37 protein-coding genes are annotated in these 41,402 nt (G+C 59.9%); 21 read left to right on the top strand and 16 right to left on the bottom strand.

The window, feature by feature from the left end; genetic code table 11:
- Positions 1–134 precede the first annotated feature (134 nt).
- The gene (locus AB7S84_RS07055; protein WP_020875808.1) at positions 135–593 is read right to left on the bottom strand and encodes an SH3 domain-containing protein; all 459 of its coding nucleotides are present in this window, start codon (positions 591–593) and stop codon (positions 135–137) included.
- A 381-nt stretch (positions 594–974) separates the two neighbouring features.
- Here AB7S84_RS07055 and AB7S84_RS07060 point away from each other — a divergent pair, with 381 nt between their 5' ends.
- The 5 genes from AB7S84_RS07060 to dnaK all read left to right on the top strand — a co-directional run bounded on the left by AB7S84_RS07060 (position 975) and on the right by dnaK (position 8,486).
- On the top strand, positions 975–1,661 hold the full coding sequence (locus tag AB7S84_RS07060; RefSeq protein WP_020875809.1) for an ABC transporter ATP-binding protein: 687 nt from the start codon (positions 975–977) through the stop codon (positions 1,659–1,661).
- On the top strand, positions 1,658–4,279 hold the full coding sequence (locus tag AB7S84_RS07065) for an ABC transporter permease (protein WP_020875810.1): 2,622 nt from the start codon (positions 1,658–1,660) through the stop codon (positions 4,277–4,279). The genes AB7S84_RS07060 and AB7S84_RS07065 overlap by 4 nt, the downstream gene beginning before the upstream one ends.
- An 88-nt stretch (positions 4,280–4,367) precedes the next feature.
- Positions 4,368–5,555, top strand: a complete 1,188-nt coding sequence (locus tag AB7S84_RS07070; protein WP_020875811.1) for a lipocalin-like domain-containing protein — start codon at positions 4,368–4,370, stop codon at positions 5,553–5,555.
- Between the two features lie 297 nt (positions 5,556–5,852).
- Entirely contained in the window at positions 5,853–6,518 is a 666-nt protein-coding gene (gene grpE / locus AB7S84_RS07075) for a nucleotide exchange factor GrpE (protein WP_052018533.1), read from the top strand.
- Between the two features lie 48 nt (positions 6,519–6,566).
- Positions 6,567–8,486, top strand: coding sequence for a molecular chaperone DnaK (gene dnaK / locus AB7S84_RS07080; protein WP_020875813.1), 1,920 nt, complete (start codon positions 6,567–6,569; stop codon positions 8,484–8,486).
- Between the two features lie 114 nt (positions 8,487–8,600).
- Here the strand turns inward: dnaK and AB7S84_RS07085 are convergent, their stop codons facing one another.
- The 6 genes from AB7S84_RS07085 to AB7S84_RS07110 form a co-directional block, all read right to left on the bottom strand.
- Positions 8,601–8,969, bottom strand: coding sequence for a YdbL family protein (locus AB7S84_RS07085; protein WP_020875814.1), 369 nt, complete (start codon positions 8,967–8,969; stop codon positions 8,601–8,603).
- A gap of 23 nt (positions 8,970–8,992) precedes the next feature.
- The gene (locus AB7S84_RS07090) at positions 8,993–9,229 is read right to left on the bottom strand and encodes a YnbE-like lipoprotein (RefSeq protein ID WP_020875815.1); all 237 of its coding nucleotides are present in this window, start codon (positions 9,227–9,229) and stop codon (positions 8,993–8,995) included.
- Positions 9,230–9,286: 57 nt separating this feature from the next.
- On the bottom strand, positions 9,287–12,040 hold the full coding sequence (locus tag AB7S84_RS07095; protein WP_020875816.1) for an intermembrane phospholipid transport protein YdbH family protein: 2,754 nt from the start codon (positions 12,038–12,040) through the stop codon (positions 9,287–9,289).
- Positions 12,041–12,085: 45 nt separating this feature from the next.
- Positions 12,086–12,394: a hypothetical protein gene (locus AB7S84_RS07100; RefSeq protein ID WP_040414727.1), complete on the bottom strand. Its 309-nt coding sequence runs from the start codon at positions 12,392–12,394 to the stop codon at positions 12,086–12,088.
- 59 nt (positions 12,395–12,453) lie between these two features.
- Complete coding sequence (serA, locus tag AB7S84_RS07105; RefSeq protein ID WP_020875818.1) at positions 12,454–14,046, bottom strand: phosphoglycerate dehydrogenase; 1,593 nt, start codon at positions 14,044–14,046, stop codon at positions 12,454–12,456.
- Positions 14,047–14,145: 99 nt separating this feature from the next.
- Positions 14,146–14,379 carry a hypothetical protein gene (locus AB7S84_RS07110; RefSeq protein WP_159449723.1) on the bottom strand — a complete coding sequence of 78 codons (234 nt, stop codon included), beginning with the start codon at positions 14,377–14,379 and terminating at the stop codon, positions 14,146–14,148.
- Between the two features lie 120 nt (positions 14,380–14,499).
- Between AB7S84_RS07110 and glnD the strand changes: the two genes are divergently transcribed.
- From glnD to AB7S84_RS07160, 10 genes are all read left to right on the top strand, one after another.
- Positions 14,500–17,214 carry a [protein-PII] uridylyltransferase gene (gene glnD, locus AB7S84_RS07115; RefSeq protein ID WP_020875819.1) on the top strand — a complete coding sequence of 905 codons (2,715 nt, stop codon included), beginning with the start codon at positions 14,500–14,502 and terminating at the stop codon, positions 17,212–17,214.
- 119 nt (positions 17,215–17,333) lie between these two features.
- Positions 17,334–18,629 (top strand): ammonium transporter, encoded by a 1,296-nt coding sequence (locus AB7S84_RS07120; protein WP_040414737.1) that lies wholly within the window; start codon positions 17,334–17,336, stop codon positions 18,627–18,629.
- A 23-nt stretch (positions 18,630–18,652) separates the two neighbouring features.
- Complete coding sequence (locus tag AB7S84_RS07125) at positions 18,653–18,991, top strand: P-II family nitrogen regulator (protein WP_020875821.1); 339 nt, start codon at positions 18,653–18,655, stop codon at positions 18,989–18,991.
- 305 nt (positions 18,992–19,296) lie between these two features.
- A complete protein-coding gene (gene argS, locus AB7S84_RS07130) occupies positions 19,297–20,961 on the top strand; it encodes an arginine--tRNA ligase (protein ID WP_040414740.1) in 1,665 nt (554 codons plus the stop codon).
- A 13-nt stretch (positions 20,962–20,974) separates the two neighbouring features.
- Positions 20,975–21,742, top strand: a complete 768-nt coding sequence (locus AB7S84_RS07135; protein ID WP_020875823.1) for an SPOR domain-containing protein — start codon at positions 20,975–20,977, stop codon at positions 21,740–21,742.
- Between the two features lie 75 nt (positions 21,743–21,817).
- Entirely contained in the window at positions 21,818–22,105 is a 288-nt protein-coding gene (gatC, locus tag AB7S84_RS07140; protein ID WP_020875824.1) for an Asp-tRNA(Asn)/Glu-tRNA(Gln) amidotransferase subunit GatC, read from the top strand.
- 11 nt (positions 22,106–22,116) lie between these two features.
- On the top strand, positions 22,117–23,580 hold the full coding sequence (gene gatA / locus AB7S84_RS07145; protein ID WP_020875825.1) for an Asp-tRNA(Asn)/Glu-tRNA(Gln) amidotransferase subunit GatA: 1,464 nt from the start codon (positions 22,117–22,119) through the stop codon (positions 23,578–23,580).
- 32 nt (positions 23,581–23,612) lie between these two features.
- Positions 23,613–23,801 (top strand): hypothetical protein, encoded by a 189-nt coding sequence (locus AB7S84_RS07150; protein WP_020875826.1) that lies wholly within the window; start codon positions 23,613–23,615, stop codon positions 23,799–23,801.
- 3 nt (positions 23,802–23,804) lie between these two features.
- Entirely contained in the window at positions 23,805–25,637 is a 1,833-nt protein-coding gene (gene mutL / locus AB7S84_RS07155) for a DNA mismatch repair endonuclease MutL (protein ID WP_020875827.1), read from the top strand.
- A 264-nt stretch (positions 25,638–25,901) separates the two neighbouring features.
- A complete protein-coding gene (locus AB7S84_RS07160) occupies positions 25,902–27,128 on the top strand; it encodes an OmpP1/FadL family transporter (RefSeq protein ID WP_428153632.1) in 1,227 nt (408 codons plus the stop codon).
- Positions 27,129–27,294: 166 nt separating this feature from the next.
- Here AB7S84_RS07160 and AB7S84_RS07165 read toward each other — a convergent pair whose 3' ends face one another.
- Complete coding sequence (locus AB7S84_RS07165) at positions 27,295–28,131, bottom strand: MaoC/PaaZ C-terminal domain-containing protein (RefSeq protein ID WP_020875829.1); 837 nt, start codon at positions 28,129–28,131, stop codon at positions 27,295–27,297.
- Between the two features lie 284 nt (positions 28,132–28,415).
- On the opposite strand from AB7S84_RS07165, the gene AB7S84_RS07170 reads away from it, so the two are divergent.
- Both AB7S84_RS07170 and AB7S84_RS07175 read left to right on the top strand, forming a co-directional pair.
- Positions 28,416–29,084 (top strand): amino acid ABC transporter permease, encoded by a 669-nt coding sequence (locus AB7S84_RS07170; protein ID WP_020875830.1) that lies wholly within the window; start codon positions 28,416–28,418, stop codon positions 29,082–29,084.
- A 12-nt stretch (positions 29,085–29,096) separates the two neighbouring features.
- Positions 29,097–29,765 (top strand): amino acid ABC transporter permease, encoded by a 669-nt coding sequence (locus tag AB7S84_RS07175; protein WP_020875831.1) that lies wholly within the window; start codon positions 29,097–29,099, stop codon positions 29,763–29,765.
- A gap of 76 nt (positions 29,766–29,841) precedes the next feature.
- Here the strand turns inward: AB7S84_RS07175 and AB7S84_RS07180 are convergent, their stop codons facing one another.
- Together AB7S84_RS07180 and AB7S84_RS07185 are read right to left on the bottom strand one after the other, a co-directional pair.
- A complete protein-coding gene (locus AB7S84_RS07180) occupies positions 29,842–30,510 on the bottom strand; it encodes a TIGR00153 family protein (protein ID WP_020875832.1) in 669 nt (222 codons plus the stop codon).
- 26 nt (positions 30,511–30,536) lie between these two features.
- Complete coding sequence (locus tag AB7S84_RS07185) at positions 30,537–31,763, bottom strand: inorganic phosphate transporter (RefSeq protein WP_020875833.1); 1,227 nt, start codon at positions 31,761–31,763, stop codon at positions 30,537–30,539.
- Between the two features lie 223 nt (positions 31,764–31,986).
- Between AB7S84_RS07185 and AB7S84_RS07190 the strand changes: the two genes are divergently transcribed.
- The gene (locus AB7S84_RS07190) at positions 31,987–33,171 is read left to right on the top strand and encodes an MFS transporter (protein ID WP_020875834.1); all 1,185 of its coding nucleotides are present in this window, start codon (positions 31,987–31,989) and stop codon (positions 33,169–33,171) included.
- Positions 33,172–33,265: 94 nt separating this feature from the next.
- Positions 33,266–33,841 carry an HDIG domain-containing metalloprotein gene (locus AB7S84_RS07195; RefSeq protein WP_020875835.1) on the top strand — a complete coding sequence of 192 codons (576 nt, stop codon included), beginning with the start codon at positions 33,266–33,268 and terminating at the stop codon, positions 33,839–33,841.
- A 4-nt stretch (positions 33,842–33,845) separates the two neighbouring features.
- On the opposite strand, the gene AB7S84_RS07200 is transcribed toward AB7S84_RS07195, so the two are convergent.
- Both AB7S84_RS07200 and pgeF read right to left on the bottom strand, forming a co-directional pair.
- Complete coding sequence (locus tag AB7S84_RS07200) at positions 33,846–34,421, bottom strand: DUF2062 domain-containing protein (protein ID WP_428153638.1); 576 nt, start codon at positions 34,419–34,421, stop codon at positions 33,846–33,848.
- Positions 34,422–34,454: 33 nt separating this feature from the next.
- Entirely contained in the window at positions 34,455–35,222 is a 768-nt protein-coding gene (gene pgeF / locus AB7S84_RS07205; RefSeq protein ID WP_020875837.1) for a peptidoglycan editing factor PgeF, read from the bottom strand.
- A 298-nt stretch (positions 35,223–35,520) separates the two neighbouring features.
- Between pgeF and AB7S84_RS07210 the strand changes: the two genes are divergently transcribed.
- Both AB7S84_RS07210 and AB7S84_RS07215 read left to right on the top strand, forming a co-directional pair.
- On the top strand, positions 35,521–35,733 hold the full coding sequence (locus AB7S84_RS07210; protein ID WP_428153640.1) for an FmdB family zinc ribbon protein: 213 nt from the start codon (positions 35,521–35,523) through the stop codon (positions 35,731–35,733).
- A 140-nt stretch (positions 35,734–35,873) separates the two neighbouring features.
- Entirely contained in the window at positions 35,874–37,757 is a 1,884-nt protein-coding gene (locus AB7S84_RS07215; RefSeq protein ID WP_020875839.1) for an ATP-dependent helicase, read from the top strand.
- Between the two features lie 140 nt (positions 37,758–37,897).
- On the opposite strand, the gene AB7S84_RS07220 is transcribed toward AB7S84_RS07215, so the two are convergent.
- The 4 genes from AB7S84_RS07220 to AB7S84_RS07235 form a co-directional block, all read right to left on the bottom strand.
- Positions 37,898–39,289 (bottom strand): multiheme c-type cytochrome, encoded by a 1,392-nt coding sequence (locus AB7S84_RS07220; protein ID WP_428153643.1) that lies wholly within the window; start codon positions 39,287–39,289, stop codon positions 37,898–37,900.
- A 104-nt stretch (positions 39,290–39,393) separates the two neighbouring features.
- Complete coding sequence (locus AB7S84_RS07225; protein ID WP_020875841.1) at positions 39,394–39,957, bottom strand: cytochrome c3 family protein; 564 nt, start codon at positions 39,955–39,957, stop codon at positions 39,394–39,396.
- A 27-nt stretch (positions 39,958–39,984) separates the two neighbouring features.
- A complete protein-coding gene (locus AB7S84_RS07230) occupies positions 39,985–40,620 on the bottom strand; it encodes a TetR/AcrR family transcriptional regulator (RefSeq protein WP_078081169.1) in 636 nt (211 codons plus the stop codon).
- 110 nt (positions 40,621–40,730) lie between these two features.
- On the bottom strand, positions 40,731–41,402 hold a 672-nt coding region (locus AB7S84_RS07235; protein WP_428153646.1), incomplete at its 5' end, for a methionine adenosyltransferase.

Genomic DNA, 41,402 nt, shown 5'->3' on the forward strand with positions numbered 1-41,402 from the left:
CCCTTTCAGCCTTCGATTTTCGGTCTTCGGTCTCCAAAGGTTAAAGGCTGAAGGGGTGCGCGTGTGATGAACGGCGCACTTTTTTCCCCTTCAGCCTTCAGTCTTCAGTCTTCAGCCTTTATCCTTCAGTCTCGTCAGCCGACGGGCGCGGCGGTGTATCGGGACATGACCCATCCCACAGCGCCGTATGGGGTTCTGACGTTCAGCCAGCCGGGGGAACCACCAAGGACCGTGAGGACTTCGCCTTGTCGGACGCGTCCGATGACACCCAGATGAAGCCCCGGCCCGCTCCGGACATTCAGTGCCTTTACGGTGACGGATACGGTGCCTGAAACAGGGTAGGGCGCAGGGTAACCATACGCCGGCGCCGTATTCGAGTAGACGACGGTTCGGGGCGGGGGCGGGGTGAAAATGGCCGAAAGGACGACTCCGGTCAGAAGACCGATGCCCAGAGCCACCCAGACGTCGTCGCTATCTCCGTGATAATACCCGCCGTGTCCGTGATAACGGTGATACCCCCGGCCGGCGCCGGCAATCGTCGGCGTCGCGGCCATGAAGAAAACCGTGGTCAGAACGATGATGGTCTTTTTCATGGCTATCCCCTCTCTCTACGGGCCGGCAAGCCGATCATCGAAATGACCATTCCAATGATCACTTGACGTCTGCCCATATCCAAATCTAATACAGTTTTCAAAATGTTTCAACGCCCAATCGGGCGTCGCGTTTTTCGTCCCGATGCAACTTCCGGCTTTCATTGCGGAGACCGGATAGGGAGGCTGAAGAATAAAAAACCTTGGCCTTCTCTGCGTGCTTTTCGTGAGATATTTTTTCGCTCCGGGGGACGTTTGTCAAAAAGGATTCTCACGCAAAGCACGCAAAGGCGCAAAGGCGGATTGAAGTCTTGGGCTTTGATTTTTCCGTTGGATGATTTAGATTTACCGTCATATGCAACCTGATGCTGAAAGCGGAAAATTATGAAATCATCTGCCGCGGCCGCCGTGATTCATGCCGAGAAGCTGACCCGAACCTACACCTTGGGCGGAGCCCGGATTATCGGTATCGACGCCGTCGATCTGGATATCCCGGAAGGGGAACTGGTGCTGCTCAAAGGGGTGAGCGGTTCCGGAAAGAGCACGCTTCTGTCGCTTCTGGCGGGTCTTGACCGTCCCACCGGGGGACAACTCACCGTAGCGGGCCGCGACCTGATCCGGGCCTCGGGGCCTACCCTGGACGATTATCGTCGCCGTGTGGTGGGCATGGTGTTCCAGTCCTTCAATCTGATGCCGACCCTGAACGTCCTGGAAAACGTTTGTCTCCCGGCGCTTTTGGCCGGCCGTCCGGACACAGCCGTGCAAAGCCGGGCCGTCGAGCTCCTGGAATGGCTTGGCCTGGGCGCTCGCCTCACCCACCTTCCCGGTCAGCTTTCGGGCGGGGAGATGCAGCGGACGGCCATCGCCAGGGCGCTCATCAACGACCCTGCCGTGATCCTGGCCGACGAACCCACCGGCAATCTCGACACCCGGAACGGTGCCGTCGTCATCGAACTCCTGGCGGAGCTGAGCCGATCATCGAAAAAAACCGTTGTCATTGCCACCCACGGCAGCCAGGCCGACAAGGTCGCCACCCGGCGCATCCGCCTCAGGGACGGAAGAATCCAATGACACGACTGATTTTTTTGCTGCGCCTTTTCAGGTGGTTCAGCCTCCGCAACTTCAGGCTTCACCGGCGGCGCACCCTGGCTGTGGTGTTGGGAATCGCCCTTGGCGCCGCAGTGTTCACCAGCGTCCGGCTCTCCATCAACGCCGCCGTCGATGCCTTCGGCCTGAGCGTGGACCGGATCGCCGGAAAAGCCGATTGGACGGTTGTCCGGCCCGGCGGGCGTGTGCCCGAGGAGGCGGTGGGGATGCTGTTGCGCCATCCGTTGGTCGATAGCGCTTCGCCTTTATCCAGAACCTATGTGCGCTCGGCGTCGGGGTCGGAGACCCCGTTTCTCCTTGTCGGTCTCGATCCCATTCTCGACCGCCCCTTCAGGGGGTGGGCCGTGGACGGCGATTCGCAGAAGGCCGATTCTCCGGAGGAGCGCGCACCCATGGCGCTCATGACCCAACCCTACACCCTGGTGGGGGGACGACGGCTCCTGGATGTGCTTCAAAAGACGACCGGGGATATGGTCACGCTCCAGGGCGTCGGGGGGAGGCAGACCTTCCGTATCCTCGGCGTTCTGGACGGGGAGGGGATCTCCCAGGTCGACGGCGGTCGTGTCGTTTTAACGGATATCGCGACGTTCCAGGAATTCACCGGCGGATACGGGGTGGTGGATCAGATCGATATCCGTCTTCGGCCGCATGCGCCGGCCGACGCTCCTCAGACCCTTCAGGGCATCCTGCCGGACGGCCTTGTGCTCTCCCGGCCGACCCAGACCAGGGAGACCGGCCTGGGCATGATCCGCGCCTATCGGCTCAACCTGTCGGTGCTCAGCTTTGTTTCCCTGTTCGTGGGAATGTTCCTCGTCTATAGCCTCGTAGCCCTCCATGCGGCGTCCCGTCGGCGGGAAATCGCCGTCCTGAGGGCTGTGGGCGCCTCACGTCGGACGGTCCTTCTTCTGTTTCTGATGGAGGGCGCCTTCTTCGGCATTGCCGGATGGCTGGCGGCTTTTCCTGCAGGTGTCGTTATGGTCAATCTCATGGCGGAGGGGATCGGCAGGACCATCTCCACCCTGTTCGTCCATGTGACGGTCGACCGATTGAGCCTGGACGTCTGGGAGGTGCTGCTCTCTTTCGGCGTCACGCTGGCGGTTTCGGTGCTGGCGGCCCTGGCGCCGGCCCGTCAGGCCATGCAGGTGTCACCCCGTGAGGCGATGTCGCCGGGGGCACCCCATGCCGCCCACCGACGGACGGCTCGACGTCTGATGATCGCAGGCGCGCTTTTCATGGGATCGGTCTGGCCCCTATCCTGGATGCCCGCGGTATCCGGCATACCGTTGTCGGGATATGCCGCGACCTTTATGTTGTTTGCGGGATTTTCCTTCATGTCTCCTTTTTTCCTGGAGCGGATCGGTGTTCACCTCTCCCCGCTGCTCCGGCGCACGGCCGGCGTATCGGCTTACCTGGCGGGGCGCTATCTCCGGGACAGCGGGATACGGACGGCGGTTTCCGTGGGTGCCCTCATCACGGCGGTCGCCCTTTTTTCGGCTCTGGTCGTCATGATTCACAGCTTCCGGGCAACCGTGAGCCTTTGGGTCCAACAGACCGTGAGCGGGGATCTCTTCGTAACCCCCAGACTCGGCGAGGTCAATCATCACCGAACCCCCTTTGCGCCGGAGATCGCAAAAGCCATCTCGTCGATCGATATCCCCGCGGATCGGGTCCATTTCCGCCGATTCTACCTGACCTACGGCCGCGTTCCGTATCAGTTCGAGGCCATCGATTTTTCGACCTTTTTTCGTCATGGCGGCTACATCTGGATCGACGGCGAGGGCGATGCCGCGCGTCGGGCGCTTGCGGCCGGTCGGGGCGTCGTCGTGTCCGAGGTTTTCGCGAATCGCACGGGACTGGGCGTGGGCGATCTTTTCCGGGATCATATCGACGGCCATCCGGTGACGGTTCCCATCGTGGGCGTGATTCGGGACTATCGGTCCAAGGGAGGGGTGGTGTTCTTCTCCCTTGACCGGTATGAGGCCCTCCGGACCGAGGCCGGGAGACATGCCGGTTTTCCCGAGTGGAGCGGTGTCCGTTTCTTTTTCAAGGAACCCGGTTCGGATATCGGCGCTCGGGTCGATCGCCTGAAAGCGGAGATTCTTGCGCGTTGCGGCGATCGGGTCGACATGGTCGCGGGAGCGGAGCTGCGGCGAAACATTCTTCAGGTGTTCGACGAGACATTTTCCGTGACGACGGTTCTGTTGTTTATCGCCCTGGCGGTGGCTGCACTGGGCATTGCCACCACGCTTACGGTGCTGGTACTGGAACGGTCCCGCCAGCTCAATACCCTCTTCGCCATGGGCGGCAGCCGAGGCCAGATTCGAAGCATGATCGCCTGGGAAGCCGCTCTCATGGTGGCTGCCGGAGAGGTGGGCGGCCTTCTCTGCGGAGCCGTGCTGTCGCTGCTGCTGGTCTTCGTGATCAATCGACAGTCCTTCGGGTGGACATTCATCTACCAGGTGGACTGGGCGACGCTTCTGCTTTCCTTGCCCCTGATTTTTGTGACGACCATGGCGGCCGCCCTCCCGGCGGTACGGCGGGTGTTCCGGGAACCGCCGGCGGCGGTGCTGCGGGATGGTTGAATTCCGTCGGGCACGGCAGCCGAAACGCCCATTCGCGCGACGCGAAACAGTCGATGCGGCGGCGCCTTTGAACCGAGGATAGGAATATATGACACATGACGGCATCCAATGGTTGAGACGTCTGATGCGATGGTTGAAGTCCGTGGGCATCCTTGTGGTCCTGGGCACGGGGCTGGTGCCGCCGATCTGGGCTTCGGACTACAGCCAGGTCACGGGGCCTTGCGGGCTTGTCTTTCCCCGAGACCACGGCCCGCATGACGACTATAAGGTGGAGTGGTGGTACTACACCGGAAACCTGAAGACCGAGGAGGGGCGGCGGCTGGGATTTCAACTCACCTTCTTTCGCTCCCGTCTCGTGCCGCCGGGGAGGGAGAACGGTCTTCGGGTGCCTGCGTCGGGTTGGCGGGCACAAAACGTTATTCTGGGCCATGCCGCGGTTTCGGACCTGTCGGGCGAGCGATTTTATCACGCCAAATCGGCGGCCCGGGCAACCCTCGGAATGGCCCGGGCAGAGACCGCATCCGGCCGGACGTCGGTGATGTTGAAAAACTGGTCCATGGCGATCGGTCCCGACGGCCACAGGCTTTTCGCCGACGCTCCTGAATTTGGCATTCGTCTTCTGCTGCGTCCGGCAAAGCCTCCGGTCCCTCACGGCGACGACGGTTACAGCCGCAAAGGCTCAACCCCCGAAAGGGCCAGTTGCTACTATTCCATCACCCGCCTGATGACCGAAGGGACCGTTTCCCTGAAGGACGTGACGTTCCCGGTGACGGGGCTCGCCTGGATGGATCACGAATTCTCCACTGCGCCCCTGGAGCCCGGGTTGGCGGGATGGGATTGGTTCAGCATCCATCTCTCGGACGGCGCCGATGTGATGATCTATCTTCTGAGAAGCCCGGACGGATCCTTCCACCCCGCATCGAGCGGCACCTTTGTGGACCGGGACGGCCGAAGCCGGCATCTGGGCCGGGATGAATTCAGGGTGACGCCCGATGCGGTCTGGAAAAGCCCCCACTCCGGCGCCGTATATCCTTCGAAATGGCGGATCGATATCAACCCGTTGAACCTCCACCTGAAGGGCGGCGCAAATATCCCGGACCAGGAGATGGCGACGGGCGGCGCCGCCGGAGTGATCTATTGGGAGGGGAGCGTCTCGTTTACCGGGAGCCGGTCCGGCAACCCGCTTTCAGGTGAAGGGTATGTCGAACTGACGGGCTATGCCGAACCCTTGAACGTCCTGAGTGAGGATGGGAAGGACAGGCGCTCCCCCCGTTGATGAAGACGGATCCGCCGACCCTCTCCGTGGTTTCCCCCATCCCGATTTCGGCGGTCCCGTTTTATGGTTTTCAAAACAATAGTCTGTAAAATTAAGATATTCAGCGGGGCAACATATCGTCTTGACATCGATTTTTTCCGTCTTATTTTCTACACAATCTTTACGGATTTAACCTTATTTTTTAGGCGCTTATTAATTTTTTTTTGAAACAAAAATCGTATCTTGGTTCCAATTTTATATTCAACCCTATCGTTTTTGACCTTATTGGAAAGGCTAACCGGGAGAGTGTATTGGCCCATGACAGAAGAGAAAATGGAAGAAAAACCGATCGAAGAGGATCTTGAAGAGGTAAGTGCGGCGCCCTCCGAAACGGACGACGGCGCGGAGGTGGAATCTGAAGCGGAAGATGCGGTGGCGGCGTTGAAGACGGCGCTGGCGTCGGCGGAAGAGGCCGGCAAGGCGCATGAAGATCGCTTCCTGAGGCTCTATGCGGAGTTTGAGAACTACAAAAAGCGAACCGCCCGTGAGATGCAGGACTTCCGAAAGTTCGCCAACGAGGCTTTGATCAGGGACCTGCTTCCCGTGATCGACAATCTTGAACGGGCCATTCAGTCGTCGTCATCCCAGGAAAGCCCGCCGGAAGATATCCAAAGCTGCATTGTCGAGGGGGTCTCCATGACCCTCAACGAAATTCTGAAGGTCCTGGATCGGTACCACGTCAAACCGATCGACGCGTTGGAAAAGCCTTTCGACCCCAATTTCCACGAGGCGGTGGGGCAGGAATTGAGCGATGAACATGCGGACAACACCGTAGTGCGGGAATATCAGAAGGGTTATCTTCTCCACGACCGTCTGATACGTCCGGCAATGGTGGTGGTTTCCAAGGCGCCGTCGACGCCCGCCGGGGCGGAGCCGCCCGTATCGGCCGATGATGCGCCCGACGATCTGAACAATGAAGCGTAAACCAATGCGAGACCAGCATTTGAATAGACATCCTAAGGAGGAGAGGAAATGGGTAAAGTAATAGGCATTGATCTGGGAACGACAAACTCTTGTGTGGCGGTCATGGAGGGCGGAGAAGCGAAAGTGATCACCAATCCCGAAGGCGGCAGGACCACGCCGTCCGTAGTGGCGATCGCGGAGTCGGGAGAGCGGTTAGTGGGCCAGATCGCCAAGCGACAGGCGATCACCAATCCCGAGAACACGGTTTTCGGCGTCAAACGGCTCATCGGGCGAAAATTTGACTCCCGTGAGGTTCAGAACGACATCAAAGTTCTGCCGTATACCATTGAGAAAGCCCCCAACGGAGACCTCCGGGTCAACATTCGGGGCAAGCAGTACAGCCCCGCAGAGGTGTCCTCATTTATTCTGGGCAACATCAAAAAGACCGCCGAGGAGTATCTTGGAGAGACGGTGACGGATGCGGTGATTACCGTGCCGGCCTATTTCAACGACAGCCAGCGCCAGGCGACCAAGGATGCCGGAAAGATCGCCGGGCTCAATGTTCTCAGGATCATCAACGAGCCTACCGCGGCCTCGCTGGCCTATGGGCTCGACAAGAAGGCCGAGGAAAAGATCGCGGTGTTCGACCTTGGCGGCGGCACCTTCGATATCTCGGTGCTCGAAATCGGCGACGGCGTCTTCGAAGTCAAGGCGACCAACGGCGACACCCACCTTGGCGGCGAGGATTTCGATCTCCGCCTGATCGATTATCTGGCCGATGAATTCAAAAAAGACCAGGGCATCGACCTGAGGAAAGACAAGATGGCGCTTCAGCGGCTCAAAGAGGCTGCCGAAAAAGCCAAGATGGAGCTGTCGACCTCCATGGAGACCGATGTCAACCTGCCGTTCATCACCGCCGATGCCAGTGGCCCCAAGCACCTGAACATCCGGATCACCCGGACCAAGTTGGAGGGTCTGGTGGCGGATCTGCTGGACAATCTCGAGATGCCTTGCAAAATCGCAATGAAGGATGCCGGCCTTTCCAATGCAGACATCGACGAGGTCATCCTGGTGGGCGGCATGACGCGTATGCCGGCGGTTCAGGAGCGCGTCAAAAAGATTTTCGGCAAGGATCCCCACAAAGGCGTGAATCCCGACGAGGTCGTGGCCATCGGCGCCGCTATCCAGGGGGGAGTGCTGAAAGGCGACGTAAAAGACGTTCTCCTGCTCGATGTGACCCCCCTTTCCCTGGGTATCGAGACCCTGGGCGGCGTGATGACCAAGTTGATCGAGAAGAACACGACCATACCCACCAAGAAAAGCCAGGTCTTTTCGACGGCCACCGACAATCAGCCGGCGGTCTCCATCCACGTGCTCCAGGGCGAGCGGGAAATGGCCGCCAACAACAAGACCCTGGGCCGATTCGACCTGGCGGACATTCCGCCCGCGCCCAGAGGGGTGCCCCAGATCGAGGTCACCTTCGACATCGATGCCAACGGCATTGTGAACGTCTCCGCCAAGGATTTGGGCACCGGCAAGGAGCAGGCGATCAAGATCACCGCCTCCAGCGGCCTCAGCGAGGAAGAGATTCAGAAGCTGGTGAAGGAGGCCGAGTTGCATGCCGACGAGGACAAGAAAAAGAAGACCCTGGTGGAGGCCCGAAACCATGCCGACGCCTTGATCTACCAGACGGAAAAATCGATCAAGGATTTGGGCGGCAAGGTGGACGACGCCATCAAAAGCGATGTCGAGAGCAAGATCGGCAGCCTCAAAGAGGTCATGAAAGGCGACGACGCCGATGAGATCAAGCGCCTGAGCGACGACCTGATGCAGGCCTCTCACAAGCTGGCCGAGGCCATGTATCAGCAGGCATCCGAGAAGACCGGCGGTTCCAAGCCTGGTGAGGGTGCCCAGGGGGGAGCTGGATCCGGCGGCGGATCGGATGACGACGTTGTCGATGCCGACTTCGAGGAGGTCAAGGACAAATAGGCCGCAATAGGCCGCAACACGGACGTGTATGGCGCTGCATCCGTTTGTTTCGGATGAGACGCCGGAAATCCCGCGCCGCTGGTCGGCGCGGGATTTTTTTGGCACGGGTCGGCGCTATTTTTTTCGCCAGTTTCCGGCGTCGTCCTGATACCATTCCCCGGCTCGCGTCAGATTCCGGAACTTCAGGGCAAAGCGACGACCGACCAGATCCGGCGTGGTGCCCTGCTGTGTTGCGATCCTCTCGAAAAGCGCTGCGCGATCCGCGTTTTCGGCATTGACGACATCGGTTCGGGTCCTGGGGCCTATGAACGCCAGATACCCATTATTGTTTTCGCCGATGATCCCTTTCGCCTTGAGGGCATCGATCACCGGCAAACGGGCTTCCATTCGAGACGTAATATCTTCCTGGGCCCCGGCGATGCCCATGACGACGACACTGCCGAGGAGAAAGGTAAGCAACGCGATAGCGATTCTTGACGGCATGTTGACCTCCTGACGGGATGGGGTTAGTCTTTTTCGGTGTCCGGAGACGAGATCGGCGTTTCGGATGTTTCGCTTTTCCGATATTTGTAGACGTCGTCGATGATATCGTCCAAGGCACGGTCCACCTTGACGTTGACGTCGATGGTGATGTGGATGGGCTTCACCTCGACGGGCTTGACGTCGACCTGATGATACGTCTGGCAGCTCTGCATGAACAGAAACGACAGGTGCATCATCACCAGCAGTATTTTTTCGATCATCTGCGTGCTTCCTTTCCGACGAATGGTTGATGGGGCTTTCCCGCCCGGTCGGTCCCGCTACCGGACCATCTCCATCAGCCCCTTGTAGCGGAGGATTTTATCCAGGGGCAGCCCCAGGTTTACGTCCAGCCGTATCCCCTCGAACCGCGATCCGGGATGGCCGGCTTCCACCCGGACGAATCCGCCGAAGGTCTCGTTGTAGACAAACGGGAGGGGGGATGTCGGGCGGCCGTCGAATTGCAGCGCCAGGCGAAGGTATTCCCCCTCGGTGGCGAGCCTCAGTCTGACCCAGTCGTATTCATAGGATTTCAAGGCCTCCATCGCCAGATCGACCTGGGCGAACTGGGGGGTGTCTCTGGGGATGCCCGCCGTGAGGACCTCGGCGGCGGAGACGTGAATCACGCCGCCGTCTCCCGGGGTGGAGTAGAGAAAGCCGTCGTCGAACACCAGGCGTCCCTTCCGAAGCCGTATGGGAAGCCGTCCGTTGACGGCGCCGTTGCCCTCGGCCCGGGCCACCCCGAGTTGATCGAGCAGGCGGGCGAGATTGAGCCTGTCGCAGTACAGGACAAGATCGGCATCCGTCGTGCCGGGGGATATCCTGAACGAACGGGCGTCCACATTCCCGCCGCACCATCCAAAACGTCCCCTTTCGACGAGGACGACCGTTTCCGGCTCGATCTGAAAGCGGATATCGACGTTTTCGAGCTGGATTTCACCCAAGGTCATCCGTTCGACGGCAAGACGCTGATCCGAAGCGCTCCTTACAACGGGAAACTCCGGAAAACAGAGGTCGAGGCGCATATTCTCCATTCGAATCCCCTTTTCCCTGTGCGTTATGCGACCGCCGGAGAGAGCGACTTGCATCTCACCCGCCGGGGGCCCTTCGCCGCCTGCGTCCATGCGGCCCTTTACCGTCAGAATACCCTCGATCACCGCCCCTTCGGCGGCCGATCCGAACCGACCCAGATCCAGGGGCACGGACGGGCGGTATCGCGTCGACCAGGACAGGGCGAAGGGCATCCCGGGGGAAAGGAACGGGGCATCGCCGGTTATTTTCAGGACCAATCCCGGTAATGTGCGACTGAAGAAACGGCCTTCGAACCCTAATCCCCGGGGCCCGCGACGGAGGCCGCCTTTCAGGGCCCCCATGTTTTGACCTTGCCACCGAAGGGCGGCCATGGTGCAGGTACCCCGCTGTTCAGCTTCGGTCCAGGGCCATGCCAGGGGAAGGGCCGCCTGGATGCCGGCGATCCTCACGCGCTGATCCGGAACCTCTACGACGCCGTCGCTAATCTCGGCGCTTCCCTCGAAGCTGAGGCCTGTCGTCCGGGAGAATCGCCCCTTTCCGGAGACGTTTGAAGACGGGATGCGCGCCGTCGTGCGTTCGGATCCCGTTCCCGTCGAGACACGGGTCTCGACTGCCCGGAGTGCCGCTGCGACTCGGGCGTTTTCAAAATTCTCGAAGCGAATCTCCCCGTCGAGGGCCAGGGATGCCATGCCCGCATCGACCCCCGGCGCGGCCACCCGTATCGGACCGGTTTCAGCGACGCACCGTAGGATGCCGCCGTTGAATTTCCCCTCCCCGGATACGGCGACGCGGGGAATGGCGCCATGGACGATGCCCTTACCCCATTTGACGCTCGCCGAGGCGGAAGGGTTTACAGGATCCGGGGTCGTGAGCGTCAAACGCCATGTGCCCGAAGGCGACAGGCCGAAAGTAAAGACGATGGGAAGGGGGATGTCGCCGCTTTTTTCGGTACCGTCGTTCCCATGGGCTTCGGACGGAGGAATGCGGAAAACCGCGTTCCCCCGCCCCTCGACGCCGTCGTCCGTGAGGGTGATCCGTGCGGCGAGCCGGGACAGGAGCGCCGGCAGGGGGGACACCAGGGAGAGGTCTGCAAGCCGGATCTCCCATGTGTGGATGTCGGTCGCGGCGAGGTCGAGGGATATGGGGTGAGGACCGTCAGGGTCCTGGACCGTCAAGGGGCCGGTTCGGATCCGGGAGCGGTCGGATTCGAAGTGTACCGCGGCCTTCTGCAGGGCAAAAGGGGTTATCTGAAAGTCGGCATCCGCCGCGACGGTCAGACTGCCGGAGGCGGTGGTTTCGAAGGGCAAGCCTGCGGCCCGTATCAGAGACGCTATCGAAAGGTCGGGGGCCGAGATGTGCCACCGGGCGTGCCCGGAGGTGACGTCCACCGCTCCTTCCACCGTGATATCACGGTCGAAAAGGGCGGCGTCGATGCGGGCCTTAAATCGGTCGGCTGGTTCCGGAGGAGTGGTCATGCGGAGATCCACGGGAATGGCGAACACCTGATTTTTCCATGTGAATCGAATCCGGGAATGCCGGATCTCGATCGTCTCCGGGAGGAAGGCCGGTCGCAGGGACCCGTCGGCGGATGAATCCGTGGACGAAAACCGTTTCATCAGGCCGCCGAGGTCGATGCCGCGAATGAAAAAACCGTCTTCGCCGATGCCGCACCATATCTCCAGGCCCGTGATCGCGACCCGTTGGATGTGACGCCGGACCGGCGCTGTCGGGGCGTAGTCCAGACGAAAGGACTCCGCGATCAATGCCGGTGCGCCGACGGGTCCGATGCGGATCTTTGCGATGTCCGCACCGGTCGCCCCGATACGGCGGACGTCCCAGCGGAATTCAGGCAGACCGTCCCCGGACGCGGCACGGTAAAACGCCTCCGAGCCGAGGTAAGCCGGCAACAGCGCGGCGATGCCGACGAAAATGACGCCGACTAGGCCTATCAGCATGAGACCAGAACCGACAAGCAGTCGCCGCCGCTTTCGTTGAACAACCATTCTCGCTCCGGTGACGATGTCGTCTATCGGTTTTCGTGGGGGCGGTTACCCACCGTAATCCAGGGCTTCTTCCGCGTTCCGCAGTTCATCCGACGTGATCAGGTTTTTTTCCACCATGAGATCTCCGATGCCCGCCTCACGCAGGTCTTCGTTTTCGAGGATGCTGTCGATCCCCTTGTAAAGGATCTCTTTTCGATTTCCGGGGCTGAAAAGGGTGTGGTTCAGCGTGATCTCCGATTTGGGAAGAACGGCGAAGCTGTTGTCGATGTAGATGAAATGGTGGGTGAGCACATAGTAAACGGCGTATCCGACGATACCCGTCAGGATCAGGTTTTTGATCCGCTTGTTCATCATGCCGTATCTCCGCTCCTTTCCGTCGGCGCGGGAATGCGCTGTCCGTATCCGTGAAGTCGTCAGCCGAGGTGCACCTGTTTGACCGAGAGAATGACCGGCAGAGATTTGATCTCCGCGAGCGTCTCTTCGTCGGCGGGAGAGTCGATGTTGACCAGGCACACGGCCCGATCGTCCCGTCGCCCCAGTTGAAAGCGGCCGATATTGACGTTGTGACGACCCAGCGTGGTCCCCACATGGCCGATGACGCCCGGTTCGTCGATGTTCTGAATGACGATCATCGATCCGTCGGGAATGGCGTCGAGGTAGACGTCGCCCATGCGGATAAGCCGCGGATATTTATTCTCGTAAATGGTTCCCCATATTTCGTTGGGGGCATCCTGCGCGCCGTCGACCTTCAGTTTGATGAGGCTGGAAAAGTCTTCCTGCGACTGGTCCGTGGTCTCCCTGACCCGTATCCCCTTGTCCAGGGCGATGGCCCGGGCGTTGACGTAGTTGATGGGGGTGTCGGTGTAGGCCCCCAGAAGTCCCTTGAGAAGCGCGTGGGTCACCGGCCGGGTCGACAGCCTGGAGATTTCTCCGCTGTAGGTGACGGTGACGTCGTGGACCGCTCCGACGAGCTGCCCGATGAGCGCCCCCATCTTTTCGGCCAGGTTGAGGTGAGGGCGAAGCCGGGCCATCTCCTCCATGGAGACCGACGGGAAATTGACGGCGTTGGTAATGACCCCGTCAAGAAGATAGGCGGCCATCTGTTGGGCGATCATCCGGGCCACGTTCACCTGGGCCTCCCCCGTGCTGGCGCCGAGATGGGGGGTGAAGATGATGTTGGGGTGGCTGAGAATCGGCAGGCTCGGGTCCGGCGGCTCCTTGGGGAAGACGTCCAGGGCCGCGCCGGCGATATGTCCCCCGGACACGGCGGCATAAAGGTCGTCCAGGTTCACCACCTCCCCCCGGGAACAGTTGATGAGCCGCGCCCCCGGCTTCATCCGGGCCAGCGTATCGGCATTGATGAGGTTTTCCGTTTCTTTGAGGCGGGGGACGTGAAGCGTGATAAAATCGGATTGCGCCAGGAGTTGGTCGAGGTCGACCAGGTGAACGCCCATCTTGACCGCCGCTTCCGGGCTTACGAAGGGATCCGCGGCGATGACCTTCATCTTGAGCCCCAGGGCGCGCTCCGCAACGACCCGGCCGATATGCCCCAATCCCACGATCCCCAGGACCTTGCCGGTGATCTCCACGCCGATGAGGCGTTTCTTTTCCCATTTCCCCTCCCGCAGGGATGCGGTGGCCTGAGGAATATTCCGGGCCAGGGCAAACATCATGGACAGGGCGTGTTCGGCCGTCGTCACCGTATTGCCGCCGGGGGCGTTCATGACCACGATGCCTTTTTTCGTCGCGGCCGCCTGATCGATGTTGTCCACACCGATACCGGCGCGTCCGACGACCTTGAGCCTGCCGGCGTTTTCAATCACGTGCGCCGTGACCCGGGTACCGCTCCGAACGGCGAGACCGTCGAATTCACCGATGACCTTGGCGAGGGCTTCGGGATTCGAGGTGGTCTTGTCGTTGTCCACCACCACCTCGATTCTGCCGGTCGCCTCCAGAATGTCTTTTGCTACAGGGGACATGTTGTCCCGTATCATGACTCTGTACATCGTCTGTTTCTCCTTGTGAATCCGATGGATGTTCACCTCCCCCGGTCGACGCCCTCAACCGGTCCTGCATGGCTCCCCTCAAATCGGCGGTGTAGTTGTTCATTTGTTAAAATACGGGAAAAAGTCAATGAAAAAAAATTGTTCGGCACGGTCCGGCACTGCTTTTTCCCCCTGTGCCGACAGCTCGGGGGATAGACGAAACTGTAATTTATTTTCCATCAAACAAACAAATTTGTAACTTGTATGTTCCCCAATCGCTTCCAGCATTCGATATTCAGATGTTGTATTGTTTTTGATTTCAACATGTTTTTTCTTATTCTGCAATGGTGGCACATGGATTGCTTATCATCATGCGAAGTTCGATTCAATAAAAAATCCGTCGCCGTTTCGATCCGTTGTACCGGCGGCGACCAAAGCGGCGGGATGAACGTCCATCACAATCGAAGGAAAGCCATGCCGGAGTCAACTTCAGAAAACCGATATGTCGACGCCTCGAGAACGCTTCAGGAAAAGCGGCGGGAAATGGTCTCCCGGTTCTTTACGGGGGATGCCGATGATTTTACGGCGGCGTATTCCCGGCTTCTCGATGATTATTTCAGGGAAAGCTTCGAAAACAGCATGATCGGTCCCCGCATGGGCATCGACAAAAACCCTTATGCCATCATCGCTCTGGGGGGGTATGGTCGCCGGGAACAGTGCGTCCATTCCGATGTGGACATCCTCTTCCTTTTTAAAAAAGAACTCCCCAAAAAGGCCGAAGCCCTCATCCGTGAAATCATCTATCCCCTGTGGGATATCGGCCTGGATATCGGTCATGCCGTGCGGTCCCTCAAGGATTGCATGAGCCTGGCCGCCAGGGATTTTGAAGTGCTCATGTCGCTTTTGGACGCTCGCTTCGTCTGCGGGATGTCGCCGCTTTATACGGAAATGGCGGATCGACTCCGGGAAAAAATCCTTTTTCGTCGCGGTCGCAAGATCGTCGACTGGCTCACCGCGAGGCTCCGGGATCGGCACCGGGTTTTCGGAAATCCCGCCTGCCTGTCCGCGCCGAACCTCAAGGAAGGCCGGGGCGGGCTTCGGGATTATCATGCCCTGCTGTGGCTCTCCCATGTGCGGTTCGGCCTGAAACATCCCCGGGATCTGGAATATCACGGTCACCTTTCCCATGAGGAATATCAGGACCTGGAGCGCTCATTGGCATTTGTCCTACGGGTGCGGAGCGGGCTTCACATCCTCGTCCGGCGCAAATACGATCGACTCCATCCGGATCACCAGGTCGAGCTGGCCGAGCGGTTCGGCTACCGACGGGATCCGAGGCAGCATGCCGTTGAGCGGTTTCTGGGGGAACTCCACGGAAACATGGGGTTTATCCATCAGACCTGCCTCGGGTTCGTCCAGGAAACGGAATCGGCCGGGAAACGTTTCGGCCTCGGGCAAAAGGCCGTCAAGGTCGGTGTTGCCGGGATTGAAATCCGGCGACGGGGACTCGTCTTCGGTTCCGTCAAAACGATCATGAACCAACCGGAGAACCTCCTTCGCGTTTTCGAAGAGAGCGTTCGGCTGGGCCTGCCCCTCGGCCGCGAGACCCGGCGGCTGGTCCGGGAATTCCGGCACCTCATGGATGGAGAGCGCATTCGTTCCCACCGTGTGCGCCGGGCCCTGGAGAAGGTGCTGATTCAGCCCGTTTCCGGCGGTCATGATGTCCTTGGAGCGCTTCACGCCACCGGCATGCTCTCCCAGTTGATTCCAGAGATGGAAACCGTCGTGAACCGCGTTGAATACGACACATGCCACGTCTATCCCCTGGATCGCCACCTGTTGGAAACGGTTGTCGCCGTGGCCCGGCTCGGTGCCGCCGATGCGGGGACGCGTGAAAGCCTGGAGGCGTCCGTGGATACGGACCTCTGCCGCACCCTTCTGGAGGAGGAGATAGACGACCGGCGTCCCCTGGTCTGGGCGGCGCTGTTTCACGACATGGGCAAGGGGTGTCCGGATCGGCATCATGCCGAGGCCGGTGAAGCCGTCGCCCGTTCCGCTCTGGCGCGCCTGGGATATTCCCGGGAGATGATCGATACGGTGGCTTTTCTGGTCCGTAACCATCAACGCCTCCCGCATACCGCGATGCGGCGGGATATCGACAGCGAAGAGACGCCCCGTTTCCTGGCCCGGTTGATCGGCGACATCCCCCGACTGAATATGCTCTATCTTCTCAGCGTTGCCGACCTCAAGGCCACGGGCCCAACCGCCTGGAACGCCTGGACGGCGGCGTTGCTCCGAAGTCTCTTCCTCAAGGCGGCCCGCCGGCTTTTGGACGGGGAATCGGTTTCCGTAAACGCCTTCGATACGTCCCGGGAAAAGATTCGGGACGTCATGGCGGTCTTGGCCTCCTCCCGGGACCGATCGGATGCAGCATCTCTTTTCAGCGTCATGTCGTCCCGGTATCTCCTCGCCACGCCCGCATTCGAGATTCGGGAACACGTCGCGCTTTTCCGGACGCTGGGGGAAAAACCCTTTGTCTGGAAAATCGATCGAAGGGCCGTACCCGACACCCGGAGGGTGGTGGTCCTGGGCCGCGATCTTCCCGGTTTTTTTTCCAACATCGCCGGCGTGCTTGCCCTGAATCGAATCGATGTTCTCGACGCCCGGATTCATACGTGGCGAAACAACGTCGTCCTTGCGGTTTTTACGGTCACGCCGCCCCCTGATCCGCTTTTCGAGGATGAGCGCTGGGTTCGGGCCGCCCGGGAGCTTTTGGCCGTCATTCGGGGAAATCTGGATATCGGTCGAATCCTGGAGGATCGGGCGTCCCCCCCGCGGGCGGCCCTGCCTGCGGCGCCGCCCGACAGCATCCATATCGACAATGCCGACTCCGGCGTCTTTACCATCATCGAGGTCCATACCCGCGATGGACCGGGGCTGCTCTATCGGCTGACCCAGGCCTTGTTTCGGTGCGGCCTTGACATCCTGAGCGCCCGGATTGCCACCCGGGGGGATCATGTCGTCGACGTCTTTTACGTCAGGGACTTCGACGGCCGCAAGATAGCATCCGCCGAAGCGACGGCGCGGGTCCGATCCCAAATCGCGTCCGTCCTGTCGGCATCGGCATACGAAACGTCGTCGTCCGATGCATGCCGGCCGCCGCCCATTTCGTACAACGGGGAACCATAGGGTTTCGGGGGGCATGAGAAGCGGAGATTTTCATCATCATTCGTTCAAGCATCATCGCCTCATGGATAATCATACTTTAATAACGGGAGAGAAAAATGAAATCGGGAGAAAAATGGCGCATGAAATGTAAACTTATCTTACTGACGGCTGTCCTGACGGTGTTGCCCTTTTCGTCGGCCTTCGCCCAGGATGTTATGAACAGCGGCGATACAGCCTGGATCATCGTTTCGTCGGCCCTGGTCATGATGATGACACCGGCCGGTCTGGCGTTGTTTTACGGCGGCATGTCGCGGTACAAGAATCTGTTGAACACGCTTGCCATGACGTTCATCGCCTACTGCCTGAGCAGCATCGTCTGGGTTCTATGGGGATACACCCTGGCCTTCGGGCCGGACGTCGGGGAGTTCATCGGCGGTCTGGACTACCTTTTCCTTGACGGCATTACCGTGGGAAGCCTCACCGGAACGATTCCCACCACCGTTTTCGTCGTGTTTCAGATGACCTTCGCGGCCATCACCGTAGCTCTGGTGCTGGGCTCCATCGTCGATCGTATGAAGTTTTCTTCGTGGATCGTTTTCGTCGTTCTGTGGCTCACCTTTGTCTACAGTCCGGTTTGTCATTGGGTGTGGGGCGGCGGATGGATGCACGCCATGGGCGCTTTGGACTTCGCGGGGGGCAACGTGGTCCACATCAACGCCGGTGTCGCGGGGCTGGTCTTATCCGCCATGGTAGGCAAACGGATCGGCTACGGCAAGGATGCCATGTTCCCCTCGAGCATTACCTTGACGGCCCTGGGGGCCGCCATGCTATGGTTCGGCTGGTTCGGTTTCAACGCCGGCAGCGCGCTGGCCGCCGACGGCGTGGCCGCATCAGCCTTCCTGGTGACCAACACCTCAGCGGCCATGGGGGCCATTGCCTGGATGGCCGCGGAATGGTATGTGAACAAACGCCCGACGGTTCTGGGCATTGCATCGGGCGTGGTGGCCGGCCTCGTCTCCATCACCCCCGCCGCCGGTTTCGTCGACATGAAGGCCGCCCTGGTAATCGGTCTGGTGGCCGGCGCGTTCGGCTTCTACAGCGTCGCCGTCCTCAAGCGCAAGCTCGGATACGACGACTCCCTGGATGCTTTCGGCGTCCACGGCATGTGCGGCATATGGGGCGCCTTGGCTACGGGCATCTTCGCGAATCCGGCCATTACGGGCGGGGCGGCCGGGCTTCTCTACGGGAACCCCCGTCAGATATGGATCCAGTTCGTCTCCGTTATTGCCACGGCCCTGTTTTCGGCTTTGGCCACCTTCATTGTGGTGCTGGTGACCCGGGTTGTCACCGGTGGGCTTCGGGTCGAGGAGGATGACGAGGTCAAGGGGCTTGACGGGGCTATCCACGGTGAACGTGGTTTTGAAATTGAGTTTTAAATATAACTGAAGGAGGAACGACCATGAAAAAGATCGAGGCGATCATCAAACCCTTTAAACTGGACGACGTCAAGGAGGCGCTGAACGAGATCGGCATTCAGGGGATGACGATCTCGGAAGTCAAGGGTTACGGCCGCCAGAAGGGGCACAAGGAGATCTACCGGGGAGCTGAATATGTGGTCGATTTTATACCGAAAATAAAGATCGAGATCGTTGTGGAATCCGCTTGGGTCGACAGGGTGGTGGAAAAGATTCAGGAAGCCGCCTACACCGGAAAACTTGGAGACGGAAAGATATTCGTATTGTCGGTTGAAAAGGCGATTCGGGTTCGCACCGGAGAAAAGGGCAACGAGGCCATCTGACCGCGTTCAAATACCGTTTTTCAATTTTGTCACCGGAAGATCAGGGCGGACACGTAGGGGCGGACCTGTGTGTCCGCCCTTGAGTTTTGTGATAAAACCGCTCTGAATCAGACAGTTTCTTGACTTGGGCGTCAAAACTATTTATGAATCTGGTTTGCATGTTATCAATAACCGATGGTTCTTCGGATTGTAATCCCGGGAAAGCGCGTGACGTCATGCGGCGACGGGTAAGGGGCGCTACCGAACGCCTGATCCGGAGGCCTGGGAATCAGAACTCGTGGAAAGTTGAGTACAGTCACATCATGATGAAAGAAAAAATAACCGGCCTGATCCTTCGGTCGGCGGCGAAGGCCCATGAAGCGGGGATCCTGCCGTCGGCCGAATTTCCGCCGGTCGAGGCCGAATCGCCCAAGATCCCGGCTCACGGGGATTTTTCCACCAACATGGCCATGGTGATGGCCGCAACCCAGAAAATGGCGCCCCGCAAGATTGCCGAAGCCATTGTCGCCCATCTTTCGGACCCCGAGGGTCTTCTTTCCGGGACCGAGATAGCAGGTCCGGGGTTCATCAATTTTTTTGTCCGACCGGAGGCCTGGCATCCGGTGTTGGATGCGGTCCACGCCGCTGACGGCCGTTATGGCGCCGTCGATCTCGGCCGTGGACGGAAGGTGCAGGTCGAATTCGTCAGTGCCAACCCGACGGGACCGCTTCATGTCGGCCACGGCCGTGGTGCCGCGGTGGGCGACAGCGTGGCCAACATTCTCTCCTTCTGCGGATACGATGTGCAGCGGGAATATTACATCAACGATTCGGGACGACAGATCCAGACCCTCGGACGCTCCGTATTCCTTCGCTACAAGGCGCTTGCCGGCCGAACCGTCGACTTTCCCGACGAGTACTACCAGGGAGATTACATTGTCGATCTGGCGCGGCAGATTCATGCGGACAAGGGCGAGAGCCTCCTGGACGGCGACGAGACGACCGCCGTCGACTATTGCGCCCGGTTTGCCGCCGATGCCATCCTGGACGGCATCCGTCGGGATCTGGAGACCTTCGGCGTCCGGTTCGATCAATGGTACAGCGAGCAGACCCTTTATGATTCGGGACGGGTCGACCGGACGATCCGGGACTTCCGGGAGCGGGGGCTCATTTATGAAAAGGAAGGGGCTCTCTGGTTCAAGACCACCGATTACGGCGATGAAAAGGATCGGGTCGTGGTCCGGGCCAACGGCCTGACCACCTATTTCGCCTCGGATATCGCCTACCACCGGGACAAGTACGACCGGGGAATGTCTCGGGTCATCGATGTGTGGGGGGCGGACCACCACGGCTACATCCCCAGAATGACGGCGGCCATCGAAGCATCGGGCATGCGCCGCGAGCAGTTTGACGTCATTCTCGTTCAACTCGTCAACCTGCTTCGGGGCGGAACACCCGTGGCCATGTCGAGTCGCGCGGGCCAATTCGTGACCCTGAAGGACGTTGTCGACGAGGTGGGAGCGGATGCCGCCCGATTCATCTTTCTGACCCGGCATTACGAGAGCAAACTTGATTTTGATCTGGAGTTGGCCAAAAAGAAAAGCAACGAAAACCCCGTTTATTACGTCCAGTACGTTCACGCCAGGATATCGAGCATTCTTGCCAAAGGGGCCGAATCGGGCATCGAAGCGATTTCCCGGGACACCGGAAAGGCCGCCGTTTTGACCGCGCCGGAGGAGATCGGCCTGATCAAGCTCATGGATCGATACCCCGAGGTGATCGAGGCCGGCTGCCGCCTGATGGAGCCCCATCGGATCACTTACTTCCTGATGGAATTCGCCGCGGCGTTTCATGCCTATTACAACCGGCATCGCGTGCTCACGGACGACCCCGATGTGACCTGCGCCCGCCTGCGGCTCGTCATGGCGGTCCGGAAGATCATTCGAAACGGCCTGACGTTGTTGGGCGTATCCTCGCCGGAGAAGATGTGAGGCAACGGGCGTCATGAAAAAAGGATTGAAATCCCGGCCCCTGACCCGGAAAACGGCCCGGGAGTATAAGCCGCCCAAGGAAAAGGGGCTCAAGGGCCCGGTGTTCCGATGGGGCTTCATGCTCTTTGTCGCCGTGTGGATGTTCGTTCTGGGGATCGTCGTGGGCCGCTACGCAACGCCGGTCGATTTCGATCCGGAACAGATTGAAAAGGAGCTGGCCGAGCTTCGCGCCGCCGAGATCCAGAAAGAGAAGGAGCGCCTGAAGGCCGAGGCCAAAGCCCTTTACGACATGGACCTCGACTTTTACGAGGATCTGAAAAATCCGTCCCGGGCACCGGCGGGGACCGAGCGGCCTGAGACGTCCAAGGATATCGCCCCGGCGGGTCCTCCGATGATCAAGCGTCCCCTGTCGACCAAGTACAGGGCTTCGGCCAGGCCCGAAAGCAAGGTGGTCTCACCGGCCAAAGCCGAACCCGCCGGAAATCCGCCGCCGCCCAAATCATCCGCTCCGGTTTCTTCCATGCCGCAGCCGGAGGAGGGCGGCCGCTTTGCCGTTCAAGTGGCCTCCTTCGTTCTGGCATCGGATGCGGATCGGACGGTGGCCATGCTCAAGAAACAGGGATATGCCGGCGTTTACCGCACTGCGGAAAACATTCCGGGAATCGGTGTGCGCTATCGGGTCAGGGTCGGGCAGTTCAGTAACCCCGTTTCGGCCCGGGGCGTCCTGACCCGACTCAAAAACTCGGACAATTTCCGGGACGCCTTTATCCTGAAACAATGAACAACCGACTCCGAGCCGTGTTGAAGGGCGTGGGGTAATGCGGTTCCGGCGGATGCCAATCGATATGGAGCAGTCATGAAAATCACCAAGGAAGAGGTCCTGCATGTGGCGAAGCTCGCCCGTCTCGACATGGACGACGATGCCGTGGAAAAATTCTCGGATCAGATCGGCACGATCCTGTCTTACATGGATTCCCTGAACGGGGTGGACACCGAAGGGGTCGCGCCCACGTCCCACGCCATCTCCCTGAACAACGCCTTTCGGGAAGACGAGGAGACGGGGAGTCTGGACCGTGACGCGGCCCTGGCCAATGCGCCGGAAAAAGAGGACGGCTGTTTTGTCGTCCCCAGGATTGTGGGATAGGGAGGCTATGGATGAAGCTGTATGAACTGACGATTCATGAAGCCCACGACCTTTTGCGGCGAAAGGAGATCTCCGCCGTCGAATTGACCGGCTCGGTTCTGGACCGCATCCGGGAGATCGATCCCCGGGTGGGGGCCTATATAACGGTGGCGAAGGAGACGGCCCTGTCCCGGGCCGCGGCGGCGGACCGCACTGTCGCCGAGGGCCGGATCGGGCCGCTCACCGGCATTCCCCTGGCCGTCAAGGACCTGATCTGCACCCGGGGGCTTCGAACGACCTGCGCCTCCAGAATTCTTGAAAATTTCGTTCCCCCCTATGATGCAGCCGTGATCGAGGCGCTGAACGCCGAAAACGCCGTCATCATCGGGAAGGTGAATATGGACGAGTTCGCCATGGGCTCCTCCACCGAAAACTCCGCCATGGGCATCACCCGAAATCCTTGGGATCTCTCGCGAATTCCCGGCGGCTCCAGCGGCGGCTCGGCGGCGGCGGTGGCTGCGGACATGTGCCTGGGGGCTTTGGGATCGGACACGGGGGGCTCGATCCGCCAGCCGGCGTCTCATTGCGGCGTGGTAGGGTTGAAACCGACTTACGGCCGGGTATCCCGTTACGGGCTGGTGGCCTTTGCCTCATCCCTCGACCAGATCGGCCCCCTGACGAAGGATGTGACCGACTGTGCGCTGGTCCTGTCGGCCATTGCGGGACACGACCGGCGGGATTCCACCTCGGTACCCCGGCCGGTGCCCGACTATACCGCGGCCCTTCGATCCGATATCGCGGGCATCAGGATCGGCCTGCCCAGGGAGTATCATTCCGCGGAGGGGCTGTCGCCCGAGGTCTCGTCGGCCGTCCGGAGCGCCGTCGAGGTTCTGGAGGGCATGGGGGCTCGATGCGTCGAGATCTCCCTGCCCCACGCCGAATATGCCGTGGCGGCCTACTATCTCATCGCGCCGTCCGAGGCATCTTCCAACCTGGCTCGATACGACGGGGTGAAATACGGTTTTCGGGACCGGGAGCCCGGGGATTTGCTGGAGATGTACCGGGGCACCCGATCCCGAGGGTTCGGGCCCGAGGTTCAACGGCGGATCATTCTGGGGACCTATGCGTTGTCGGCCGGATATTACGATGCATATTATGGAAAAGCATCCCAGGTGCGGACCCTGATCGTGACGGATTTCAGGAAGGCCTTCGATGTCTGCGACGTCATCCTTTCGCCGGTCGCCCCGACGCCGGCGTTTCCCATCGGGGAGAAGGTGGACGATCCGCTCACCATGTACCTTTCGGATATCTTCACCCTCTCGGCGAACCTGGCCGGCATTCCGGGGATGTCGGTTCCGTGCGGGTTTTCCGCCGAAGGGTTGCCCATCGGCCTGCAGCTCATGGGCAATCATTTCGACGAGGAGACCCTTCTCAAGGTCGGGTATGCCTTTGAGCAGGCAACGACGGTTCATCTCAAAAAACCGGTGTTGCCTTAAGTGGTCCGAACGCGGCCGCAAGGAGAATCATCATGAGCATTCAGCCCCAGGGAGAGGATCTGCGAAAAGCGGTGAAGTGGATCGCAGCGGAACGAAAATTCAATCCGGATAAAGACATCGGCCTGCTGATCCGGGAAGCCTGTGCCCGGTTTGACCTGTCGCCGCTGGACGCGGAATTTCTGGACCGCTTTATACGGGAAAAGAAATTATCGGATTTATAAGACGTGACGACGATCAAGGTTCTTCCGGAGACCCTCTCCAACAAGATCGCCGCGGGTGAAGTGGTGGAGCGCCCGGCCTCCGTGGTCAAGGAACTCATGGAAAACGCTCTGGATGCCGGCGGCACCCGCATCGTCGTATCGGTGGAGAAGGGCGGCCGCGCGCTCATTCAGGTGGCGGACAACGGCACCGGTATGACCCCCGACGACGCGCTGCTTTCCATCGAGCGCTATGCGACCAGCAAAATATACGATGATGGGGACCTTTTCGCCATCGGCACCCTGGGCTTTCGGGGAGAGGCTCTGCCCAGCATCGCCTCCGTGTCCCGCCTCGCCATGGAAACCCGTCATCGGAGCCGGGACACCGGCGTGCGGATCGAGATGTCGGGTGGAACCCTTGGGAAGGTTACGGAGATCGGGGCTCCCGTCGGCACCCTCGTCGCCGTGCGGGATCTGTTTTTCAACACCCCCGCCCGGCGAAAGTTCCTGAAGACCGTGGCCACGGAAATGAGCCATATCAGCGAGGTGGTTTCCAACATAGCCGTGGGGTGGCCGCAGGTCGCCGTCACCCTCCGGCACGACGGGCGAGAGGTGAAATCCTGGCCGGTCGCCGCGGATTCCGCCGAGCGGGCGGCGGACGTTATCGGCCGCACCATCGACGGGGACCTTCTCCGTGTGGATCGTTCGGCGGACGAGGTCTCCGTGACCGGCTGGATCGCATCCTCCGGCGTCACCCGATCGACCTCCCGCGGCATCTATCTCTACGTCAACGGCCGCTGCATCCGGGACCGGGTGATCCAGAACGCCCTGTTTTCGGGATATCGCGGTCGGATCATGAAGGGACGATTTCCCGTGGCGGTCCTGTTCGTCTCCGTGCCGCCGGACCGGGTGGACGTCAACGTCCACCCCGCCAAAAGCGAGGTCCGCTTTTCGGATCCACAACAGATTCACCGCCTTGTCGAGACGGCCGTCTCCAGTGCCCTGGCATCGGCGGGGCGATCCGGGAAGATGTCTTCTCCCGAAGCCGCCGCGCCTCGTGAAGCCCCTCCGTTTTTTCAGACAGGGGGCGCATCCGGGTTTGGCGCTCCGGCGGATGTCCGAGCGGCGTCGCTTGAGATGTCCGGGCCGCCGCGAACGGCGGAAGATGTTGCCGGCTACCCCGTTTCAGCGGCCTCCCCGGACGGCGGCGAGAAGGTGGAACAACCCCTCCGGAACATCTCGCCGCCGGTGCAGGCGCCCGTGTGGGAGAAGCGTTTTTTCGCCGATCTCGCCGTCATCGGCCAGTTCAGGGATACCTATATCATCTGTGAGACGGGAAGCGACCTGATCCTCATCGATCAGCATGCCGCCCATGAGCGGATCTACTATGAACAGCTCACTCTGCGGGCGGCCGACATTCGCCGGATCTCCCAACGCCTGTTGATTCCCGAAACCGTCGACCTCAATTACCGGGAGGCCGATATCCTGCGAAGTCTGGTTCCGTCCTTCGATGCGGTGGGCATGGAGATCGAACCCTTCGGCGGAAACACCTTCGCCGTGAAATCCCTTCCGCCATTCCTGTCAGGGCGACCGGTCACGCCCATGATCGTCGAAATTCTGGAAAAGACGGCGGAGGTGGGCGTCGCGACCGGGATGGACCGGATTGTGGAGGAAAGCCTGATGGTGATGGCATGCCACGGCGCCATTCGGGCCAACCGCAAGCTCTCGAATCCCGAGATTCGGCATCTCCTCACCCAGCTGGATGCCTGCGAAAACCCCTCTCACTGCCCTCACGGCCGGCCTACCTGGATCCAGTGGCCGGCGCGGTTCCTGGAAAAAGCCTTCCATCGCGTTGTCTGATGCCACGGCGCCGGACTTCGGGACGATTCGCAAGCCCTGTTCGGCAATCAATAAAAATATGAAAGTACAGAGAATTTTCTTGCAAAACAATTTTTGGCCGTGGTAAAAAACGAACGCTCGCTTTATAGGTTTCGGCATCTGTACGATCGGTCATCTCTCTGCCAAAAAAGGGACGGCGGCAAGGGCGACGAGACGCTGCTCTCAGGACACGACCGGTTACCATGGGGAAGAAAACCATCGGAGAAAGAGAAGGGGGAGAATCAGATGAAGAAGAGACTATTCGCAGTCATTCTGTTGTCGCTGTTCCTTGAGGGCACCGCGTTTGCCTCGGCCTACCGCATACCCGAACAATCCGCCGATGCCACGGCCAAGGCGGGGGCCCATACGGCGGCCGCCGTCAAGGCCGACAGTACCTACTACAATCCGGCGAACATGGCCTGGGCCGCAGACGCCTGGCAGGGCGAAATCGACCTCACCTATCTCCACCTGACGGCCATCGAATATCGGGACGCACGATCGTCGCGTTTTGACGGCGACTCGGACAAGGAGAACTTTTTGCTCCCCACCCTGTTCATCGTGTCGCCGGACTACAACGGGTTCCGGTTCGGATTTTCCATCACGGAGCCTTACGGCCTCGCCAAATGCTGGGAAGACCCGTTTCCGAAAACCTTTGCCGAGGAATTCGAGTTGAAGGTCATCGAGTTCAACCCGACGGCGGCCTATCGGTTCAATGACTACATCTCCATCGCCGGCGGGGTCCGCTTCCTTTACAATGACGCATCGGTCAAGAGCAGCGGGGTCGTTACGCCCACGGGCCTCACGGCGACAAGAGACCTGGAGGGCGACACCACCGAATGGGGCTACAATCTGGCGCTCTCGGTGAGGCCGAATTCCAACTCCAACATAGCGGTGACCTACCGGTCCAACGTGGATCTGGACTTCGAGGGGGACGCCGTCCTCGGTACGAACCTGTTTCAGACGACCGTAAAAACGGACGCCGAGGTGACGGTGCCCGCTCCGGCTGTTTTGACCATCGCAGGCGCCTACACCTTTGATAAACTCACCGTCGAACTCCAGTGGGACCGGACCTTCTGGTCAGAGTACGAAACCCTGGACTTCAATTATGATACGCCGCTGATGAATCCGGTATTGGCCGCCTTCGATCAGCCCATCCCCAAGGACTGGGACGATACCGACGCCTTCAGGATCGGTCTGACCTACCAGATGACGAACGTCGTGGCCCTCATGGCCGGATTTGCCTATGACGAGAATCCGGCACCTGACGACACCCTGGGATTCGAGCTGCCGGATTCCGATGCGTGGCTCTATTCCCTGGGGGCACGGTTCACCCTCAACCCCAACATGGAGATCGGCGTCGGCTTTCTTTACGACTACAAGGAAGAGCGCACCGTCACGAACGAGGACATCGACGGCACCTTCGATGATGCCGCCGCGTTTCTCCTGACTACGGGATTCACCTACACCTTTTAGCGCAGCCTTCGATCTTCATGACGGCGCCCCCGCAGGCTTCAGCGATACGCAATCCGGTTGAATGCCGGGCCTGGATGAAAGGGACCCCGATGTGAACGACAGCCCCGCCCCGTGACGCGGCGGGGCTGTCGTCGCGGTTTACCTGAGATGAACGCGGACGCCGGCGTCAAGCGGCATACTCGAAGATCCCGCTGGTGATGACCGCCTCGCCGCCGTCGGCAGGAACGGTTTCCCATAGGACCGTGCCCGGACCGGTCTTCCAGACCAGGGTGCGGATAGGCGTTCCGGGATAGAGGGGCCTGGCGAAGCGGCAGGCGATCCGGCGGACCCTTTCGGGCTCGCCCGGCGTGAGGTGCTTCAGGAGTGCCCGGCAGGCGTATCCGAGGGTGCAGAGTCCGTGCATGATCGGTCTTTCAAACCCCGAGTCACGGGCGAATTCAGGGTCCGCGTGGAGTGCGAAGAGATCCCCCGAGAGCCGGTATAACAAGGGTTGATTCGGATCGGGACGATCGTCGATCACCCCATCCGGCGACCTGTCGGGAAAGACGGGATGCTGCTTTGGGGCCGCCGGTCCGCCGAACCCGCCGTCGAGGCGCGAGAAGAGCGTGAAGACGCTCGTGAAGAGCGGCGCTCCTGAAAGGCGCGTCCGACTCTCAGCCGTTATCAGCGCTCCCGTTTCCGCACCTTTGTCGTAGTACCCGGTGATCCGGGCTTCGGTGGTCAGGGTCCCTGAGACGGGGATGGGGCGGTGAAAAACGAGTTCCTGCTCCCCATGGAGAATCCCCGCCAGATTGGCCCCCGATGCCGCCGCGGCGTCAAAGAAGACATCAAAGACGGCCGCGACGGCGAAGGTTGGGATCACCTTCAGGTTTTTTTCATAACAGTATTCCAACTCGGAAAATCCCGCCCCGACGCCCAGGGCATACAGGACGACGTCTTTCCAACCGTATTCCTTGACATACGGTCCCAGCGGCTTTCCAACGGCGGTCGCATCGAGGGCCATGAGGGTTCTCCTTTCTCGGAAGGGTTCACGCGGCGCGGGACACATCATGCTCCCCGGATTATTATGCCTTCCATCGGGGGATTTCAACCCGAATTATCGGTATCCTTGACAATTCCCGGAGCAGGGCGATATAGAGATAGCACCTCGGAGTTTCAATTTTTCAATTCAACTTTCGACTTTCATGATGGTAACCGGACAGCGGTGCCGGGAGGATACGGCCCGCCCCCATTCAGCGGTGCGTTTCAGTGCCGCCCCCTGCTTTCACAGGTATGATACAAGGCGCCATGCTATCGACCTTCAATTTTCGAGTCATCACCGACTATTTGCCCCTGTTTTTGCAGGGATTGCGGGCGACCCTGTGGATCTCGGCCATGGCCATGTCGGGGGCGTTCATGATAGGCGTTCCGGCCTGCATCTGCCGCCTCTCCAGGGTTCGGCTCCTGTCGGCGCCGGCCGCGGCCTATATTGATGTCGTCCGGTCGACCCCCCTTCTGGTCCAGCTCTATTTTTTCTATTTCGGGCTGCCCAGCCTGGGCCTCCGGCTCACCGAACAGCATATCGGTATCATGGTCCTCTCCCTCAACAGCGGAGCGTACATCGCGGAGATCATCCGGGCGGGCATTCTCTCCGTTCACCCGGGACAGGTGGATGCGAGCATCGCATGCGGTCTCAATTTATTTCAGCGAATGCGGTATATCATCCTGCCTCAGGCCATCGGAGAGACGATTCCCCCGCTTCTGGGTCAGGCCGTCGTTCTGGTCAAAGACAGTGCACTGCTGTCATTGATATCGGTATTCGAACTGACGCGGGCGGGGCAGATCATGGCCTCGGAGCGTTTCATGCCGGCGGAGGGATTTTTCACGACGGCGGCCTGCTACCTTCTGCTCTATTACATACTGAAATCTTTTTCGGGTTGGTGGCGGCATCGTCTGGCGGCCCAGAAAGCCCTGTAAAGAGGGGATGATATGTGGACCTTCTATTTCGAACGGCTCATCGTGAGCCTGCCGTCCTTTTTGAACGGGATCTGGGTTACTGTCCAAATCTCGGGATTGAGCCTGATCGGCGGAACCTTGATGGGGCTTGTGACGGGGATTCTCCGGACCCGGGACGTCAAGGTACTCAGAGGTCTCATTACAATCTATGTCGATGTGGTGCGTGGGACACCTTATCTGATTCAAATTTTTATCTTTTTTTTTATTTTACCCGAGTGGGGACTGCCGTTGGAGGCCTTCGGCGCCGCAGTGGCAAGCCTCACCCTTTATGCCGGTGCCCATATCTGTGAGATCGTTGCCGGCGGCATCGAATCCGTCCCCAGGGGCCAGTGGGAAGCCGCCAGGGCCTCGGGCTTCAACTGGCTTCAACAGATGCGGCTGGTTATCCTTCCCCAGGCCCTGGGAAGCATCCTCCCCCCTCTGGTCGGCCAATACGTCCTTCTCATCAAGAACTCCTCCATCGTCTCCGTCATCGGACTTATGGACGTTACCCGGGTAGGGTGGCTGACAGTGCAGCGGGTCCCCGAGGGGCTCATGGTTTTCGGACTTGTCGGCATCCTGTATTTCTGCGTCTGTTATCCCCTGATCCAACTGTCGCGATGGTTCGAACGGCGTCTCACCATCCGGGATACAACCCTGTAGGCGGCACTTCCATCCTCCCGAAACACGACGTGCCGGATCGGGTCCTGGACGGCCCACGCACCGCCGGGGACAGACGTTAACGGGCGATCATCGCCCGCATCATGTCGCCGGCGTTTTCCGCATGGTCGGCGATGTGCCCAAGGGTTTCCGCCAGTCGGATCATGTGGAAAACGGTGACCGGATCCGTCTCGGCGGTGAAGACCTTTTTTTTGACGATATCCTCGGCCCGGTCGGCCTCGTGCTCCTGCTTCCGGATGTTCCGGATGATCTCCTTGACCACCTTCCGCTGTTTGTCCGAGTAGCCCCTGAAGTACTTGCGGGCCTCGGCCACCATTCGGCTCAACTCCTCCACCGGATCGATGACCGAGTCGATGAGGAGAAAGAACTCCTTCTGGAACTGTTCGGGAATCCCCGGCTCTTCACGGTAGGATATCCAGTCGAGGGTGTCTTCCAGTGCGTCGAGAACGCTGTCCTGCTCCCGCAGGTACCTGAAGAGCTGGAATTTGGGGACGGCCATGAGTGAGCCGACGGGAATATGGCCCCGGATACGCCGCTTTATGGCATCCGCCTCCTGCTCCATGCGCTTGACTTCATCCCTGAGGCCGTCAAAGGATTTGCAGTTGTGGACCATATGGCATTCAATGGCGTGCTGAAACACCCATGCGCACTCCTTGACCTTTTCGGCATGCTCCTGAAGGCTGTCGAAGGGGGAAGTCATGAACATGGATAAGAATGGGATACGCATCTTTCAGGGCTCCTTGTCGCTATATGCTATATGATGAACTCGAGTATCTTGAAGATGACCATACTGGTCAGGGCCGCCGCCGGAACCGTCAGGACCCAGTAGAGCATGATCTGGAATACGATGGTGAAGTTGACCGCCTCGAAGCCGTGGGCCAGGCCGACGCCCAGGACGCCGCCCACCGCCGCGTGGGTCGTGGAGACCGGCAGCCCCAGTTTGGAGGCGGCAAGAACCGTGGTGGCGGCCGCGAAGTCGACCGAAAAGCCGCGGGTGTTGGTGAGGGTGGTGATCTTGTTGCCCAGAGTGTCCATCACGCGGTGACCGGCCATGCCGATGCCGCAGGCGATGCCGACGCCGCCGAACATCAGGAGAAACACGGGGACAGGGATCGTAGGGGCGACGCCGCCGGTCTTGACGAGGAAATAGATGACCGCCAGGGGACCGATGGCGTTGGCCACGTCGTTGGCGCCCTGGGCCAGGGCCACGTAACATGACGTCCCGATCTGGATTCTGCGAAAAATTTCCTCGACGTCGCCGTCGGCTTCATTCCTGAGGATGCGGCCGAGAAGCCATTTCCCTGAAAAACCCATGACAGCGGCCAGAAAAGCGGCGGTCAAAACGGCCGTCGCGTCGCTGAGGGCGAGGGTATTGCCCAGGGGGGTCTTGAACAGGAACGAGAGCACCACCACGAAGCCGGCCAATCCGATAAAAATGGGGGAGAGGCGCATGCCGTGAATGAAGGCCGCCTTCCGGACCAGAATCAGCCGGACGATGATTTTGAACATAACGTAGGCGATGATCAGGCTGAATATGGGAGAAACCACCCAGCTCAGGACGACGCTTCCCAGTTTTCCCCAATTGACGACCGAAAAACCGCCGGCCATGATGCCGAAGCCGACCATGGCGCCGACGATGGAGTGGGTGGTGGAGACCGGAAGGGATTTCCATGTGGCAAAGGAGACCCACAGGGACGATGCCAGGAGGGCCGCCAGTGCACCGATCAGGGCCATATGCGGATCGGTGAGAATGTCCGTGGAGACGATTCCCTTTCGGATGGTGTCGGTGACGTGGGAGCCGATAAAGACGGCGCCGACGATGTTCAGGATGCCGGCGATGAAAATCGCCTGCCGTATGGTGATTGCCTTGGCCCCCACGGCGGAGGCCATGGAGTTCGCCACGTCGTTGGCGCCGATGTTCCATGACATGTAAAAACCGAAAACATATCCGATAATCAGGACAAAGTATTCCGCAGCCACGATTTTCCTTTTTATGGGGTTACAGTCGCCAACGGTGATAATGCCTGCCGCGGCATACGTCAATAGATTTTTTGAGGAGATTCCGTAAGGTTTTCAGCGAAAGGGACCGGCAAGACGGATTCTGCTGCCCCACCCCGAGCATTCGGGCGGTTGCGAATATTCCTTTGAAGAAAGGTGCCGGGTCTGTTATGGATGCCCGAGTCAACCGTGAAGGCGATATACCATGAAACGATTGGACAAAAAAATTTTCGGGATCCTTTTTTTCTCGATTTTCACAGCGGTTACCGGTGTGGGCATCGTGGTTCCCCTTCTTCCCGTCTACGCACATGATCTGGGCGCCAAGGGCATCTATATCGGCCTGCTGTTTGCGTCGTTCTCCCTGTCGCGGACCTTTTTCCTGCCGTTTTTCGGGCGGCGATCGGACCGATGCGGCCGGAAACCCCTTATCGTCTCGGGCCTTTTCTGTTACGGTCTGATTTCCTTTGCCTTCATTGCGGCGGCCAATGTGGAGCTGCTGATCGCCATTCGTTTCGTTCAGGGCATCGCATCGGCCATGATCATGCCGGCGACTCAGGCCTATGTCGGAGATATCACTCCTGAAAACCGGGAAGGCTTCACCATGGGGCTCTTCAACATGTCGACCTTCATCGGTTTGAGCCTGGGGCCCTTCCTGGGCGGCCTTCTGAACGACCATTTCAGCCTGGACGCCGCCTTTGTCAGCATGGGCGTCCTCTCCTTCATCGGCTTTTTCCTGAGCCTCCTGATGCTGCCCCCGGCCGCCACCGAACAGGTGATCGTCCGCAGGGAAGCCCCCGTGGCCTTCAGAACACTCCTGAAGGACCCTTATGTCGAGGCCATTTTCGTGTTCCGGATGGCCTACACCGCTTGCATCGGGGCCATATGGGGATTTTTGCCCGTCTTTGCCGACGCCGAATTTTCCCTCTCCAGTTCGTCCATCGGCATCCTGGTCATGCTGGGGATCTTTACCAGCGGCATTCTCCAGACCCCCATGGGCATTATCGCAGACCGGTGGAACAAGCGCCTCATGATTCTTCTCGGCGGAGGGATCGTTGCCTATTCCATGGTATTGTTCCAGTGGTCGTGGGGATTTTGGGACCTGTTGACGGCCAGCGTCGTCTTCGGCATCGGGGGCAGCATGGGCATGGCGCCCCTCATGGCCGTCACCGTTCAGAAGGGTGCCCGGATCCGGGGTATGGGCGCGATGATGTCCCTGGTCACCGTGGCCCACAGCCTGGGCATGATGCTTGGCAGCCTGTTGGCGGGCATCATGATGGATCTTGTGGAGATGCGCTATGTCTTCACTTCCTCCGGGGGGGTGATGGCCCTGGGAACGGTGGTCTTTTTCGTCCGCACCCTGGAGCGAAAGAAAAGAGAGGTCTCCGATTGACGCGGCGGGTGTCCCGAGGATGCCTTAACGATAACCCGAACGCCGCCCGCCGTCTGCCGCGGGCGGGGGTGAACGAAAAAAGGAGATTACGGATATGAGACCCACCCGAGAAGCGGCGTTTCAGCTGCTGACCCGATACAATGAAACGGAAAGCCTCATCAAGCACGCCCTGGCCGTGGAGGGCGTCATGCGCTACATGGCCCGCAAGCGGGGCGAGGACGAGGAGAAATGGGGCATTGTCGGGCTTGTTCACGATCTGGATTACGAAAAGTATCCCGACCGCCACTGCGCGAAAACCGAGGAGATCCTTCGGGCCGAGAACTGGCCCGAGGAGTATGTCCGGGCCGTGGTCAGCCATGGATGGGGAATCTGTTCGGACGTGAAGCCCGAGTCGGAGATGGAGAAGACGCTCTTTGCCGTCGACGAGCTCACCGGCCTTGTGACCACATCCGCCCTGGTCCGGCCCAGCCGGAGCGTCATGGATCTGACGGTCAAATCCGTCAAAAAAAAATGGAAGGACAAGCGGTTCGCCGCGGGTGTCGACCGGACCATCATTGAAAAGGGCGCCGGGATGCTGGGTGTCGAACTGGGCGAACTCATCACCGACACCATCATGGGAATGCGCGAGGTGGCCGACGCCATTGGCCTGAGGGGAGAGATTCCGGCGTGATCCGTCAGGGGCGTCGCCTGGGATGGGTGATCTTTTCCTTGAGCTTCTCCCGGGCGTGGCTGAGCTTTTCCTTCTCCTTGATGAGCTTTTCCCGGATGCCCTCCCGATATTTCAGGATCATCGACAAGGCCATGTAATACCCTATAAGCGCGACGGGAACGCCCAGAACGATCCCGCCGACGGTCAGGATCCAGAATATGGCCGGGGCGTTTTTAACCAACTGGAGGATGACGTCCAGGTTCAATGCGCCGGGAAGACAGCAGGGGTTGTCGATGCTGAGAATCCTGTTCCCCACGTAGAAGGTGGCCGCATAGATGAAGGGCGCCGTCAGCGGGTTGCTGATCCAGGCGCCCGTGGCGGCCGCGATTTTGTTCCATTTGAAAAGGGCGGCCAGAAACACGGCGATCGCCATGTGGAGCCCCATGTAAGGCGTCATGCCGACGAACAGGCCCAGGGCGAATCCCAAAGCGATCTCTTTGGGGTTTCCCCGGATTTTCACAAAGCGATCGTAGGCTTTCTTAAGCGCCGGGATGATCCGTCCGGAAAGGCCGTGGGTGGGAAATTTTTCTTTCGATGCCATGGTGATTTCGGTTGACCTTCCTGTGGAACGGCATTACCCGAGCCCGATCACCATCGCCAGCCGTCCGGTGGCGTGCTCGCCGCGGTAGGAGAAGAAGAGATCGGTCCGGCATCGGGTGCAGAGGCGGCTTGTGAAAATATGTTCCTCCGGGACACCGGCGTTCAAGAGCTGATCCCGGCTTGCTGACCAGAAATCGAAATGGCGGTTTTCTCCTTTGTATTTCCAGAATTCCCTGGGTATTTCGTTTCGGTAATGGATGAATTCCGCGCAGCACGGACCCAGAGACGGACCGATGCCCGCCCGGATATCCCGGGGATCGCACCTGAAACGGGATGTCATGGCGCCGACGGTCTTGCCGATGATGTTCCGAATGCTGCCCCGCCAGCCGGAATGGACGTTGGCCGCCACCCGCTGCCTGGGATCGTACAGCATGACGGCCTGGCAGTCGGCCGTCTGGATTACCAGGCCCGTTCGGGGAATGTCGGTCACCATGGCGTCGGCCGCAGGAAGGGTGTCGGGATCGGCAACCTCCGGTGCGCCGTTTTTCAGCACCACCACGTCGGTGCCGTGAACCTGCCGGATGAAAGCCAGTCGAAGGTTTCCCAGGCATCGGGAGACACGCTCCCGATTGGACGCCACGGCTTCCGGCCGGTCTCCCAGGCTTTGCCCGACGTTCAGGGCGGCATAAGGCCCCAGGCTGGCGCCGCCCTTCCGGGTGAAGACGCCGTGGCGGATGCCGGGAAGACTGGCCAGATTGGGGAATTCGAAAAACGGGACCCCGTTCTCCCTTCTTGAAATCATTGGAATATCCTTGCGTTGTCACGGATTTGAACTTCGGAACTATAAAGAAAGACGGCGAAAGTGTCAATTGTTAACGGGTTGAATAGAAAGAGATACTGCACAAAAGATGCGAAATCTGGAAAATGGGAACGACAACGCTTGACGGGAACCGATATGTCGACTATTTTTTCCTATCATCAAGCTTTCGGGGTCCGTGCCGACGGCGGACAGCGCCGGCCGCGGGTGACCCCTGAACCGGCCTTGCCCAATGGGTCTGCCGTTGTCCGGACCCGGTCGGAAATCTGAAGGAGATTTGGATATGCCCATTTACGAGTACGAATGCTGCCAATGCTGCGCACGATTCGAACGGATCGAATTTTCGGGGGATGCGCCCGCAAATGAATGCCCCGAATGTCACGGGACGGATGTGCGGCGTCTCATCTCCGCCGGAACCGTGAGGCCCCAGGGAATCCCCAGGGGCGCCGGCGGTTTTACCCCGCCTCAGGCAACCTGTCGCAAAGGGGGCGGGTGAGCCATCTGATATCGGCCTCAGGTTGAGGCTGCCGTTGTCGACTGAAGGACAAAACCAGGTTTTCGGCTCAAACCTGGTTTTGTCGTCTCTCAACCCCGTCGTCAGCCCGCCATCCGGCAGTGGTTCAGCAGGGCGGGCAAATGATGACATACATTACCCGAAAGGATGCCATGGAACTTTCAGCCCAGCAGAAGGCCGCTGTGGAGCACACGGGGGGGCCGGCTCTGGTCGTGGCAGGCGCCGGTTCGGGCAAGACCCGGACCCTGACCGCCAAAATCGACTACCTGATTCAAAAAGGATACGATCCCGAACGGATTCTGGCCATCACCTTCACCAACAAGGCCGCCGACGAGATGAAACGGCGCCTGGCGGATCTGACCGGGCTGTCCCGCTTCCGGTTTCCCTGGGTCCGAACCTATCACTCCGCCTGTTTCCGTATTTTGAAACGGCACTGCGAGGTGCTGGGCTATACCGTCCCTCTGCAGATCTATTCCGGGTACCAGCAGCAGAAGCTGTTCAAGGAGATCGTCGTGGGCGCCGGCTTCGACAAGAAGCACGTCATGCCCCTGCTTTCCCGGATCTCCCACGCCAAGAACTCGGGAAATCCCGACGGCTATTTCGACAGCCGCCGCAGAAGCTTCCGCCTTCCGGTCCGGTCCCTCTACACCGCCTATGAAAAAGCCCTCCGGGAGGCCAACGCCGTCGACTTCGACAACATCCTCCTCCTGACCCGAAACCTGCTCAGGGACCATGATGAGATCCGTCGGGAGTATCAGGCCTTGTTTCAATATATTCTGGTGGATGAATACCAGGATTCCAATGATCTCCAGGAGGAGTTGACCCGGCTCTTTCTCAAAAACGGCAACCTCTTCTGCGTGGGGGACGACTGGCAGGCCATATACGGCTTCAGGGGCAGCAACGTCAACCACTTCCTTTCGTTCCCCGAGACTTACGCCGGCGCGCGGATTTTCCGGCTGGAGCAGAATTATCGGTCCGTCGACGAAATCGTCCAGGCGGCCAACGATCTGATCGGCTACAACAAGCAGCGTATGGAGAAACAATGCTTCTCCAAAAAGCGGGGCGGGCTGGTGGAGCTGCATGATTTTTACGATGAAGGCCAGGAGGCCGCCTGGGTCCGGCGCAAGGTCCAGGCCCTCCGGAAGACGGGGATTCCCTATCACCAGATGGCGGTGCTCTACCGGACCAAATTCTGTTCCCTTTCCTTCGAGAAGATTTTCCGGGCCTCCCGTATTCCCTACCAGATGATGGGGGCCAAGGGGTTCTTCGAGCGCAAGGAGATCCTCGACATCAACTGCTATCTCACCGCCGCCGTCTTCCCAAAGGACGACGTCGCCTTCGAACGGATCGTCAACACCCCCAAGCGGGGCATCGGGCCGGGCATGCTCAAAAAGATCAACCAGGTCCGTACCGAAGAGATGAGCCTCCAGGATGCGGCCCGGAAGGTGGTGGCCGAACGGGTCATGAGCCCCAAGATCCACAAGGCCCTGAGCACGCTTCTGGGCCATCTGGACGAGATCCGGGACATGGCGCCGGCCACGGCCGTTCATGCGGTGCTTTCACGGTTCGACTATCTGGAGCACCTGAAGGAATATACCAAAGGCAACGCCATGGATTATATCGCCCGGGAAGAGAACATCAAACAGCTCATCTATTCCGCGGGTCAGCACACTCACCTGGTGGATTACCTCCAGGAGGCCTCTCTCGTCAATGAGGACCGGGAGGAGGACGAGAACGAGCGGGATCTCGGCGTCAAGCTGTCCACGATCCATGCCAGCAAGGGCCTCGAATACGGGGTGGTCTTCATCGTGGGATGCGAGGAGAATCTCTTCCCCCACTGGAAGTCCCTCGAATCCCCCGAAGGGGTCCAGGAGGAGCGGCGGCTCATGTATGTGGCCATGACCCGGGCCGAACGCTTTCTCTATCTTACATCGGCCGAATACCGAAGGGGGCAGTCCAATGCCCGAAGCCGGTTCTGTGAGGAGGTCGAAGACGCCCTCGGCTAAGGTTTGCCCGGGGGGCGTCTCCAGAACTTCCGGTGCGGGTTTCGTCTCCGGCGGTCAATGCCGGGACAACGGCGGGGTGAGGGGTGAAAAGCGGCGCCCGGTGCCGACCGTCATGCGCACCGGGCGATGATTCATGATCCTCAGGGCTTGCCAAAAACAGCCGGGGGCTTCTGGGTATCGCCGACGGCGTTGGGGAAATCCTTGGCGACGTGAGCCTTCTGGCCGGTTTCGATGAGGTGGTTCGCCTCCTCCATGAAAATGTTATAGCGCAGCTTGACCTCGTAGAAGCCGTGCCACCAGGCGTAGTCCGGGGCCATCATCATGGTGCCCATGCGCGCCCGGCGTCCTTCGTGGTGCCAGAGTTCATAGAACTCCACCTCCAGCCGCTCGTCGAAAAACCGGGTCGCGTCGAGCAGCCCTTTTTCGTTGAGCTCGTCGAACTTCTGCTTGGCCGGCTTGTAGTAAACCTCGTTGTACTCCTCCACAGCCTTGTCGAACCCATTGTAGAAATCCTCGATCCAGGATTCGCCGTGGCAGGCGCTGCAGATATTTTTCATTTTCTGCCGCTCCGCCTGCCAGTCGGTCCCGGAGGGGAATGCCGCGAAATCCTGGGGGCGCACCGTCAGGGGGGCCTGGGTTTCCCAGGAGAGCCGCTGGGTCACGTCGTGGCTGGTGGGTTCCTTGCCGGAGCCGGACATGTGGCAGGCCGCGCATGTGGGCGCGCGATAGTCGAGGCCGGGGGTCCATGTGCCGCCGGCGGCGTCGAAGTTATATTCGTCTTTATAGGCGTGGTAGATGGTGCCGTGTTTGGATTCCTCGTAGATTTCGATCTGGGGATGATCCGGCCCCAGGTGGCACTGGTCGCAGGCCTCGGGCATTCGGGCTTCGCCCACGGAGAAGCGGTGGCGGGTGTGGCAGGAGGTGCAGGATCCCTTGCTGCCGTCGGGGTTGATCCGCCCCACGCCGACGTTGGGCCATGTGGCCGGATCGATCTTGCCGGCATCGTCGATTGTGACCACGGTTCCGTGACAGTTGTAGCAGCCGGTCTTGCGCTCGTTGTCGGAGTTCATGCCCTTGTTGAGCCAGGGATCGATCTTCCACATGATCTCGATGGTGTTGGCGTGCTTGGACTTGCTGTACTGGAGGGCCTCGTCGGGGTGGCATCGGGAGCAGTCTTTGGGCGTCACGATGGCGGCGACGGGCATCTTGTACTTGGCCTCGCCCCACGGCATGTCGGAGCGCCCGTAGTATTTTTCGTGACTCTGGGCGATGTCCCGGTCGCCGGGCTGCACCAGGTGACAGTCGAGACAGGTGATGTTGGCGTTGGCGTGGCGGCTTTTGGCCCAGTCGGCGAAGACGCCCGGGGTGGTGGCCCGGTGGCATTCGATGCATGCCTGAGCCTCGGGGGGAACGCTGCGTTCGATGCGGTACTCCTTGGCCTTGGGGAAATTGGGCTGTTCGGCCGACGCGCCGGTGAAAAACAGGCCGACGACCAGCAGACCGGTGGTGAGAAACAGCAATGATCGCCTCATGGTGACTGCTCCTTTCTGTTGCCGGTTAAAACAAGCGTGATACGGTTATAACTGAACGATTTTCAAGTGGTTGCAGAGGGTGAAAATCCGATATCGGCCTCGGGTCAAAGCTGCCGCATTCCCTTGGCCTGATACGGTATGATCCGGCTCTGGCGAAACATGATCACGCCCCTTTCGGTGTGGACCAGATCATAATGGCAGTCGACACATTTCTTTTCATACCCGGGCCGGGCATGGACCACCGACCGATGGGCCAGCATGGCCCCGCGCTGGGTGGGCATGTACAGCAGATTGCGGTGACATTTCTGGCACTGATCATTGTCAAAGGCGGCATAGGCGGCTTCCCGGGCCTTTTCGCGGTCGTATTCGTCCTGGAGAAAATGGGCCGCGACATCCTTGATGCCGTGATAGGTCTTGGAAAAAAAGAAGTTGAAGGTGTCCTGGGGGGCGGGGAGATGGCAGTCCATACAGTCCACAACCACTCCGGCGGCGTTGTTGGTGTGGGTGGAGGAGCGCCATGCCGTCACCGCCGGCTTGATTTCGTGACACGAGGCGCAGAATTCCGGCGTGGAGGTGCGCACCATGGTGTAGTAAGTGATGCTGAAAAGGGGAAAGGCGATGGCGATGCCGACACCCACGAGGATTGCCGAAATGATGAATTTTTTCATGCTTACCTCCCTGGATTGGTTTTCGAATCACGGTCCGCAACGAATCTGAAGGGAATCGGAAAAGAGTCGCCAGGCGCTTCGGGAATGCCGCATCAGATCAAACTCTCCTCCGCTGATGTGCCAGATGACGGCGGCCGGCTGGATCATGCCGAAAAAGGCGACGGCAATATCCCGTGCGGAGATATCGCCGCGGATCGTGCCTTCAGCTTGCCCGTGGCTCACGATCGACTCCACGCGCCCGAGCACGTCACGGATAATGTCGTAGAGTTCCTCCTGCTTTTCCGGCATACCGCCGAGGACCTCCTCGGAAAAGACGATCCTGGGGATCGCGCTGTTGCCGGCAATGAGCGCGATATGACGGTTGAAGAGCCGGTGAAGCATGTCGACGGCATCGATCTCCAGTCGCTCCACCGCCTTGAAATGGGCGTCCAGACGCGACCGAATCAGCCGCAACACCGACGTGACGATGTCGCCTTTGTTTCTGAAGTGCCGGTACACGGCCGAGGGTACGATGCCCACCTTTGCCGCAACCGCGGCGACACTGAGACGACGGGTCCCCCCTGTGCGAACGATGTCCAACGCCGCTTCAACGATCTGATCCTGGCGAATCTCGGTGACGAATCGTCGTTTTGTCATGGGAAAAATAGGTGAATAATTATTCACATAAAAAAGATCGTCGTGGCTGTCAAGCCAATATTTCGGACGTTGCATTCCTTCACGTGAGGAATGCGCCTCCGATGATCGCCGCCTTTCCGGGTCGGCGTACCGGAAATTCAGCAGACCGGAAACGCCCCTTCGGCCAGGGCTTGCGTAAAGGCGTGAATGTCGTCGAGCTCCTGCCTGACGAGGGCTTCGATGTCGGTGGAGACCGCTTTCACGGTGGTTCCGGCCGCGAGGGAGAGCGCCACCGAGGCAATCAGCGGCTGATCGATGGGGCGGCCGATCTGGCTGCAAAGCCAGACATAGACCTCCTCTACGCCCGGTACCCGGGCGTGGATCTCGCCGGCCAGCCGGTGGGTGAACAGCGTGTAGATTTTGCCCACGTGGCTGGTGGGGTTTTTCCCGGCCGCTGCTTCGGTGCCGACAGGCCGGTTCAGCGGGATCAGACCGTTGACCTTGTTGCCGCGTCCCACCTGGCCGCCGTCGGCGCCTTCGGCCGAGGTGCCCAGGACCGTCAGATACATGCCCGCATCCCCCCGGGCGGGGTCGTCGAGACAGTTGAGGTCGACCGTCACCGTGTCGATGGTCTTCAGGCGCTCCGCCAGGTGAGCCTCTAGGACGCTTTTGATCTCGGCCTTTCGGGAAAAATAGGTTCGATTGTCGGGAATGAACCGGTCAACAAAAGCCGTGGCGACCGTCAGGGTCAAATGGCGGTCTCGCCGGCAGGCCATGACCTTGACGTCCTCCCCGGTTTCAGGATAGCGCTTTTTGAAATCCGCCGAGTT

The organism is Desulfococcus sp. (assembly GCF_050178255.1).
GTDB classification, from domain to species: Bacteria; Desulfobacterota; Desulfobacteria; order Desulfobacterales; family Desulfococcaceae; genus Desulfococcus; species Desulfococcus multivorans.

Bases quoted from the DNA above. Each gene is read 5' to 3' on its own strand.
- AB7S84_RS07055 (WP_020875808.1), bottom strand. From the start codon at position 593: ATGAAAAAGACCATCATCGTTCTGACCACGGTTTTCTTCATGGCCGCG.
- AB7S84_RS07060 (WP_020875809.1), top strand. From the start codon at position 975: ATGAAATCATCTGCCGCGGCCGCCGTGATTCATGCCGAGAAGCTGACC.
- AB7S84_RS07065 (WP_020875810.1), top strand. From the start codon at position 1,658: ATGACACGACTGATTTTTTTGCTGCGCCTTTTCAGGTGGTTCAGCCTC.
- AB7S84_RS07070 (WP_020875811.1), top strand. From the start codon at position 4,368: ATGACACATGACGGCATCCAATGGTTGAGACGTCTGATGCGATGGTTG.
- grpE (WP_052018533.1), top strand. From the start codon at position 5,853: ATGACAGAAGAGAAAATGGAAGAAAAACCGATCGAAGAGGATCTTGAA.
- dnaK (WP_020875813.1), top strand. From the start codon at position 6,567: ATGGGTAAAGTAATAGGCATTGATCTGGGAACGACAAACTCTTGTGTG.
- AB7S84_RS07085 (WP_020875814.1), bottom strand. From the start codon at position 8,969: ATGCCGTCAAGAATCGCTATCGCGTTGCTTACCTTTCTCCTCGGCAGT.
- AB7S84_RS07090 (WP_020875815.1), bottom strand. From the start codon at position 9,229: ATGATCGAAAAAATACTGCTGGTGATGATGCACCTGTCGTTTCTGTTC.
- AB7S84_RS07095 (WP_020875816.1), bottom strand. From the start codon at position 12,040: ATGGTTGTTCAACGAAAGCGGCGGCGACTGCTTGTCGGTTCTGGTCTC.
- AB7S84_RS07100 (WP_040414727.1), bottom strand. From the start codon at position 12,394: ATGATGAACAAGCGGATCAAAAACCTGATCCTGACGGGTATCGTCGGA.
- serA (WP_020875818.1), bottom strand. From the start codon at position 14,046: ATGTACAGAGTCATGATACGGGACAACATGTCCCCTGTAGCAAAAGAC.
- glnD (WP_020875819.1), top strand. From the start codon at position 14,500: ATGCCGGAGTCAACTTCAGAAAACCGATATGTCGACGCCTCGAGAACG.
- AB7S84_RS07120 (WP_040414737.1), top strand. From the start codon at position 17,334: ATGAAATGTAAACTTATCTTACTGACGGCTGTCCTGACGGTGTTGCCC.
- AB7S84_RS07125 (WP_020875821.1), top strand. From the start codon at position 18,653: ATGAAAAAGATCGAGGCGATCATCAAACCCTTTAAACTGGACGACGTC.
- argS (WP_040414740.1), top strand. From the start codon at position 19,297: ATGAAAGAAAAAATAACCGGCCTGATCCTTCGGTCGGCGGCGAAGGCC.
- AB7S84_RS07135 (WP_020875823.1), top strand. From the start codon at position 20,975: ATGAAAAAAGGATTGAAATCCCGGCCCCTGACCCGGAAAACGGCCCGG.
- gatC (WP_020875824.1), top strand. From the start codon at position 21,818: ATGAAAATCACCAAGGAAGAGGTCCTGCATGTGGCGAAGCTCGCCCGT.
- gatA (WP_020875825.1), top strand. From the start codon at position 22,117: ATGAAGCTGTATGAACTGACGATTCATGAAGCCCACGACCTTTTGCGG.
- AB7S84_RS07150 (WP_020875826.1), top strand. From the start codon at position 23,613: ATGAGCATTCAGCCCCAGGGAGAGGATCTGCGAAAAGCGGTGAAGTGG.
- AB7S84_RS07160 (WP_428153632.1), top strand. From the start codon at position 25,902: ATGAAGAAGAGACTATTCGCAGTCATTCTGTTGTCGCTGTTCCTTGAG.
- AB7S84_RS07165 (WP_020875829.1), bottom strand. From the start codon at position 28,131: ATGGCCCTCGATGCGACCGCCGTTGGAAAGCCGCTGGGACCGTATGTC.
- AB7S84_RS07170 (WP_020875830.1), top strand. From the start codon at position 28,416: ATGCTATCGACCTTCAATTTTCGAGTCATCACCGACTATTTGCCCCTG.
- AB7S84_RS07175 (WP_020875831.1), top strand. From the start codon at position 29,097: ATGTGGACCTTCTATTTCGAACGGCTCATCGTGAGCCTGCCGTCCTTT.
- AB7S84_RS07180 (WP_020875832.1), bottom strand. From the start codon at position 30,510: ATGCGTATCCCATTCTTATCCATGTTCATGACTTCCCCCTTCGACAGC.
- AB7S84_RS07190 (WP_020875834.1), top strand. From the start codon at position 31,987: ATGAAACGATTGGACAAAAAAATTTTCGGGATCCTTTTTTTCTCGATT.
- AB7S84_RS07195 (WP_020875835.1), top strand. From the start codon at position 33,266: ATGAGACCCACCCGAGAAGCGGCGTTTCAGCTGCTGACCCGATACAAT.
- AB7S84_RS07200 (WP_428153638.1), bottom strand. From the start codon at position 34,421: ATGGCATCGAAAGAAAAATTTCCCACCCACGGCCTTTCCGGACGGATC.
- pgeF (WP_020875837.1), bottom strand. From the start codon at position 35,222: ATGATTTCAAGAAGGGAGAACGGGGTCCCGTTTTTCGAATTCCCCAAT.
- AB7S84_RS07210 (WP_428153640.1), top strand. From the start codon at position 35,521: ATGCCCATTTACGAGTACGAATGCTGCCAATGCTGCGCACGATTCGAA.
- AB7S84_RS07215 (WP_020875839.1), top strand. From the start codon at position 35,874: ATGATGACATACATTACCCGAAAGGATGCCATGGAACTTTCAGCCCAG.
- AB7S84_RS07220 (WP_428153643.1), bottom strand. From the start codon at position 39,289: ATGAGGCGATCATTGCTGTTTCTCACCACCGGTCTGCTGGTCGTCGGC.
- AB7S84_RS07225 (WP_020875841.1), bottom strand. From the start codon at position 39,957: ATGAAAAAATTCATCATTTCGGCAATCCTCGTGGGTGTCGGCATCGCC.